The sequence below is a fragment of the Achromobacter sp. 10T422 genome (assembly GCF_056394065.1).
In genome coordinates this window covers 226,696-282,486 of sequence record NZ_JBFTHD010000003.1, presented here as the reverse complement: position 1 = coordinate 282,486, position 55,791 = coordinate 226,696, and the positions used below count along the sequence as shown (strand labels likewise).

At 64.6% G+C, this 55,791-nt stretch carries 57 protein-coding genes (1 of these 57 only partly in view); 35 read left to right on the top strand and 22 right to left on the bottom strand.

Annotated elements, in window-relative coordinates; genetic code table 11:
• The gene (gene glmS, locus AC1DB0_RS08975; protein WP_054421081.1) at nt 1–1,833 is read right to left on the bottom strand and encodes a glutamine--fructose-6-phosphate transaminase (isomerizing); all 1,833 of its coding nucleotides are present in this window, start codon (nt 1,831–1,833) and stop codon (nt 1–3) included.
• A 150-nt stretch (nt 1,834–1,983) separates the two neighbouring features.
• Between glmS and AC1DB0_RS08970 the strand changes: the two genes are divergently transcribed.
• Nucleotides 1,984–2,472 carry an Lrp/AsnC family transcriptional regulator gene (locus tag AC1DB0_RS08970; protein ID WP_054421080.1) on the top strand — a complete coding sequence of 163 codons (489 nt, stop codon included), beginning with the start codon at nt 1,984–1,986 and terminating at the stop codon, nt 2,470–2,472.
• Nucleotides 2,473–2,487: 15 nt separating this feature from the next.
• Here the strand turns inward: AC1DB0_RS08970 and AC1DB0_RS08965 are convergent, their stop codons facing one another.
• From AC1DB0_RS08965 to AC1DB0_RS08940, 6 genes are all read right to left on the bottom strand, one after another.
• Nucleotides 2,488–3,546 (bottom strand): glycosyltransferase family 4 protein, encoded by a 1,059-nt coding sequence (locus tag AC1DB0_RS08965; protein WP_346552471.1) that lies wholly within the window; start codon nt 3,544–3,546, stop codon nt 2,488–2,490.
• A complete protein-coding gene (locus AC1DB0_RS08960) occupies nt 3,543–4,865 on the bottom strand; it encodes a UDP-glucose dehydrogenase family protein (protein ID WP_175170662.1) in 1,323 nt (440 codons plus the stop codon). The genes AC1DB0_RS08965 and AC1DB0_RS08960 overlap by 4 nt, the downstream gene beginning before the upstream one ends.
• Before the next feature lie 102 nt (nt 4,866–4,967).
• Nucleotides 4,968–6,377, bottom strand: a complete 1,410-nt coding sequence (locus AC1DB0_RS08955; RefSeq protein WP_476757370.1) for an MFS transporter — start codon at nt 6,375–6,377, stop codon at nt 4,968–4,970.
• A complete protein-coding gene (gene glmU, locus AC1DB0_RS08950) occupies nt 6,377–7,750 on the bottom strand; it encodes a bifunctional UDP-N-acetylglucosamine diphosphorylase/glucosamine-1-phosphate N-acetyltransferase GlmU (protein WP_054421077.1) in 1,374 nt (457 codons plus the stop codon). The genes AC1DB0_RS08955 and glmU overlap by 1 nt, the downstream gene beginning before the upstream one ends.
• Before the next feature lie 69 nt (nt 7,751–7,819).
• On the bottom strand, nt 7,820–8,671 hold the full coding sequence (locus AC1DB0_RS08945; RefSeq protein WP_054421076.1) for a PhaM family polyhydroxyalkanoate granule multifunctional regulatory protein: 852 nt from the start codon (nt 8,669–8,671) through the stop codon (nt 7,820–7,822).
• Nucleotides 8,672–8,713: 42 nt separating this feature from the next.
• Nucleotides 8,714–9,427: a glycine zipper 2TM domain-containing protein gene (locus tag AC1DB0_RS08940; RefSeq protein ID WP_346552467.1), complete on the bottom strand. Its 714-nt coding sequence runs from the start codon at nt 9,425–9,427 to the stop codon at nt 8,714–8,716.
• A 145-nt stretch (nt 9,428–9,572) separates the two neighbouring features.
• Here AC1DB0_RS08940 and AC1DB0_RS08935 point away from each other — a divergent pair, with 145 nt between their 5' ends.
• Nucleotides 9,573–9,800 carry a DUF3717 domain-containing protein gene (locus AC1DB0_RS08935; RefSeq protein WP_476757369.1) on the top strand — a complete coding sequence of 76 codons (228 nt, stop codon included), beginning with the start codon at nt 9,573–9,575 and terminating at the stop codon, nt 9,798–9,800.
• A gap of 75 nt (nt 9,801–9,875) precedes the next feature.
• On the opposite strand, the gene AC1DB0_RS08930 is transcribed toward AC1DB0_RS08935, so the two are convergent.
• The 5 genes from AC1DB0_RS08930 to AC1DB0_RS08910 form a co-directional block, all read right to left on the bottom strand.
• Nucleotides 9,876–10,484 carry an SCO family protein gene (locus AC1DB0_RS08930; protein WP_054421073.1) on the bottom strand — a complete coding sequence of 203 codons (609 nt, stop codon included), beginning with the start codon at nt 10,482–10,484 and terminating at the stop codon, nt 9,876–9,878.
• Between the two features lie 17 nt (nt 10,485–10,501).
• Complete coding sequence (cyoE, locus tag AC1DB0_RS08925) at nt 10,502–11,395, bottom strand: heme o synthase (protein ID WP_054421072.1); 894 nt, start codon at nt 11,393–11,395, stop codon at nt 10,502–10,504.
• 13 nt (nt 11,396–11,408) lie between these two features.
• Entirely contained in the window at nt 11,409–12,443 is a 1,035-nt protein-coding gene (locus AC1DB0_RS08920) for a COX15/CtaA family protein (RefSeq protein WP_476757368.1), read from the bottom strand.
• Between the two features lie 51 nt (nt 12,444–12,494).
• Nucleotides 12,495–13,076 carry an SCO family protein gene (locus AC1DB0_RS08915; protein WP_054421383.1) on the bottom strand — a complete coding sequence of 194 codons (582 nt, stop codon included), beginning with the start codon at nt 13,074–13,076 and terminating at the stop codon, nt 12,495–12,497.
• A gap of 85 nt (nt 13,077–13,161) precedes the next feature.
• Nucleotides 13,162–14,055, bottom strand: coding sequence for an SURF1 family protein (locus AC1DB0_RS08910; protein ID WP_441371339.1), 894 nt, complete (start codon nt 14,053–14,055; stop codon nt 13,162–13,164).
• A 39-nt stretch (nt 14,056–14,094) separates the two neighbouring features.
• Here AC1DB0_RS08910 and AC1DB0_RS08905 point away from each other — a divergent pair, with 39 nt between their 5' ends.
• Nucleotides 14,095–14,295, top strand: coding sequence for a twin transmembrane helix small protein (locus AC1DB0_RS08905; RefSeq protein WP_006216871.1), 201 nt, complete (start codon nt 14,095–14,097; stop codon nt 14,293–14,295).
• Between the two features lie 104 nt (nt 14,296–14,399).
• Here the strand turns inward: AC1DB0_RS08905 and AC1DB0_RS08900 are convergent, their stop codons facing one another.
• The 5 genes from AC1DB0_RS08900 to coxB all read right to left on the bottom strand — a co-directional run bounded on the left by AC1DB0_RS08900 (nt 14,400) and on the right by coxB (nt 18,573).
• Nucleotides 14,400–15,275, bottom strand: a complete 876-nt coding sequence (locus tag AC1DB0_RS08900) for a cytochrome c oxidase subunit 3 (RefSeq protein ID WP_054421070.1) — start codon at nt 15,273–15,275, stop codon at nt 14,400–14,402.
• 37 nt (nt 15,276–15,312) lie between these two features.
• Nucleotides 15,313–15,537, bottom strand: coding sequence for a DUF2970 domain-containing protein (locus AC1DB0_RS08895; RefSeq protein WP_427950435.1), 225 nt, complete (start codon nt 15,535–15,537; stop codon nt 15,313–15,315).
• A gap of 9 nt (nt 15,538–15,546) precedes the next feature.
• A complete protein-coding gene (locus AC1DB0_RS08890) occupies nt 15,547–15,672 on the bottom strand; it encodes a cytochrome oxidase small assembly protein (protein WP_217483375.1) in 126 nt (41 codons plus the stop codon).
• 31 nt (nt 15,673–15,703) lie between these two features.
• Nucleotides 15,704–17,311: a cytochrome c oxidase subunit I gene (gene ctaD / locus AC1DB0_RS08885; protein ID WP_054421068.1), complete on the bottom strand. Its 1,608-nt coding sequence runs from the start codon at nt 17,309–17,311 to the stop codon at nt 15,704–15,706.
• Between the two features lie 104 nt (nt 17,312–17,415).
• The gene (gene coxB / locus AC1DB0_RS08880; RefSeq protein ID WP_175170668.1) at nt 17,416–18,573 is read right to left on the bottom strand and encodes a cytochrome c oxidase subunit II; all 1,158 of its coding nucleotides are present in this window, start codon (nt 18,571–18,573) and stop codon (nt 17,416–17,418) included.
• A gap of 301 nt (nt 18,574–18,874) precedes the next feature.
• Here coxB and AC1DB0_RS08875 point away from each other — a divergent pair, with 301 nt between their 5' ends.
• Entirely contained in the window at nt 18,875–19,681 is an 807-nt protein-coding gene (locus AC1DB0_RS08875; protein ID WP_175170669.1) for an NUDIX hydrolase, read from the top strand.
• 2 nt (nt 19,682–19,683) lie between these two features.
• Here AC1DB0_RS08875 and AC1DB0_RS08870 read toward each other — a convergent pair whose 3' ends face one another.
• Nucleotides 19,684–22,467, bottom strand: a complete 2,784-nt coding sequence (locus AC1DB0_RS08870; RefSeq protein WP_476757367.1) for a cation:proton antiporter — start codon at nt 22,465–22,467, stop codon at nt 19,684–19,686.
• 188 nt (nt 22,468–22,655) lie between these two features.
• On the opposite strand from AC1DB0_RS08870, the gene cpdA reads away from it, so the two are divergent.
• Nucleotides 22,656–23,492 (top strand): 3',5'-cyclic-AMP phosphodiesterase, encoded by an 837-nt coding sequence (gene cpdA, locus AC1DB0_RS08865; RefSeq protein ID WP_175170670.1) that lies wholly within the window; start codon nt 22,656–22,658, stop codon nt 23,490–23,492.
• 378 nt (nt 23,493–23,870) lie between these two features.
• Here the strand turns inward: cpdA and rpoH are convergent, their stop codons facing one another.
• The 3 genes from rpoH to fghA all read right to left on the bottom strand — a co-directional run bounded on the left by rpoH (nt 23,871) and on the right by fghA (nt 26,538).
• Complete coding sequence (rpoH, locus tag AC1DB0_RS08860) at nt 23,871–24,755, bottom strand: RNA polymerase sigma factor RpoH (RefSeq protein ID WP_054421064.1); 885 nt, start codon at nt 24,753–24,755, stop codon at nt 23,871–23,873.
• Between the two features lie 128 nt (nt 24,756–24,883).
• Nucleotides 24,884–25,573 carry a hypothetical protein gene (locus AC1DB0_RS08855; protein ID WP_054421063.1) on the bottom strand — a complete coding sequence of 230 codons (690 nt, stop codon included), beginning with the start codon at nt 25,571–25,573 and terminating at the stop codon, nt 24,884–24,886.
• 98 nt (nt 25,574–25,671) lie between these two features.
• The gene (fghA, locus tag AC1DB0_RS08850) at nt 25,672–26,538 is read right to left on the bottom strand and encodes an S-formylglutathione hydrolase (RefSeq protein ID WP_054421062.1); all 867 of its coding nucleotides are present in this window, start codon (nt 26,536–26,538) and stop codon (nt 25,672–25,674) included.
• A 231-nt stretch (nt 26,539–26,769) separates the two neighbouring features.
• Here fghA and AC1DB0_RS08845 point away from each other — a divergent pair, with 231 nt between their 5' ends.
• The 6 genes from AC1DB0_RS08845 to AC1DB0_RS08820 all read left to right on the top strand — a co-directional run bounded on the left by AC1DB0_RS08845 (nt 26,770) and on the right by AC1DB0_RS08820 (nt 36,243).
• A complete protein-coding gene (locus AC1DB0_RS08845) occupies nt 26,770–27,534 on the top strand; it encodes a transposase (protein ID WP_476757366.1) in 765 nt (254 codons plus the stop codon).
• Nucleotides 27,535–27,964: 430 nt separating this feature from the next.
• On the top strand, nt 27,965–32,704 hold the full coding sequence (locus AC1DB0_RS08840; RefSeq protein WP_175170673.1) for a glutamate synthase-related protein: 4,740 nt from the start codon (nt 27,965–27,967) through the stop codon (nt 32,702–32,704).
• Between the two features lie 8 nt (nt 32,705–32,712).
• On the top strand, nt 32,713–34,179 hold the full coding sequence (locus tag AC1DB0_RS08835) for a glutamate synthase subunit beta (protein ID WP_054421059.1): 1,467 nt from the start codon (nt 32,713–32,715) through the stop codon (nt 34,177–34,179).
• Nucleotides 34,180–34,372: 193 nt separating this feature from the next.
• Nucleotides 34,373–34,945: a chromate transporter gene (locus AC1DB0_RS08830; protein WP_476758645.1), complete on the top strand. Its 573-nt coding sequence runs from the start codon at nt 34,373–34,375 to the stop codon at nt 34,943–34,945.
• On the top strand, nt 34,942–35,469 hold the full coding sequence (locus AC1DB0_RS08825) for a chromate transporter (protein WP_054421057.1): 528 nt from the start codon (nt 34,942–34,944) through the stop codon (nt 35,467–35,469). The genes AC1DB0_RS08830 and AC1DB0_RS08825 overlap by 4 nt, the downstream gene beginning before the upstream one ends.
• 135 nt (nt 35,470–35,604) lie before the next feature.
• Nucleotides 35,605–36,243, top strand: coding sequence for an OmpW/AlkL family protein (locus AC1DB0_RS08820; RefSeq protein WP_054421056.1), 639 nt, complete (start codon nt 35,605–35,607; stop codon nt 36,241–36,243).
• Nucleotides 36,244–36,285: 42 nt separating this feature from the next.
• On the opposite strand, the gene AC1DB0_RS08815 is transcribed toward AC1DB0_RS08820, so the two are convergent.
• Complete coding sequence (locus AC1DB0_RS08815; RefSeq protein ID WP_054421055.1) at nt 36,286–37,155, bottom strand: LysR family transcriptional regulator; 870 nt, start codon at nt 37,153–37,155, stop codon at nt 36,286–36,288.
• Between the two features lie 64 nt (nt 37,156–37,219).
• Between AC1DB0_RS08815 and AC1DB0_RS08810 the strand changes: the two genes are divergently transcribed.
• The 24 genes from AC1DB0_RS08810 to tatB all read left to right on the top strand — a co-directional run.
• The gene (locus AC1DB0_RS08810) at nt 37,220–38,536 is read left to right on the top strand and encodes a YbfB/YjiJ family MFS transporter (RefSeq protein WP_476757365.1); all 1,317 of its coding nucleotides are present in this window, start codon (nt 37,220–37,222) and stop codon (nt 38,534–38,536) included.
• Nucleotides 38,537–38,561: 25 nt separating this feature from the next.
• Nucleotides 38,562–39,539, top strand: a complete 978-nt coding sequence (locus AC1DB0_RS08805) for a Bug family tripartite tricarboxylate transporter substrate binding protein (RefSeq protein ID WP_054421053.1) — start codon at nt 38,562–38,564, stop codon at nt 39,537–39,539.
• A 17-nt stretch (nt 39,540–39,556) separates the two neighbouring features.
• Complete coding sequence (locus tag AC1DB0_RS08800; RefSeq protein WP_441371332.1) at nt 39,557–40,618, top strand: NAD(P)H-dependent flavin oxidoreductase; 1,062 nt, start codon at nt 39,557–39,559, stop codon at nt 40,616–40,618.
• Nucleotides 40,619–40,969: 351 nt separating this feature from the next.
• Nucleotides 40,970–41,806: an ABC transporter ATP-binding protein gene (locus AC1DB0_RS08795; RefSeq protein ID WP_175170678.1), complete on the top strand. Its 837-nt coding sequence runs from the start codon at nt 40,970–40,972 to the stop codon at nt 41,804–41,806.
• Nucleotides 41,803–42,591 (top strand): lipid asymmetry maintenance ABC transporter permease subunit MlaE, encoded by a 789-nt coding sequence (gene mlaE / locus AC1DB0_RS08790; protein ID WP_054421051.1) that lies wholly within the window; start codon nt 41,803–41,805, stop codon nt 42,589–42,591. Before AC1DB0_RS08795 ends, mlaE begins: the two co-directional genes overlap by 4 nt.
• A 12-nt stretch (nt 42,592–42,603) precedes the next feature.
• Nucleotides 42,604–43,095: an outer membrane lipid asymmetry maintenance protein MlaD gene (gene mlaD / locus AC1DB0_RS08785; RefSeq protein ID WP_054421050.1), complete on the top strand. Its 492-nt coding sequence runs from the start codon at nt 42,604–42,606 to the stop codon at nt 43,093–43,095.
• An 80-nt stretch (nt 43,096–43,175) separates the two neighbouring features.
• Complete coding sequence (locus AC1DB0_RS08780) at nt 43,176–43,976, top strand: MlaA family lipoprotein (RefSeq protein WP_054421049.1); 801 nt, start codon at nt 43,176–43,178, stop codon at nt 43,974–43,976.
• Nucleotides 43,977–44,014: 38 nt separating this feature from the next.
• Nucleotides 44,015–44,644, top strand: coding sequence for an MlaC/ttg2D family ABC transporter substrate-binding protein (locus AC1DB0_RS08775; protein WP_054421048.1), 630 nt, complete (start codon nt 44,015–44,017; stop codon nt 44,642–44,644).
• A gap of 175 nt (nt 44,645–44,819) precedes the next feature.
• The gene (locus AC1DB0_RS08770; protein WP_054421381.1) at nt 44,820–45,632 is read left to right on the top strand and encodes an ABC transporter ATP-binding protein; all 813 of its coding nucleotides are present in this window, start codon (nt 44,820–44,822) and stop codon (nt 45,630–45,632) included.
• Nucleotides 45,629–46,441 carry an ABC transporter permease gene (locus AC1DB0_RS08765; protein ID WP_342066316.1) on the top strand — a complete coding sequence of 271 codons (813 nt, stop codon included), beginning with the start codon at nt 45,629–45,631 and terminating at the stop codon, nt 46,439–46,441. Before AC1DB0_RS08770 ends, AC1DB0_RS08765 begins: the two co-directional genes overlap by 4 nt.
• Nucleotides 46,442–46,446: 5 nt before the next feature.
• The gene (locus AC1DB0_RS08760) at nt 46,447–46,692 is read left to right on the top strand and encodes a BolA family protein (RefSeq protein ID WP_006216842.1); all 246 of its coding nucleotides are present in this window, start codon (nt 46,447–46,449) and stop codon (nt 46,690–46,692) included.
• On the top strand, nt 46,692–47,960 hold the full coding sequence (gene murA / locus AC1DB0_RS08755) for a UDP-N-acetylglucosamine 1-carboxyvinyltransferase (RefSeq protein WP_476757364.1): 1,269 nt from the start codon (nt 46,692–46,694) through the stop codon (nt 47,958–47,960). The genes AC1DB0_RS08760 and murA overlap by 1 nt, the downstream gene beginning before the upstream one ends.
• 76 nt (nt 47,961–48,036) lie before the next feature.
• Complete coding sequence (gene hisG / locus AC1DB0_RS08750) at nt 48,037–48,711, top strand: ATP phosphoribosyltransferase (RefSeq protein ID WP_054421045.1); 675 nt, start codon at nt 48,037–48,039, stop codon at nt 48,709–48,711.
• A 54-nt stretch (nt 48,712–48,765) separates the two neighbouring features.
• Nucleotides 48,766–50,070 carry a histidinol dehydrogenase gene (hisD, locus tag AC1DB0_RS08745; protein WP_054421044.1) on the top strand — a complete coding sequence of 435 codons (1,305 nt, stop codon included), beginning with the start codon at nt 48,766–48,768 and terminating at the stop codon, nt 50,068–50,070.
• Nucleotides 50,067–51,173 carry a histidinol-phosphate transaminase gene (gene hisC / locus AC1DB0_RS08740; RefSeq protein WP_476758644.1) on the top strand — a complete coding sequence of 369 codons (1,107 nt, stop codon included), beginning with the start codon at nt 50,067–50,069 and terminating at the stop codon, nt 51,171–51,173. Before hisD ends, hisC begins: the two co-directional genes overlap by 4 nt.
• 1 nt (nt 51,174) lies before the next feature.
• Entirely contained in the window at nt 51,175–51,762 is a 588-nt protein-coding gene (hisB, locus tag AC1DB0_RS08735) for an imidazoleglycerol-phosphate dehydratase HisB (RefSeq protein WP_006216836.1), read from the top strand.
• Nucleotides 51,763–51,810: 48 nt separating this feature from the next.
• On the top strand, nt 51,811–52,509 hold the full coding sequence (hisH, locus tag AC1DB0_RS08730) for an imidazole glycerol phosphate synthase subunit HisH (RefSeq protein ID WP_054421042.1): 699 nt from the start codon (nt 51,811–51,813) through the stop codon (nt 52,507–52,509).
• Between the two features lie 57 nt (nt 52,510–52,566).
• Entirely contained in the window at nt 52,567–53,307 is a 741-nt protein-coding gene (gene hisA, locus AC1DB0_RS08725) for a 1-(5-phosphoribosyl)-5-[(5-phosphoribosylamino)methylideneamino]imidazole-4-carboxamide isomerase (RefSeq protein ID WP_006224535.1), read from the top strand.
• Nucleotides 53,304–54,128 carry an imidazole glycerol phosphate synthase subunit HisF gene (gene hisF / locus AC1DB0_RS08720; RefSeq protein ID WP_054421041.1) on the top strand — a complete coding sequence of 275 codons (825 nt, stop codon included), beginning with the start codon at nt 53,304–53,306 and terminating at the stop codon, nt 54,126–54,128. The genes hisA and hisF overlap by 4 nt, the downstream gene beginning before the upstream one ends.
• A 2-nt stretch (nt 54,129–54,130) precedes the next feature.
• Entirely contained in the window at nt 54,131–54,535 is a 405-nt protein-coding gene (gene hisI, locus AC1DB0_RS08715; RefSeq protein ID WP_054421040.1) for a phosphoribosyl-AMP cyclohydrolase, read from the top strand.
• Entirely contained in the window at nt 54,532–54,882 is a 351-nt protein-coding gene (locus AC1DB0_RS08710; RefSeq protein WP_054421039.1) for a phosphoribosyl-ATP diphosphatase, read from the top strand. The genes hisI and AC1DB0_RS08710 overlap by 4 nt, the downstream gene beginning before the upstream one ends.
• A 17-nt stretch (nt 54,883–54,899) precedes the next feature.
• Nucleotides 54,900–55,268 (top strand): histidine triad nucleotide-binding protein, encoded by a 369-nt coding sequence (locus AC1DB0_RS08705; RefSeq protein ID WP_006224531.1) that lies wholly within the window; start codon nt 54,900–54,902, stop codon nt 55,266–55,268.
• 14 nt (nt 55,269–55,282) lie between these two features.
• Complete coding sequence (gene tatA, locus AC1DB0_RS08700) at nt 55,283–55,510, top strand: Sec-independent protein translocase subunit TatA (RefSeq protein ID WP_006216828.1); 228 nt, start codon at nt 55,283–55,285, stop codon at nt 55,508–55,510.
• 72 nt (nt 55,511–55,582) lie between these two features.
• Nucleotides 55,583–55,791: the start of a Sec-independent protein translocase protein TatB gene (gene tatB / locus AC1DB0_RS08695; protein WP_476757361.1), read on the top strand. 457 nt of this gene lie beyond the right edge of the window; the window shows 209 of its 666 coding nt (coding positions 1–209); the start codon lies at nt 55,583–55,585; its stop codon lies beyond the right edge, outside the window.

The following is a 55,791-nucleotide window of genomic DNA, read 5'->3' as shown; positions in this document are numbered from 1 at the left end:
TTATTCCACCGTCACGCTCTTGGCCAGGTTGCGCGGCTTGTCCACGTCCGTGCCGCGGGCGCAGGCCGTGTGGTAGGACAGCAGCTGCAGCGGAATGGTGTGCAGGATGGGTGACAGCTTGCCGTAGTTCTCGGGCATGCGGATCACGTGCATGCCTTCGGCGCTTTGGATCTTGCTGTCGGCATCCGCAAACACATAGAGCTCGCCGCCGCGCGCACGCACTTCCTGCATGTTGGACTTCAGCTTTTCCAGCAGCTCGTCCTTGGGCGCGATGGTCACAACCGGCATGTGCTCGGTTACCAGCGCCAGCGGGCCGTGCTTGAGCTCGCCAGCCGGGTAGGCTTCGGCGTGGATGTAGCTGATTTCCTTCAGCTTCAGCGCGCCTTCCAGCGCGATGGGGTAGTGCATGCCACGGCCCAGGAACAGGGCGTTTTCCTTGGACGCGAAGCGATCGGCCCACGCCATGATCTGCGGCTCAAGCGCCAGCACCGAACCGATGGCCACCGGCAGATGGCGCAGCGCCTTCAGGTGATCGGCTTCCTGCTCGTCCGACAACTGTCCGCGCACTTGCGCCAGCGTCAGGGTCAACAGGAACAGCGCGGTCAGCTGGGTGGTGAAGGCCTTGGTCGACGCCACGCCGATTTCAACGCCGGCGCGCGTGATGTACGACAGCTTGCATTCACGCACCATGGCGCTGGTGGACACGTTGCAGACGGTCAGCGTGTGCTCCATGCCCAGCGAACGCGCGTGCTTCAACGCGGCCAGCGTGTCGGCGGTTTCGCCCGACTGCGAGATCGTGACCACCAGCGAACGCGGGTTGGGCACGCTGTCGCGGTAGCGGTATTCGCTGGCGATTTCCACGGCCACCGGGATCTTGGCGATGGACTCGATCCAGTACTTGGCGGTAAGACCCGCGTAGTAGCTGGTGCCGCAAGCCAGAATCAACAGCGAATCGATCTCTTTGAAGACCTTGTAAGCCTGGTCGCCGAACAGCTCGGGCGTGATGGCTTCGATGTCTTGCAGCGTGTCGCCCACGGCGCGCGGCTGCTCGAAGATTTCCTTCTGCATGTAGTGGCGGTACGGGCCCAACTCAGCCGCGCCCGTGTGCACGTGCACGGTGTGCACTTCACGATCCACGTTCTTGCCGTTGGCGTCCACGATCCACACGCGCGACAGCTGCAGGTCAACGACGTCGCCGTCTTCCAGGTAGATGATCTGGTCGGTCGTGCCAGCCAGCGCCAGCGCGTCGGAAGCCAGGAAGTTTTCGTTCTGGCCCACGCCCACCACCAGCGGCGAGCCTTGGCGAGCGCCCACGACGCGATGCGGTTCGTCGCGGCAGAACACGGCGATGGCGTAGGCGCCATGCAGGCGGCGCACGGCGTTCTGCACGGCTTCGAACAGGTCGCCGGCGTACAGGTGGTTCACCAAATGCGCGATCACTTCGGTGTCGGTCTGGCTTTCAAAGACATAGCCCACGGCCTGCAATTCAGCACGCAGTTCGTCGTGGTTTTCGATGATGCCGTTGTGCACGAGCGCGATGCGCGGCTCGTCGTTACCCAGATGCGAGAAGTGGGGGTGCGCGTTGTGCGTGGCCGGCACGCCGTGCGTGGCCCAACGCGTATGGGCGATGCCCGTGAAACCCTGCACCTTGTCTTGGGCAACCTGGTCGGCCAGCTCAGCCACGCGCTGCGTGCTGCGCGTACGGCGCAGATGGCCGTCGGCATAGACGGCAACGCCGCAAGAGTCGTAGCCGCGGTATTCCAGCCGCTTCAGACCTTCAACAAGAATCGGGGTGATGTCGCGCTGGGCGACGGCGCCAACAATGCCGCACATAGGAGAGACTCCGCTAAGTTCGTGTACCGACGCATTGTGCGCGACCCGCAAAGAAATTTGATTTCTTAATACGTCTATATTTGGAAGTTAATTCCCTTACATATTTGTGATTAAATAATCTTTCTTCAAAACGATGTTTTTGAATTAATCATGCAAAATATGCCCAATCTGCTGCCGGAACTCGATGATCTGGACCTGCGCATTCTTGAACAGTTACAAGAAGACAGCTCACTGACCAACCAGGATCTGGCCGCACGCGTGCATGCCTCGCCCCCCACCTGCCTGCGGCGAGTGCGGCGCCTGGTGGATGAAGGCGTGATTGCCCGCCAGGTCGCCATCCTCGCGGCCGAAAAGCTGGGCAGCACGCTGACGGCAATCGTCGAGATCACGCTGGATGTGCAGGCCGCCGAAAGCCTGGACGCGTTCGAACAAAGCATGCTGACCGAGCCCGCCGTGCTTCAGTGCTACCGCGTATCGCCCGGCCCGGACTTCGTGGTGATCGCCCAGGTAAAGGACATGCCCGCCTACCACGCACTGGTCCACCGCGCCTTCACGGCGCAAGCCAACGTGCGCAACGTGCGCACGTTCTTCTCGGTGCACCGCGCGAAGTTTGAAACGAGGATTGATGTGCGGGGGTGAGTGCCCCCGCAAGGGTCAGCGCCCGCCCAGCAGCCGCTCGAACTGCGCCAGATACCGGTTGCCCATTTTCTGCACGTCGTGTTCGTTCTTGACGTACTCGTACGCGCGCGCCGTCACATCTTGGCGGAATGCGGCGTCGTCCAGGCAGCGCGCCATGCCGGCGGCCATGGCCTGGTGGTCGCCCACCGCCACCAGCACGCCGCGCCCGTCGGCCAGGCTTTCTTTCAAGCCGCCGGCGTCGGTGGACACCACTGGCACGCGTTGCAGGAAGGCGTCCAGCACGCTGCTGCCTAGCGCTTCTTCTTCGGAGCTCATGACGAACACGTCGAGGATGCTGTAGAAATCTTCGACGCCTTTGCGAAAGCCCGCGAAGCGGTAGACGTCTTCGATACCGAGCTTTTTGGCTTCGTCCTTGGCCTGCTGTTCGCGGTCGCCGCCCGCGCCGAAGTGCAGGAAGACGAAGTCGCGGCGCGTCTTGGCCAGTTCGCCCACGGCGCGCACCAAGGTGACGGGGTCCTTGTCGCGGATCAGCGCGGCGGAGGTCGCCATGACCTTCTTGCCGGTCAGTTCGAATTCGCGCACCAGGTTGGCGACGTTCTCGGCGTTGATGGCGTGCGGTTCGACCGCGCTGCGGATGATGACGGGTTCGATGCCCAGCCGGCGCGGTTCGCTGGCGGCCATCTCGCTGATCGCCACGAACAGATTCGCGTGGCGCCACTTGTAGCCGGTTTTCCATTCGTCGCCCGGCTTCACCACAAACGACGTGCGGCGCGAGAACACCACGGGGCTGCGATGCAGCCACTTGGTCAGCACGGCCCACGTGATGGTGTTGGCGGTTTGCGCGTGGATGATGTCGTAGCGGCTGGCGCCCGCCAGGAACGCCAGTTGGCCCGGCACATTGCGGCAGGTGTGGGCGACGAAACCCTCTTGGCGCGCGCGCTCGGCCAGCGGCGCGCCTTCGCGGCACATCACTTCGACGTCATGGCCCGCCTTGCGGAAGGCGCGCATGCAATACAGCGTCTGCCGTTCGCCGCCGCGCCAGCCTTTTTCGAAGTTCAGTTGCAGGATCTTCATGCGCGGCCGATGCCCGAATACTCGAAGCCCAGGCCGCGCACGTCGGCGGGCGTGTACAGGTTGCGGCCGTCGATGATCAGCGGCGTCTTCAGCAGCGCCTTCACGCGGTCGAAGTCGGGTGCGCGGAACACCTTCCATTCGGTCGCAATCAGCAGCGCGTCGGCGCCGTCCAGCGCGTCGTACATGTCGGTGGCGAAGCTGATGCCCGGCTGGCCGACCAGCACGCGGGCGGCCTCGTGCATGGCAACGGGGTCATAGGCGCGCACATCGGCGCCACGGCGCGTCAGTTCGGCGATGACCGTCAGGCTGGGCGCTTCGCGCATGTCGTCCGTGTTCGGCTTGAACGACAAGCCCCATAGCGCAATCTTGCGGCCGCGCAGGTCTTCGCCGTAGCGTTCCACCAGCTTTTCCGACAAGCGGAATTTCTGCGCGTGGTTGGCGGCTTCGGCGGCTTCGATGACGCGCATGGGCAGGGAATTTTCGGCGGCGGTGTTGACCAGCGCCTGCACGTCTTTGGGGAAGCACGAACCGCCGTAGCCCGCGCCGGGATACAGGAAGTGATAGCCGATGCGCGGATCGGCGCCAATGCCGCGGCGCACTTGCTCGATGTCGGCGCCCAAGGCTTCGGCCAGGTTCGCCATCTCGTTCATGAACGAGATGCGCGTGGCCAGCATGGCGTTGGCGGCGTACTTGGTCAGTTCTGCCGAACGCACGTCCATCACCATCAGGCGGTCGTGCGTGCGCTGGAAGGGTTCGTAGATGCGGCGCATCACGCCGATGGTGTAGTCGTCGTCAGCGCCCACGACCACGCGGTCCGGGCTCATGAAGTCATTGATGGCGGCCCCTTCCTTCAGGAATTCGGGGTTGGAGGCCACGCTGAAGGGAATGTCGACGCCGCGCGCCGCCAGTTCCTTGGCCACCACCGCGCGCACCTTGTCGGCGGTGCCGACCGGCACGGTGGACTTGTCGACGATGAGTTTGCGCGTGGTCATGTGGCGCGCGATGTTCTGCGCGGCGGCCAGCACGTACTTCAGATCGGCGGAGCCATCTTCGCCCGGCGGCGTGCCCACGGCGATGAACTGCACGTCGCCAAAGGCCACGCTTTGCGCCACGTCGTCCGTGAAATGCAGGCGGCCCGCCTGCACGTTGCGGCGGACCAGATCTTCCAGGCCGGGTTCATAGATGGGGATGCCGCCTTGGCGCAACAGGGCGATCTTCGCCGCGTCGACATCCAGACACATGACGTCGTTGCCCATGTCGGCCAGGCACGCTCCCGACACCAACCCCACGTAACCGGTACCCACGACCGTGATTTTCATGCCTGCCCGCCTTCAAAATAGGGAATCTTGCGCGCCTGGCTTCAGGAACCAGGCGCCGGCCGCCATTATAGAAGCGGCCGGGAACCAGGGGCTGAATGGCCCCTAGACCCGCAATTTGCTGAAACGGACGGTGTTCACGACCACCGCCAGGGCCGCGCAGATCGTCCCCAGCACCAGCGCCAGCCCGGGGCCGTGCACCACGCTGACGCTGAAGGCGATGGCCACCAGCGCCGTGCCAAAGCTCTGGCCGAACACCCGGGTCGTGGCCTGCAAGCCACCCGCCGCACCACTGCGCGAGCGGGGCGCGGCCGACAACATGGCGCGGTTGTTCGGCGTCTGGAAGAAACCAAATCCCACGCCCGCCACGAACATGCCCGCCACGATGGGCCAGTTCGACACCGACGACGGCAGCAGCGCCAGCGACAGCATGCCCGCCACCATGGTCGCCGCCCCCACGCCACTGAGCGTGGCGGCGGAATAGCGGTCGGACAGCCGGCCCGCCAGCGGGGCGATGATGGCGGTGCCAACAGGCCAGGCGCCCATCAGCATGCCGACTTCCAGGTACGGCCGGCCCAGCACCTGCTGGAAGTAGAACGGCAGCGACACATACGACGCCATCTGCGCCGCGAACGTGCAGGCCGACGCGCCCACGGCGAACGCCAGCGGACGGATGCGCAGCAGGTCCACCGGCACCAGCGGCGCGGGCTGGCGGCTGGCGCGGCGCACCAGCACCAAGCCAACCACCGTCGCAATTGCAACCAGGCCGATCCCGCGCAGCAGATCCTGCCCCATCATGTCGACGCCGGAAATGAAGACGCCCAGCGTCACCATGCAGAGCAGCGCGCTGACCCAATCCAGCTTGACGTCGTTACGCGGCACTTCAGGCAGATGGCGCAGGCCGAACATGGCCAGCACGCAGATCGGCAGATTGACCGCGAAGATCCATGGCCACGGCGCCACCGACAGAATGGCGGACCCGATGGTGGGCCCCAGCACCGACATCACGGCCACGGTGGTGGCGTTGATGCTGATGCCGCGTCCCAGCAATTTCAGCGGATAGATGTTGCGCACCAGGCCGCCAAACATGCACATCAAGGTGGCCGCGCCCACGCCCTGGAACACGCGCGCCGCCGTCAGCTGCCACAACGTGCCGGCCAGCGCGCAGCCCAGCGACGCCAACGTGAAAAGTATCAGACCGAAGGTGAACATGCGGCGAAAGCCGATGCGCTCGGCCAGCGCCGACAAGGGCAGCAGCATCATCACCACCGCCAGGTTGTAGGCGTTGACGATCCAGACGGCTTGCGCGGGGGATGCGTTCAGGTCGACGGCGATCGTGGGCAGGGCCACGTTGGCGATGGTCGTGTCCAGCACCGACAGGCTGATGCCTGTCATCACCGTAGCGGCCGCCCAATACCGGCGCGGCGTGGGCAGGCCGTCAGGCTGGGCCGACTTGGCGCCGCCGCTTGGGACGGCGCCTTGAGCGGCAGCCTGGGCGGGGTCGTTCTCCGCCATCACGACTTCTTGACGGGACGCTGCCAACCCTCAACGGTGAGCTGTTTGGCACGCGACACCGTCAGCTTCTCAGCCGGCGCGTCGCGCGTCAGGGTGGTGCCTGCGCCCAAGGTGGCGCCACGGCCCACACGCACCGGCGCAACCAGCTGCGTGTCGGAACCGATGAAGGCGTCGTCTTCGATGACGGTGCGGTGCTTGTTCACGCCGTCGTAATTGCAGGTGATGGTGCCCGCGCCCACGTTCACGCGCGCGCCGATGTCGGCGTCGCCGATGTAGGCCAGGTGATTGGCCTTGCTGTCCGCGCCCAGCACGCTCTTTTTGATTTCGACGAAGTTGCCGACGTGGCTGCGGTCGCCCAATTCGGCGCCCGGACGCAGGCGGGCATACGGACCCACGCGCGCATCCCGGCCCACTTCGGCCTGTTGCAGATGGCTGAACGCTTCGATCTGCGTGCCCGCGCCCACCGCGACATCGCGCAGCACGCAATGCGGGCCAACGCGCACGCCATCGGCCAACGTCACATTGCCTTCGAACACGCAGCCCACGTCAATGAACACATCGCGGCCGCACGTGAGCGAACCGCGCACGTCAAAGCGGGCGGGGTCGGCCAGCGTGACGCCGGCTTCCAGCTGGCGGCGGGCTTGCTCGCCTTGCCAGCGGCGTTCCAGTTCGGCTTGCTGCACGCGGCTGTTCACGCCCAGCGTTTCCCAGCCGGCGGCCGGTTGCGCCGCGCCCACCGGCACGCTGTCAACGACAGCCAGCCCGACGACGTCGGTCAGGTAGTACTCGCCCTGTGCGTTCTTGTTGTCGATGCGGGTCAGCCAGTCTTTCAGCTTGGCCGTGGGTGCCGTCAGGATGCCGGTGTTCACTTCCTTGATGGCGCGTTCGGCGTCGGACGCGTCCTTGTGCTCGACGATGCGGCACACATTGCCTTGGGCGTCGCGCACGATGCGGCCATAGCCGGTGGAGTCGTCCAGCACTTCGGTCAGCACCGCCGCGCCCGCGCCGCGCGCGTTCAGCAGGCGTTGCAGCGTGTCGGGCTGCACCAGCGGCACGTCACCGTACAGCACCAGCGTCACGTCATCCTTGCCTTCGCCTTCCAACAGCAGCGGCACCGCTTGCTGCACGGCGTGGCCGGTGCCTTGCTGCGGTTGCTGCAACACGAAGTGCAGATCCGGCTGGCCTTCGAACGCCTGTTTGACGCGGTCTGCGCCATGGCCGACCACGACGATGATGCGCGCCGGCTTCAACTGGCGCGCGCTGTCCAGCACATGGGCCAGCATCGGTTTGCCGGCCAGCGTGTGCAGCACTTTGGGAAGGTCGGACTGCATGCGTTTGCCCAGTCCGGCGGCGAGGATCACTACATTAAGCATAAGTTCTAAAAGGTTGAGAGACGGCGGAGCAGCCTTGCGGCCACTCGCCAGTCGAGATTGAAAGGAGGATCAGGGCGTGCCGTCGGCAGGCCCGGTTTTCTTTGCGCGAGGCGCGGATTTGGAGGCGGTCTTAGTGGCGCCCTTGGCGCCGGACTTAGCCGCCGTCTTGCGTGCGGCAGGCGTCGAAGCCTTGGCCTCGGTGCGGGCCGCAGCCTTGGATTCGCCCGGCTTGGACTCACCCGATTTGGATTCGCCGGACTTGGCCTCGCCCGATTTCGGGGCCGACGCCGCGCCCGGTGCTGCGGGGTTGGACGGCATTGACGCCGCCGTGGCCGCCGCGATCTGGTTGAACTGCTGTTGCAGCAGATCCCACCAGGCCTTGGATGCCGATTGCGCCGCAGCGCCCATCTGTTCGCTCATGCCGGCCATGCCGGATTCGGGCGCCGCGGCATTGTCTGCGTTGGGTTCCTTGGCTGCCTCAGTATCCTTTGACGAGGACGTGGGCGCAGCCTTGGGTGCGGACTTGGGCGCGGGCTTCAACCCCAGCACCACTTCCAGTGGGGATGCCGCCCCGCTTTCGCGCACCATGTTCAAGTCCATGTTGGCCGCGCTGTCCACAAACGCACGCAAGGTGCTGATGGTGGAGCGCTGCACTTCCATGCCCTGGATGGTGGACGACAGCATGGACAAGTTCATGCGCAGCCAGTTTTCCACCGAACGCAGCTCGGCGATGCGGCGGTCCAGGTCTTCCAGGTTCATCGGGGGAGCCATGGGCAGGCTGCTGGCCAGGCCGCCCGGCCCGGTCAAACCCGCCCAAGCCTGGCGCATCATTTCCATGCTGGCCAGAAGAGGGTTGCCCGACAGATCCGAGTTCTGCCCCATGCCAGGTAGGACGAACGGATTGGTGAATGAGTCGCTCATGCCAGATCTCCCCGCGTACGGATGGTTGCCGCTGGCTGCCGGTCAACCCGGCAGCAGCTGATTATTTTCAACGCGCACATGATCGCCGGATGCAAAGGCGAAGGGCTGCGCGCTGCGGAACTGGCGCGCACTACCGTCACTCATGCGGACCGTAAGCTCATAGTGCGTCACCGTTTGTTGCTGTCTGATATTACGCTCAACTTCACGGCCTGCCAAAGCACCACCGACCGCGCCCAGCACGGTCAGCGCCGTCTTGCCGCTGCCTCCGCCAAATTGATTACCCACTACGCCGCCCACCACACCACCACCAATGGTGCCGACGAGGTGATCGCTGTTGTCCTTCACAGGCACCTGCACCTGGCGGATGGTTTCCACCACGCCGCAGCTCTGGCAAGCCTGTTGCGCGGGTGCGGGCGCGGCGGGCCGCGGCGCGGACGCCGATGCCGGACGGCCTTGCTGGGTTTGTTGCGCCTGGGCCTGCTGGGCTTGGGCCTGCTGGGCCTGCGCCTGCTGGGCCTGCGATTGCTGAGCCTGCGATTGCTGTGCAGCAGCTTGCGGCGCCGGCGCCAGGTTGGCGCTTTCCGGGCCGGCCTCGGCCACAGGCGTGTCCGCGTGCGGATTGGCCGACGGCGAGGGCAGCCAGCCCATCACAGCGGCGACGCCCACGGCGCACATGACGATGACAGCGATCGACGCGGCGGCAACCAGGGGATGCAAGCCGCGGCGCGCGTGCTCAATTCGGGTGGATGTATTCATGACGATGCTCCATCGTAACTAACCGGCATCGGTATAGCACCCGGGCGCGGTTTCGGCATGTTGCGATGGTGACGCTTCTTTGCAGGGGTAATGGCCCCAAGGGCGGGCGGATGGACACCCGCGCGCATTCGTGGACAATAGCCGAATGGATTCCATTTCTCTGCCCCAGCTTGAACAGGCGATCAACTATTGGCGCAACGTGTCGCCTTCGGTCGGTGACGAATCGCGCCTGTGTCCCGAAGCCGCGGCGCTGGCCACGCCCTATGCGCTGATGATCATGACGCACCGCCACGACATCGACGTTTCCGAACTCAATGAAAAAGCCCAGGCGGCGCTGGCCGGCTGGGCTTCGGCGGGCGGCGGCGCCCGCTGATCACTTCTGGCTGAATCGCCCGATTACGAATTAGCCCTCGCGGACTAGCCCGATTTCGAACCCGTCCTGTCAGGACTAGCCTTTCAGCAGCGCCTGGATGTCGTGCGTCAGCGCGTCCACACCCAGGTTGTTGTTGGCCAACACGCGCGATTCGCCCTTGCCATCCAGCAAATAGAACGCGGCCGTGTGGTCCATCGTGTAGTTGCTGCCATCCTTGGTGGGCGCCTTGGCGTAGTACGCCTTGAACGAGGCGGCCGCCTTCTTGATTTGGTCCGGCGTGCCGGTCAGGCCCAGAAAGCGCGGGTCGAACGCCGACACATATTGCTTGAGCACTTCCTGCGTATCGCGTTCCGGGTCCACCGTAATCAGCAGCACCTGCACGCGGTCGGCGTCCGGGCCCAGCTTCTTCATGACTTCGGTCAGCTCGGCCAGCGAGGTCGGGCAGACGTCGGGGCATTGTGTGAAGCCGAAGAACACCACCACAACCTTGCCGGCGAAATCGGACAGCTGACGGGTCTTGCCGTTGGTGTCGGTCAGTTCCATGCCGCGCCCAAGCTGGGTGCCGCTGATGTCGCTGCCTTTGAACGTGGGCGCGCTTTCGCCGCAAGCGGCCAGGGCGGCCGTGAACGCGGCGGCGACGGTCAAGCGCAGAGCCAGCCGGCGGCTGGCGGAAAACATGGACATCAACAACCTCCAGGGGGTCAGCGCAGCAGGCCGACCCAGTGGTCCACCAGCAGGGCGCCAAACAGCAGCGCCAGGTAGAGAATGGAAAAACGGAACATGCTGCGCGCAAGCTCATCGCTGTAGACGCGGTACAAGCGCCACGCATATGACAGGAACATGCCGCCCAGCACCAAGGCCGACAACACATACAGCACGCCGCTCATGCGGATGGCGTAGGGCAACAGCGTCGTGGCCACCAGCGCCACGCTGTACAGCAAGATGTGCAGGCGCGTGAACTGGTTGCCGTGCGTGACGGGCAACATGGGCAGGCCGGCTTTGGCGTAATCGTGGTTGCGATACAGCGCCAGCGCCCAGAAATGCGGCGGCGTCCAGATGAAGATGATCAGCACCAGCACCCAGGCTTCCGCCGGCACAGAGTCTGCCACGGCAGCCCAGCCCAGCGCAGGCGGCATGGCGCCCGACAGGCCGCCGATCACGATGTTCTGCGGCGTGCGCGGCTTGAGGATGACGGTATAGATGACGGCGTAGCCCACGAAGGTGGCGAAGGTCAGCCACATCGTCAGCGGGTTCACCAGCGTGTACAGCACGAACATGCCCGCGCCGCCCAACAGGCCTGACAGGCTCAGCACCTGGAACGCCGAGATCGTGCCGCGCGCCGTGGCGCGCCGCGCCGTGCGCAGCATGCGGGCGTCGACTTCCTGTTCGATCAGGCAGTTGATGGCGAAGGCGGCTGCGGCAAGCAGCCAGATGCCGATGGTGCCAAACAGCACACGGCGCATATCGGGAATGCCCGGAACGGCGAGAAACATGCCGATGACCGCGCAAAACACCGCAAGCTGCGTCACGCGCGGCTTGGTGAGTACGAGGTATTGGCGGAACAATCCGGGTTGAGGAGCGGCAAGACTGGTCATAGTGGACCCTATTTTAAACGCGCACCGAATTGGGGCCATAGCCCCCCGCCGGCGCGCGTCCCGCCGTGGACAAACGCACCATCAGCACCACGGCAGCCAAGGTCAGGCCGGCGGCGCCCCCATTGTGCAGCACCGCGATCAAGAGCGGCCACTGGAAGAAGATGGTCGTCAGGCCGGTGAACAACTGCGCGGCCAGCAATGCCAGCATCAGCGTGGCGGGGCCGCGCAGGCCGGGTTCCGCCCGCAACCGCCAGGCCAGCGTGCCCAGGTACAGGAACACGACGAAGGCGAAATTGCGATGCACCCAGTGGATGGCGGTGAGTGCGGGCTGGGAAATCATCTCGCCGGATGGCAGTTCGCCCAGGCCCCGGATCACGGAGTACCCGCCGTGGAAGTCCATGTCCGGCACCCATTTCCCGTGGCACATGGGAAAGTCCATGCAGGCCAGCGCAGCGTAGTTGGTGCTGACCCATCCACCTAACGTCACTTGCACCAGCAGCAAGCCGAAGCCCACCGCCACCCAGGGTTTCCAGCGCGCCGCAGCCGCGGCAATGGCCAGGTGCGGGCGTTCACGCGCGGACAACCAGGTCATCAGCGCCAGCACCGACAGCCCGAACACCAGATGCGACGTCACCACGGCTGGCATCAGCTTATGCGTAACGGTCCAGGCGCCAAACGCGCCCTGCACGCACACGGCGACAAGCGTCGTGATGGCCAGCGCCGGCGAACGGCCCAGTTCGCGGCGATAGCGCCACGCCATGTAGACGATGCCGATGATCAGCATGCCCAGAATCGTTCCGACGTAGCGATGGATCATTTCGATCCAGGCTTTGGACAAGGTCACCGGGCCGAACGGCATGGCCTGGGAGGCTTCGTGGATGTCGCCCATGGCGCCCAGCGGCGTCGCGCTGCCGTAGCAGCCGGGCCAGTCGGGGCAGCCCAGGCCGGAGTCCGTCAGGCGCACGAAGGCGCCGAACATGATCAAGTCCAGCGTCAGGAACCAGGTGAAAAATACGAGCTTGCGATAACGCGCTTTGATGCGTTCCATGTCAACCAAATAAAAATGCACACACATGCGCACTCGCCGGGAAAGACTCCCTTAGCCAATGCGCGAGTTATAGACCAGCTTGCTGATGTCTTTGCGGACTTTCACGCCGTCAGCGTCGGCAGGGTACTGCATCATCAGGTTGCCCAGCGGGTCGATTACCCAGATCGGGTCTTGCAGGGCCGGCTGCCCGGCGGCCGAATCGCGCGCCAGCAGGTAGTGCGCCAGCTGATCCGGATTCACGCGCAGCATGACCGTGCCTTGATACGCTTCCAGCACCTTGTCCGGCACCGGCGCATCGTCGGTAATGAACCAGACCCGCGCCAGGCGGTCCACGTTCTTGCCCTGGCTGGCGTGCGTGTTGCGCGTAATGTAGAGCTTGCGGGCGCAGCTTTCCGGGCACGCCGCGCCGTCGGCCGCCAACAGCAACCATTTGCCTTTCAGGCTTTGCAGGTCAAACGGCTTGCCGTCCAGCGTGGTCAGCTTCAGTTCATTGGCAGCCGGCATCGGCCGTTGTGGTGACACCAGCGTGCCGTAGTTGGCAGAATCCGACGGCCACCATTGCGGGTTCATGTACACCACGAAGGCGCCCACGATGGGCGCCAGCGAACACAGAAACACCAGCACCATCGGCATCAGCGAACGCTTGCGCGCAGGCGGGTTGGATGAAATGTCGCGAGCCACTTTATATCCTGGAAGAGTCGTTCATTGATGCGCGCGATCAGGCCCGGGGGCCTGGCTCTGCGCGCTGGCGCATGCGCTTGATGGCGCCCCCCAACACCACCAGCCATGCGATGGCGGCAATCGAAGCAAACGCAAACCACTGCACGGCGTAGGACGTGTTCTTCTGAAAATCGACGGGCGGTTCTGGCCAGTCGCGTATGAGACCGTCGGCGCTGGCCGGGCTGGTTTGGCCGGGCTGGCCGGACTGGCTGGCTTCGCTGGTCTGGCTGGGCTGGCTGGTCTGGCTGGTCTGGCTGGCGTCGCTGGGCAGGCTGGGCTGGCTGGTTTGGCTCAACACGACAGGCAAGAGGTTCAGGCCCGTGGCGCGCGCGTAAGTGTCCAGCGGCAGGTTCTGCACTTGCGGCGTTTTGCCGTCCGCCGCCGGTAACGCCGGCAGGGCGGATTGGTCCTGCCCGCCCAACGACCACAGTTCGAACATGCGCGGCACGCGTTCGGACAACTCGCCGGTCACCGTTTGCGGCCCTTCGGGCGTGGCGGGCAACACCGGTTCGCCCTGGCCCTGAATCACTCGCGGCAGCCAGCCGCGCAGCACCAGCACCGCTTGCCGCGAGGCCGAATCCAGCAGCAGCGGCGTGGCCAGCCAATAGCCCGGGCGGCCATCGTGATTGCGGTTGTCGAGCAGTACACTGAATTGCGGCAACCATGTGCCAGTCGCCTGCGCCACGCGCCAAGGTACCAGCGAATCAGAGGGCGTGGCGGGGGTGAGCTGCACCGGCGCTTGCTTGCGGCCGGCTTCGATAGCGGCCAGAATGGCGCGTCGCTCATCGCTGCGACGCAACTGCCACTGCCCGAGCGACGCCAGAATCACCACGGCGATACCAAGCAGAAGTAGGGCAGCTACCGTGTAGCGGGTGGAGTGCGGTCGGGCCATGTATCGTTGCTAATCACTCTATTTTGTCCGGAGACCACCATGCGCGTTTTCGTCGTACTGGCCTTCATCGGAATTCTGGCCAGTCTGGCATCCGCCCTGGTCTATCTGATGCGGGACAAAGGGTCCACCAGCCGCACCGTCAATGCGCTGACCGTGCGCATCGGACTATCGGTTGCGCTATTCCTGTTCGTGCTGTTCGCCCATCACATGGGCTGGATCGAAAGCACGGGGCTGCGCTGATCGGCCCCAGGCAGATGGGTAGCGCGGGTTAATCGACAGCGTTGTTGCCGAGGAGTTCCCGCGCGTTATCCATCACACGTGCCCGCAAGCGGGCACGTCAGGCGTCAGAACCAGTACACGAACAAGTACAGGCCCAGCCACACCACGTCCACAAAGTGCCAGTACCACGCCGCGCCTTCGAAGCCGAAGTGGTGGTCGGCGGTGAAGTGTCCCCGCATCAGGCGCACCAGGATCACCGTCAACATCGTGGCGCCCAAAATCACGTGGAAGCCGTGGAAACCGGTCAGCATGTAGAACAGCGAACCGTACGCGCCCGAATTGAATTTCAGGTTCAGCTCGGTATAGGCGTGATGGTATTCGGCGGCCTGACAGGCCACGAAGACAAAGCCCAGGATGACGGTTGCGGCCAGCCAGAACATCGTCTTGCCACGATGATTTTCGCGCAGCGCATGGTGGGCGATGGTCAGCGTGACACCCGAGGACAGCAGCAGCGCGGTGTTGATCGTGGGCAGCCAGAACGGGCCAACCGTCTGGAATTCCTCAACCACGCCGGCGGGGCCGAAGTTGGGCCAGGCGGCCTTGAAGTCAGGCCACAGCATCAGGCGGTGGTCGATATCGCCCAGCCACGGCGTGGTGATGGTGCGCGTGTACCAGAGCGCGCCGAAGAACGCCGCGAAGAACATCACTTCCGAGAAGATGAACCAGCTCATGCCCCAACGGTACGAGCCGTCGATGCGCTTGCTGTTCAAGCCCGCTTCAGATTCCTGGATGGCGTCGCCAAACCAGTAGTACAGCACCACGATCAAGCCGATGAACCCGGCCAGCACGGACCACTTGGCCCAGCTGACGCCGTTGATCCAGGCTGCGGCGCCCAGCCCCATGAACAGCAGCGCCACCGCCGTACGCACGGGGTGACCCGAGTCGGCGGGCACAAAGTAGTACGGTGCCTCTTTACCTTGAACCGAGTGGCTTGCACTCATGGCTTTCTCCCTGGTACAGATTTATAGATTAAGTGATTCAAGTCAGGCTTGAAACCGCCCAACGCACAATTAATACCAGCACAGTCACGAAGATTGCCGCTGCCAGCAGCCCAGCCAGAATCACGTGCACCGGGTTCAGCTTGGCGCTGTCTTCCCGGTAGCCCGCGCCCTTGCGCACGCCGAAGAACCCCCACGCCACCGCCTTCATCGTCTGAAGGAAACTCAGCTTGCGCCGGGTGGATTCGTGCAGGTCGTCGCTCATGGTTCGGGCCTAATTGACCGCGTTTCCTGTCAGCAACGCTGAACCGCGCAACACGGTCCAGGCAAACACAGCGATGACAAAGGCCACGAGGACCAGTCCTGCAATCTTGTTACGGCGGCGCTGCTCGGGTGTCATTGCTGTGCTACCTGGAACATGAAAGACGGGTTCACTTCACTTCGGGCGGGGTTTCGAAGGTGTGGAACGGCGCGGGCGACGGCACCGTCCATTCCAGCCCTTCGGCGCCTTCCCACGGCTTGGCGGCCGCGGGTTCGCCCTTGCCCATGTAGCAACGCAGAATCGCGTACAGGAAAATCAGTTGCGACAAGCCGAACCAGAACGCGCCAATGGTGGCCATCTGGTGGAACGTCGTGAACTGCGCGGCGTAGTCGGCGTAGCGGCGCGGCATGCCGGCCAGGCCCAGGAAGTGCATCGGGAAGAAGGTCACGTTGAACGAGATCAGCGTCGACCAGAAATGCAGCTTGCCCAGCTTTTCGCTGTACATGCGGCCCGTCCACTTCGGCACCCAGTAGTAGGCGCCGGCAAACAGCGCGAACAGCGAACCCGCCACCAGCACGTAGTGGAAGTGCGCCACCACGTAATAGGTATCGTGCACCTGGATATCGATCGGGGCCACCGACAGGATCAGGCCGGTAAAGCCGCCCATCGTGAACACGAAGATGAAGCCGATGGAGAACAGCATCGGGGTTTCGAACGTCATGGAGCCGCGCCACATCGTGGCGACCCAGTTGAACACCTTCACCCCGGTCGGGATGGAGATGAGCATGGTGGCGTACATGAAGTAGAGCTGCCCGGTCACCGGCATGCCCGTCGTGAACATGTGGTGCGCCCACACAATGAAGGACAGCACGGCAATCGACGCGGTGGCGTACACCATCGAGGCGTAGCCGAACAGCTTCTTGCGGGCAAAGGCCGGCACAATCGCCGACACGATACCGAACGCCGGCAAGATCATGATGTAGACCTCGGGGTGCCCGAAGAACCAGAACACGTGCTGGTACAGGACTGGGTCGCCGCCTGCGGCTGCGTTGAAGAAGCCCGTGCCGAAGTGGCGGTCGGTCAGCACCATGGTGATGGCGGCGGCCAGCACCGGCATCACGGCCAGCAGCAGGAAGGCGGTGATCAGCCAGGTCCAGCAGAACAGCGGCATCTTCATCAGCGTGAGGCCGGGTGCGCGCATGTTCAGGATGGTCACGATGATGTTGATCGCGCCCATGATCGAGGACGCGCCCATCAAGTGCATCGCAAAGATGCCCAGGTCCATGCCCGGCCCCATCTGCAAGGACAGCGGCGCATACAGCGTCCAGCCCGCGGCGGTGGCGCCGCCCGGCACGAAGAACGATGCCGTCAGCATGATCGCGGCCACCGGCAGCAGCCAGAAGCTGAAGTTGTTCATGCGCGCGAACGCCATGTCGGATGCGCCGATCTGCATCGGGATCATCCAGTTCGCAAAGCCCACGAAGGCCGGCATGATGGCGCCGAACACCATGATGATGCCGTGCATGGTCGTGAACTGGTTGAACAGTTCGGGGCGGAAGAACTGCAAGCCCGGCTCGAACAATTCGGTACGCAGCAGCAAGGCGAGCGTGCCGCCTTCCAGCAACATGGCAAACGAGAAGATGAGATACATCGTCCCGATGTCTTTATGGTTCGTGGCGAATAGCCAGCGGCGCCAGCCCGTGGGCATGGCGTGATGGTGGTCATCGTGACCGTGGCCGTGGCCCGGCGACACGTGGTCTACAGTGACGCTGCTCATGATGGACTCCTTCCTGCTGAGTGCCGGCCCCGATCCACGGGACCGGCAGGGTATCTCTAACTAAACGGAACCGGTTCTATCGGTGGAGGAACGTGGGTGCGCAATCAACGCGCAGCCGCGACGTCCTTCGGTAGAACCGTCGGGTCCTGCCCCTTGCCTGCATTGCTCCAGGCATGGCGCGTATAGCTGATGACCGCTGCGATCTCGACATCATTGAGCTGCCCGCCGAATGCCGCCATCGCGGTGCCGGGCTTGCCCTTCAGCACGGTGTTGATCTGTTCGGCCTTGGGGCCCAGAACAACCTTGTCTCCGTCAAGCGGTGGGAAGCTGCCCGGAATGCCCTTGCCGTTGGCCTGGTGACAGGCTACGCAATTGGCGGCGAAGACTTTTTCGCCACGGGCAACCAGTTCGGCTTCCGTCCACTCTTTATTAGGATCGTCGGCGTTCGCCGCCATCTTCTTCTTTTGGTCTTCTACCCATTTGTCGTAGTCGGCTTGCGCCAGCACTTCAACGACGATGGGCATGAAGGCGTGGTCTTTGCCACAGAGTTCCGCGCATTGCCCGCGATAGATGCCGGGTTTTTCAGCACGGAACCAGGCGTCGCGCAGGAAGCCGGGGATGGCATCCTGTTTGACGCCGAAGTCGGGAATCATCCACGAGTGGATCACGTCGGCCGCGGTCAACACGACCCGGACCTTTTTGTCCACCGGGACCACCATGTGGTTGTCCACTTCCATCAGATAGAACTCGCCCTTGGGCTCGCGGTTCTCGATCTGCGCGCGGGGCGTGGACAGCGTGGACAGGAACTTGACGCCAGCGGCGGAGCCGTCGAGGTACTCGTACCCCCACTTCCATTGATAGCCGGTGACCTTGATGGTGAGGTCGGCGCTTGATGTGTCTTTCATGGCCACGACCGTCTTGGTGGCCGGTAGCGCCATGGCGATGACGATGATGAAGGGGATGACCGTCCAGGCGACTTCCACGCCCAGATGCTCATGGAAGGTTGCGGCCTTGTGCCCCCGTGACTTCCGGTGCGCCCAGATGGAGTAGAACATCACTCCGAACACACCGATGAAGATCACGATACAGATCGTGAGCAACAGCCAGTGCAGCCACATGATGTCGCGTGATATTGCTGTCACGCCTTCATGCAGGTTCAGCTGATTGACCTTCGGGCCGCCGGGCATGTCTTGCACCTGAGCACTGGCCACGCTGCCAATCAGCATCGCACAAGCCCCCAGTATCCCTCTCCACTTCTTCATGCTTACCTCGAAACACGGCGCGAGGGCCCTTGTCGCCTAGTGGCACGAGTGTCACTTCAACAGGACTACGCGCAATTATTAGATGGCAGGGTTAAGCAGGGAAGATAGAGCGGCCCCCGCGTTCCCACTCGAAATCACAAAGAAACTGGCGGATTATAGCGGACACGCAAACAGATGTAAGACAAGCCTCTTGAATTCATGGCGCCCGCCCCCATCTGCACGCGCCACCCGTCCACCCCTTGACGCCCGCTGTAAACCGTGTGGCATAAAATCAGCGGCAACCTCATCACGACGCTCACCCATGCCCAAGCAGTTGTCCGATTTGTATGCCGAGCTGTGCGCGCGCGCACAAGAACCCGCTCCCGATGGCGCGCACGCTTTATATATAGCGGGCCGCCGCTGCGGCTGGGCGACGCATGCCGCGTGCGATGCGCTGCGCGGCGCCCCCGGCATCGACTGTGACGACACCGCTTTGCATATCGGTGCGGCGCTGACTCCCGGCGCGGCGCTCAATGCCGTGCTGGAACAGACGGCCGAACTGTTGCGCCAAGCCAACTGCTTGCGCGGATGGCGCGACGAATTGCTGGATGTCATGGATGGCGAAGCGCCGCTGGGCGTGATCGAACGCGCCGCGGTCCGTCCGTTGGGCCTGTTGACCAAGGCCGTGCATCTGAACGCCTGGACCCCGGACGGCCGCATCTGGGTCGCGCGGCGCGCGCTCAGCAAGTCCACTGATCCCGGTATGTGGGATACGCTCGTCGGCGGATTGGCCGGCAGCGGTGAAGACCTGGAGCTTGCGTTGGTGCGCGAATGCGGCGAAGAAGCGGGCCTGGACGCGCCGGATCTCGCGCAGCGCACGCCCTTGCGTACGATTCTGCGCATTCATCGCCGGCTGCCCGAGGGCTATCAGGTGGAAGACGTGCTGACCAGCACCTGCGTGCTGGCGGCCGATGCCCGGCCGGCCAACCGCGACGGCGAAGTCATGGAAATCGCGGTCGCGGAGGTGTCGACGGTGGTGCGCCAGATCACCGACGGCGAGTTCACGCTGGAGGCGGCGCTGGTGCTGGTCGAAGACATCATGCAACGCCAGGCCGCCGGCCAGATCTGAACCTAGCGCGGGGCAACCCCCGGCTCGCCCAGGATAGCGGGCGCGTCGTCATCACGCGGCGCGCGAGCCTCGGACAGGTCTTCGCGTGAGACCGGTGCAGCCGGGGAAGCGGATGCAGCGGATGCAGACGACGAGACGGCGGCCGGAGGATTCGTCGCAGGATTTGTTGCTGGTGTTGCTGGTGCTGCTGGTGTTGCTGGTGTTTCCGCCCCTGCAGCTTCCGCCGCTTCCGCGGCCTGCGCGGGGCTCAGCGCCGAGGCGGGTGCGGGTGCTGGCGTGGCCGGTGTGGCCGACGCTTGCGAAAACTGCTTCCACACTTCAATGGCGCGCAGGCGCTGCTTGGCCACGACCTGAATCCGTTCACGCAGATGTTCGTCGCGCGCCAGCAGGGCGTGGAAATCGCGTGATGACAGCATCAGCAGCTTGCTGTAGCCCAGCGAGGTCACGTCTGGCGTCAACTGCTGTTCGCCCAACAGCCCGAGTTCACCAAAGAATTCGCCGCTGCCCAACTCGATCATGGTGTTGTCCGGCAAGTGCACGGCCACGGCGCCCGAGGCCACAAAACACATCTCTTCGCCATGACGCCCCTGCGTCAACACGCGCTGGTCCGGCAGCGACAAACGCGGCTTGAGCAGCTTGCTGATCGCGCGCAGCGAATCGGGCGACAGCCCTTCAAACAGCGGCACGCGCTTGATCAGTTCGGCCGCGCTCATTTCGATGTCCAGCGGCGGGTGCTTGTCGATATGCGCCCAGCGGCTTTTTAACTGCGCCATCAGGTCGGCGTAGACCTCGCCGCTGATCAGGAATTGCTCAAGCATGTCGCGATAGCGGATGCGTTCCAGCTCGCGCGCCACGCGGCCCAGATAGCTTTCCTGCAGCCACTGCGCGTAGGACGGATATTGCAGGTTCAGCGCCTGCATGGCGCTTTCGATCAGGTCCAGGCGGCGCTGGTGCAGCGCCACGATGCGCTGGGTGGCTTCTTCGCCCAGCAATGGCGTGATCTGTTCGCGCGCAAAAACGATTAGCCGCTGCGCGACAGAGCGCTTGCTCATCAAGTTGGCGAAGCGCTGGCCAAGCTCGCGCGCCAGCCACCCCTGGAAGCCAAACAGATAATGCATGCGCAGCGCCAGACGGAAGGCGGTGGAATAACGCACGTCGGCCACAATGGCGCGCTCAAAGCCCGGCACGCCGCCCAGCCGGATGGCGTCCTCCAGCCGTTCGGCCCGCGCCAGCAAGGCTTCGGCCATGCGCCAGTCGACGATCTGCGCCTTCAAGACGTCGAAGAACATTTCCTCTTCGCGCTGCGCCACGATGGCCAGGCCCACCGCGACACGCTGCTCGTCGCTCATCTGGCTGACCTGGCCGTCGTGCACGCTGGTCAGGCTGGCGTCGAACACGGCGCGGATACGGTCGCGGACTTCGGTGCCGATGTGCTCGGTCTTGGCGACTTCATCCGTCTTGCCTTGCAGGTCTTCCAACGCCACGGCCAGCGCCTGATTGCGTATCGTGCGCTCCACCGACGACAGCTGGTTCAAGCCCAGCATGCGAATCAAGGGCCGCAGGCTGATGCCGTTGATGAACAGCGTCAGCAGCACATAACTGGTGGTGGCCACCGCGATGAACTGGCGCGCCTCTTCGGCCACACCGGTCTGCTCGGTAACCGCCAGCGCCAGCGCCAGCGACACGGCGCCGCGCAAGCCCCCCCACAACATCACCACCTTGTACGGGTTGCTGACCTTGGTGCCCAGCCGGGTAAGCCCCAGCAACGGCAGCAGGCCAAACACCACAATGGCGCGCGCGACCAGGGTCGCCACGAACACCACGGCCACCAGCACCAGTTCCTGCCAATCGGCTGCGGCCATCAGCTTCGGGATCAGCATGGCCGCGAACAGGAAAATCAGCGAATTGGCCCAGAAGCCAAACTGCTCCCAGGCGCTGGACAGGTATTCGAAGGTAGTAGGCGACATGCGCGTGCGGCCGGTAGACCCCACGACCAAACCGGCGATCACCGTGGCGACCACGCCCGACACGTTCAGATAATGCTCCGAGATAAAGAACGACAGATACGCCAGCGTCAGCGTCAGCGTGATCTCGGCCGTGGGAAACCCGCGCAGCCACGCGAACAGAAAGCAAGCCAGACGCCCCATCGCAAAGCCGGCGATGCCGCCCCCGATGAAGTGCACGATGAAATCGTTGAAGATGCCGCTGACGGTCAGTTCGCCATGGCCGCTCAGCACGGCCAGCAGCACCGAGTACAAGGCGATGGACGCCGCGTCGTTGAACAGGCTTTCGCCTTCGACCAGCGTCGTCAGCCGCTTGGGCGCGCCCACTTCGCGGAAGATGCCCACCACCGCAACCGGGTCCGTCGTGGCGACGATGGCGCCCAGCAGCAGGCAAACCACCATCCCATAGGGCGAGATCGCGTCCAGCGTCACGCCCACCACCACCGTACAAACCACCACGGCCACAATGGCCATCATGAGAATGGGGCCGATGTCGTCCATCAGGCGGCGCACGTTCATCGACAACGCGGTCTCAAATAGCAGCACCGGCAGGAACACCATCAGGAACGTTTCGGACGAAATCTCAAAGCGTTCCAGCGAATCCAGGAAGTCAGCAATCCAGCTGGGCGCCCAGCCATGCACATGAATAATGATGCCCAGCAGACAGCCGACAATAGCCAGCAGCACCGAGTACGGCAGCTTGAGGCGGCCGGCCAGCGGAGGCATGAAGCAGACCAGTGTGAGAAGACCGGCCAGGCCGAATACGAGAAAACCTACATCCATGGGTAGCGCCGCGTCCCGATCATTTGAGCAGTTAAGAATTTTCCCAAAGAATAGCGGCTTTTTTCCTAGGCCCCGGCCTGGATGCGTTAGAGAATGCACGTTTCGTTACCCCAAGCCCGGCGCCAGATACGCGCCGTGCGATGTTTTTTGGGTAATGTGCAATCGTGCAAACTTCGCAGGAGCGGCACTTGCCCCGCGTCCATTCCCTGGCCCGGCGTCACGACGCCCCCGCCATGCTCGTCCAGTTGACCGACAGCCATTTGTTCGGCGAACCCGACGTCGCGATGCTGGGCGTCAATACCGACGCGAGCCTGCGCGCGGTGTTGCGCCAGATCGAGGCCGACGGCAAGCATCCCGACCTGCTGCTGGCCACCGGCGACCTGTCCCAAGATGGCGAGGCCGCCGCGTATCGCCGCTTTGCCGCCATTCTGGGCGAGGCCGGCTCGTTGGCGGGTGCACAGATCCGCTGCCTGCCGGGCAACCACGACCAGCCGGCCGTGATGCGCCAGGAATTGCCGCAGTGGTCAACGCCCGTGACCGACGTTGGCGCTTGGCGCGTGGTCACGCTGGACACCACCGTGCCCGGCTCCAACGCCGGCCATTTGCCCGACAGCCAATTGGATATGCTGGAAGCGGCGCTGGAGGCCGCGCCCGGCCGCCACACCCTGGTGGCGATGCACCACAACCCCATGCAGATCGACAGCCATTGGCATGACTCGATGATGATCGACAACCCGCAGGTGCTGTTCAAGCGGCTGACGCGCTGGCCGCAGGTGCGTGTGCTGTTGTGGGGGCATGTGCATCACGAGTTCGACCGCCGCCGCCATAACCTGCGTATGCTGGCCACGCCTTCTACCTGCTTCCAGTTCAGCATTCGCGATGGCAAGCACGTAGTCGACAACATGGCGCCCGGCTACCGCTGGATCAAGCTCTATCAGGATGGGTCGATGGCCACCGGCGTGCGTCGCGTGCAGGACGCGCTGTGGCACACGGCGCTGGCGCCAGACGACGCGCAAGCCGCATAAAAAACGGGGCACCAGATATATGAAATATATGTGGTGCCCCGCAAGCATCCGTCTCATAGGGGAGGGGAAAGAGGAGAAGCCGAGACGGATGACAAGACTGCTAACCGAAGTTCGCGGTCTACATGAAGTTAGGCGGGCCGATCCCCATTAAGTTTCTGCAAACCGCAGAAATTTGAGCCTGAATTTGTATCAATTTATTGTTGCGGTGTGGGCGCTGCTGCGCGATGCCTAGTGGYGCCGTTGATACGCCAAGACGCCTGAGCGATGCATAGCGCTCGCCATGTAGGTGCATAGTGACCGTGACGATCGCGTCCAAAGAAAAGGGCCGCTTGCGAGCGGCCCTTCTTGCGAACATCGTGCAGGTTCATCCCCGGCGGATTACGCCGCCAGATTGCCGCGCATCTTTTTCAGTGCAGCCGCTTCGATCTGGCGAATGCGTTCAGCGGACACGCCAAACTCTTGCGCCAATTCGTGCAGCGTAGCGCCGCCGTCGTCTTGCAGCCAGCGCGCTTCAACGATGCGGCGCGAGCGGGCGTCCAGCGCATCCAGCGCGCCGGTCAGGCCGGTGCTTTGCAGCTGATCGCGCGCGGCGCGTTCCAGCACGCGGGTCGGTTCCTGGCGGCCGTCGTCAGACAGATAGGCGATGGGCGCGTAGCTGTCGTCATCGTCGTCCTGGTTTTCCAGCGACATGTCGCGGCCGGACAGGCGCACTTCCATTTCGCTGACGTCTTCGCGGCGCACGTTCAGTTCGCGCGCGATGTGATCGACCTGTTCAGGGTCCAGCGTCTGGCCGTCGGGGCGCATGCTGCGCAGATTGAAGAACAGCTTGCGCTGGGCCTTGGTGGTGGCCACCTTGACCAAGCGCCAGTTGCGGATGATGTATTCGTGGATTTCAGCCTTGATCCAATGCACGGCGAACGACACCAGGCGCACACCGCGCTCGGGGTCGAAACGCTTCACGGCCTTCATCAGGCCGACGTTGCCTTCTTGGATCAGGTCAGCGTGGGGCAACCCGTAGCCCAGGTACTGGCGGGCAACGGACACCACCAGACGCAGGTGGGACAGAATCAGTTCGCGCGCCGCGCCCAGGTCTTCCTGGTCACGCAGGCGGCGGCCCAGCTCGGTTTCGCGTTCGGCGGACAACACCGGCAGGCGGTTGACCGAAGAGATATACGCGTCGATCGTGCCAAGTGCGCCCGGATTGGCAATGGCCAACGCCAGAGCGTTGCCGGAAGCGGCCAACGAGGTACTGGGTTGTTTCATAGCGGGGGTCTCCGGAAAGCAAGGGGATAACGACATGGATTCGATGTTAGCACTCTAGTAAAGGGAGTGCTAATAGGACTATTGCGGTGCGTCAAAGTTTCAATTCCGTGACGCGTCCCCATATATTTCTACCAGCCCAGACGCTTTAACCCCTCTGCCGTAGCGTCGCCGTCCGGACGGATGAACAAGGCGCCGCGGGGGTCCATAAAGACCTGATACTTCGCGCCATCAAACATGGGCATGTAGGCGCCGCTGCCAAATTGGACATCGACAAAGGGGAACCAGTTCGGAAAACTCTTCTTCAGCGATCCAAGGTCGGGCGCGGGCCAGTCGTCCAAGGCATGGACCGAGCGCGTGGCCGAGGCTTCGCGCGCCGTATCGCTATAGCGGCCGGACAAACGTTCCAGGCGATACAACGGCGGCACGCCCGCCATCAGCGCGGGCAGCTTCCAGCGCACGACGCGCGCATCGATCTGCCATTGGTCGCCGTACAGCACATATTGTTTAGGGCCGATGCCGGGTGCGGTGGTCGTAAGCTGGAACTGGCCGTCCGCCTGCTGGGCGATTTCAACGCGGGCCACGGATTCATCCGTGGTCAGGCGGAAAAACTGCACCAGTGACAACGCCAGCAAACCGGACACGCAGCCCAGCAACACCAGCATCAAGCCGAACAGGCGGCGCACCGGCCGAAACTGGAACATCTTGCGGCCACGCTCGTCGCGCGGGCCGCCGCGGCCCAGCAACATGACGATGCCCGGCAGGAATACGACGACGGCGCCCAGAAGAATCCAGACAAAGGGAGCGATACCGTTGATCAAATCAGGCGTTCCTATTCAGAACGCCGCGGGTTCCAGCCCGTCGCGCCCAGGGCGCCGCGAGCCTGCCGCGGCAGGCTCCCCAGTATAGAAGGGCGTCTTCAGCCCGCCGGTTTTCCAAGCCGTTCGACGTGAAACCGGATGTGATCCTCGATGAAGGTCGAGATGAAGTAGTAGCCATGGTCGTAGCCGGGCTGGCGGCGCAGCGATAAGGGCTGATCGGCGGCGGCGCAGGCGGCTTCGAATACCTCGGGATACAACTGTTCAGCCAGGAATTGGTCTGATTCGCCCTGGTCGATCAGGATGCCGCCGGGGAAGGGCCGCTTCAGGCCGCGCATCAGCGCCGACGCGTCGTAAGCTGCCCACTCGGCGGGGTTGTCGCCCAGGTAGGCGCCGAAAGCCTTCTTGCCCCAGGGGCACTGGCTGGGCGCGGCGATGGGCGCAAACGCGGATACCGAACGGAACTTGGCGGGGTTGCGCAGCGCCAGCACCAGTGCGCCGTGACCGCCCATGGAGTGTCCGAAGATGCCGGTGCGGGACGCGTCGCCGGGCAGGGTGCCGCCCGTGACGATGCCGTGCAGTTCTTCGGTGACGTAGCTGTACATGCGGTAGTGGTCACGCCAGGCGGGCGTGGTGGCGTCCACATAGAAGCCGGCGCCCGTGCCGAGGTCCCAGCTTTCTTCTTCACCCGCCACGTTGGCGCCGCGCGGGCTGGTGTCAGGCGCGACCAGCATCACGCCAAGTTCAGCAGCCAGACGCTGGGCGCCCGCCTTGATCATGAAGGTCTCTTCGGTGCAGGTCAGGCCCGCCAGATAGAACAGCACGGGCACGGGGCCGTTGTCGGCCTGCGGCGGCACGTAGACCGAAAATCGCATGGGCAGGCCGATCTGGGCGGACTCATGGCGGTAGTAGCGCTGCGTACCGCCAAAGCAGCGATGCTGGGAAATGAGTTCCAAGGCCGTGGGCATGGATTTTCTCCGGTCAGGGGGGTGAAAAAAACGTCGACGGGTTAGGGTATATCCACGGTACGACGTTCCGTCGCCGAATGTTAACCTGCACTCGAAAGCGGCCGAATGACAAAAAAAATGGATTCCGTGCCCGATTTGTGATCACGGGACTTGACCAGCGCCCACCGTGGCACTATTTATATACCGTGAGCGAAGACAACCCGTTCTTCCAGATACGCAAGCCCTGACACTATGGCCCGACTGCCCCGTCTGTACGCCCCCGGGCTGCCCCAACTGGTGCAGGCCAACTTCATTTCGCCGCTGGCCGCGCCGTCGCAACCAGCGCCCGCCGACATACTGAATCAGCTCGCAACCTGGCTGGGCGAATCCGCTCAGCGCCATCGCGTGTCGGTTCACGGCTGGCTGCTTGCCAATGACCGCATCCTGTTGCTGGCCACGCCCGCTGACGAGGAAGGCCTGCCCCGGCTGATGCAGACGCTGGGCCGCAACCTGGCGGCGCGTTTGCGCGGCGGCCGGGTGTTCGCGGGGCGTTACCGCTCTGCGCTGCTGGAGCCGGGCGCCTGGGTATTGCCGGCGCTGGTCTGGCTGGAAACGTACCCGGTACGCAGTGGCGCTTCGCAAGACCCTGATTCCTGGCCCTGGTCGTCCGCGGCGAGCCACACCGGCAACACGACAGCGGCGCCCGCGCAGTGGCAATCCGATCACGCGGATTACTGGGCTTGTGGCAACACGCCATTCGACCGCCAAGCCAATTACCGCAAACGCCTGCAAGACGGCCTGTCGCGCGAAGAATCGCAGCGCATTGACCAAGCCGTGTCGGGTCAATGGGCATTGGGCGGCGCGAGCTTCATCGCCAGCCTGGCCCATACCGCCAGCCGGCGCGTGGCGCCCGGCCAGCGCGGCCGTCCGCGCAAGAAGCCTGCCGCCCCGGCGTCCGCTGACGCGGAAACCTCCCCGGCTACGCCGACGAGCTCAACGCCCTCGACGTCATCCTGATACCCGAACCCGCCTCTCCGGCGGGTTTTTCGCAGCATTCGCCGTTGGGCTTGATCCCGTCGGCGGCGACGCCCATTGATTCGGCAACGGTCCGGCCATTGCGCCTGTGCGCCCCGAAGCCGGCAAACCTGTGCAGTTTTCGCCACAGGCGATATTGATATTCCGCAGCAAAATTGTCACTTTATTTAGGGACAGGTAGAGCCATAAATAGGGATTTCACTACCCTTCAGCGGCAGCGGCACAAAGCCCCTCTCTGCCAAGCCAATAACGGCGCGGCCGTTGTTGTGTCCCTATATTTATGCCCTATGATGGAGCATCAATATAATTAGGGTCACACCCCTATTGTTCCAGTTGCACCCTACTTGCAGCGGGGGTATTGTCCGTCTCCTGCACTGCAACATTACGACGCAGGCTCACTGCGGAGCGCGCCATGCCCCAAATTACCCCGATCGAATCCTGTCCCACCCCCAAGGCGACCCCTATCGATGCCAGCCGCATCGGTTTGCCTGCGGCTCAAGGGCTCTACCACCCCAAGAACGAACATGACGCCTGCGGCGTTGGTTTTGTTGCGCATATCAAGGGCAAGAAAAGCCACGCGATCATCCAGCAGGGTCTGAAGATCCTGGAAAACCTGGACCACCGCGGCGCGGTCGGTGCGGACAAGCTGATGGGCGACGGCGCGGGCATCCTGATTCAGATTCCGGACACGCTCTACCGCGACGAACTCAGCCAGCAAGGCATCATCCTGCCGCCTCCGGGCGAGTACGGCGTGGCCATGGTGTTCCTGCCCAAGGAAACCGCCTCGCGCCTGGCCTGTGAGCAAGAGCTGGAACGCTCGGTGCGCGCGGAAGGCCAAGTGGTGCTGGGCTGGCGCAATGTGCCGGTGGACGTCGACATGCCCATGTCGCCCACCGTGCGCGATTGCGAGCCCGTGATCCGCCAGCTGTTCATCGGCCGCGGCGCCGACGTGATGGTGCCGGACGCACTGGAACGCAAGCTGTACGTGATCCGCAAGACCGCCAGCCACGCCATCCAGAACATGCATCTGGCTCACGGCAAGGAATATTTCGTGCCGTCGGCATCGGTGCGCACCGTGGTCTACAAAGGCCTGCTGCTGGCCGACCAGGTTGGCCGCTACTACCGCGACCTGGCCGACACCCGCACGGTGTCCGCCCTGGCGCTGGTGCACCAGCGCTTCTCGACCAACACGTTCCCCGCCTGGCCGCTGGCCCACCCGTACCGCATGATTGCGCACAACGGTGAAATCAACACGGTCAAGGGCAACTTCAACTGGCTGCGCGCCCGCGAAGGCATGATGCAGTCGGCCGTGCTGGGCGACGATCTGAAGAAGCTGTACCCCATCGTCTACGAAGGCCAGTCGGACACCGCCACGTTCGACAACTGCCTGGAACTGCTGGTGAATTCGGGCTACTCGCTGGCCCACGCCATGATGATGATGATCCCGGAAGCCTGGGAACAGCACACGCAGATGGACGAGTCGCGCCGCGCGTTCTACGAATACCACGCCGCCATGATGGAGCCGTGGGACGGCCCCGCCGCGGTTGCCTTCACCGATGGCCGCCAGATCGGCGCCACGCTGGACCGCAATGGCCTGCGCCCTGCCCGCTATCTGGTCACTGATGACGATATGGTCATCCTGGCATCCGAAGCCGGCACGCTGTCGATTCCCGAAAACCGCATCGTCAAGAAGTGGCGCCTGCAGCCGGGCAAGATGTTCCTGATCGACCTGGAACAAGGCCGCATCATCGACGACGCCGAGATCAAGCTGCAACTGGCGAACAGCCGCCCGTACCGCCAGTGGATCGAACGCCTGCAGATCAAGCTGGAATCGCTGCCCGCGCCGCGTCAGGTGGCCGTTGCCACGCAATCGGCCGTGTCGCTGCTGGACCGCCAGCAAGCCTTCGGCTGGACCCAGGAAGACTACAAGTTCATCCTGGAACCCATGGCGTCCACCGGCGAAGAAGTGATCGGCTCGATGGGCAACGACGCCCCGCTGGCCGTGCTGTCTGACCGCGCCAAGCCGTTCTACAACTACTTCCGCCAACTGTTTGCGCAGGTCACGAACCCGCCCATCGACCCCATCCGCGAACAGCTGGTGATGTCGCTGGTGTCGTTCATCGGCCCCAAGCCCAACCTGCTGGACATCAATAACGTCAACCCGCCGCTGCGTCTGGAAGTGTCCCAGCCGGTGCTGGACTTCGCCGCCATGGCGCAGATCCGCGACATCGAGCAAGTCACGGGCAAGAAATTCCGCAGCTTCGAACTCGACATCACGTACCCCGCCGCCTGGGGCCCCGAGGGCATTGAAGCCCGCGTGGCCGCGCTGTGTGCGCGCGCCGTTGATGCCGTGCAAAGCGGCTACAACATCCTGATCGTGTCGGACCGCCTGGTCGACAGCGAGCGCGTGGCCATCCCCGCGCTGCTGGCCACCTCGGCCGTCCACCAGCACTTGATCCGCGCCGGCCTGCGCACCAACACCGGCCTAGTCGTGGAAACCGGTTCGGCGCGCGAAGTGCACCACTTTGCGCTGCTGGGCGGCTACGGCGCCGAAGCCATTCACCCCTACCTGGCGCTGGAATCCCTGGGCAAGATGAATGACCCCGAAAAGGCCGTGAAGAACTTCATCAAGGCGATCGGCAAGGGCTTGAACAAGGTCATGTCCAAGATGGGCATTTCGACCTACATGTCCTACACCGGCGCGCAGATCTTCGAAGCCGTGGGCCTGCAAAGCAACCTGGTGAACAAGTACTTCACGGGCACGTCGTCCAACATCGAAGGCATCGGCATCTTCCAAGTGGCCGAAGAAGCGCTGCGCCAGCATCGCGCCGCCTTCAGCACCGACCCGGTGCTGGCCAACGACCTGGAGGCAGGCGGCGAATACGCCTACCGCGTGCGCGGCGAAGAGCACATGTGGACGCCGGATTCCATCGCCAAGTTGCAGCACGCCTCGCGCGCCAACAATTACCGCACGTACAAGGAATACGCGCAGATCATCAACGACCAAAGCCGTCGCCACATGACCTTGCGCGGCTTGTTCGAATTCCGCTTCGAGCCGTCGCGCGCCATCCCGCTGGATGACGTGGAATCGGCCAAGGACATCGTCAAGCGCTTTGCCACGGGCGCCATGTCGCTGGGTTCGATCTCGACCGAAGCGCACTCGGTGCTGGCCGTTGCCATGAACCGTATCGGCGGCAAGTCGAACACCGGCGAAGGCGGCGAAGATGAACTGCGCTACCGCGCCGAAATGCGCGAAGGCAAGAGCACCATCAAGGACGGCGACACGCTGGCCTCGCTGCTGGGTTCGGACCGCATCGAAGCCGACGTCGTGCTGAAGAAGGGCGATTCGCTGCGCTCGAAGATCAAGCAGGTGGCGTCGGGCCGGTTTGGCGTGACGGCCGAGTACCTGTCGTCGGCCGACCAGATCCAGATCAAGATGGCGCAGGGCGCCAAGCCCGGCGAAGGCGGCCAGCTGCCCGGCCACAAGGTGTCGGAATACATCGCCAAGCTGCGTTATTCGGTGCCGGGCGTGGGCCTGATTTCGCCCCCGCCGCACCACGACATCTATTCCATCGAAGACTTGGCTCAGCTGATCCACGATCTGAAGAACGTGAATTCCAAGGCGTCGGTGTCGGTCAAGCTCGTGTCCGAAGTGGGCGTGGGCACGGTGGCCGCTGGTGTCGCCAAAGCCAAGGCTGACCACGTCGTGATCGCCGGCCATGACGGCGGCACGGGCGCATCCCCGGTGTCGTCCATCAAGCACGTGGGCACGCCTTGGGAACTGGGCCTGGCCGAAACGCAACAGACGCTGGTCTTGAACCGCCTGCGCAGCCGCATCCGCGTGCAGGCCGACGGCCAGATGAAGACCGGCCGCGACGTCGTCATCGGCGCGCTGCTGGGCGCTGATGAATTCGGTTTCGCGACGGCGCCGCTCGTCGTTGAAGGCTGCATCATGATGCGCAAGTGCCACCTGAACACCTGCCCGGTGGGCGTGGCCACGCAAGACCCCGTCCTGCGCAAGAAATTCCAGGGCAAGCCGGAACACGTCGTGAACTTCTTCTTCTTCATCGCCGAAGAAGTCCGCGAAATCATGGCGCAGCTGGGCATCCGCAAGTTCGACGACCTGATCGGCCGCGCCGATCTGCTGGACATGCGTTCGGGCGTTGAGCACTGGAAGGCGCAAGGGCTGGACTTCGCCCGCGTGTTCCATCAAACGCAATCCGACGCCGATGTGCGTCAGACCGAAGAGCAGGATCACGGCCTGGCCGGCGCGCTGGATCACCAGTTGATCGACCGCAGCCGCCCCGCGCTGGAACGTGGCGAAAAGGTGTCGTTCATCGTGCCGGTGCGCAACCGCAACCGTACGATCGGCGCCATGCTGTCGGGCGCCGTGGCCTCGCGCTACGGCCACGACGGTCTGCCCGACGACACCATCCACATTCAGTGCAACGGCACCGCCGGCCAAAGCTTCGGCGCGTTCCTGGCGCACGGCATCACGATGGACCTGGTGGGCGAAGGCAACGACTACGTCGGCAAGGGCTTGTCCGGCGGCCGCATCATCGTGCGCTCGCCCAACGACTTCCGCGGCTTCGGCCCCGACCACATCATTGCCGGCAACACCGTGCTGTATGGCGCGCTGGCAGGCGAAGCGTTCTTCAACGGCGTGGCCGGCGAACGTTTCGCGGTGCGTAACTCGGGCGCGGCGACGGTGGTCGAAGGCACGGGCGACCACGGCTGCGAATACATGACGGGCGGCACGGTCGTGGTGCTGGGCGCCACGGGCCGCAACTTCGCAGCCGGCATGTCGGGCGGCGTGGCCTATGTGTGGGACCCGGAGCGCACGCTCAAGCACCGCGTCAACCTGTCGATGGTTGAACTGGAAGGCGTGGCGCCGCATGCAGAGCAGCAAGCGCTGAACAATATCGACATCTGGCACAGCGCGCAGCGCGGTGGCGAACGCGAGACGGATGAAACCATCCTGCGCCGCCTGGTGGAAGATCACTTCCGCTACACCGGCAGCTACCGCGCCCGCGAGATCCTGGGCGACTGGGAAGCTTCGCGCGGCAAATTCGTAAAGGTCATGCCGACGGACTACCGTCGCGCATTGGGTGAAATGTGGCGTGCAGCCAACCAGCAACAACTGGCTGCGTGAGGGATACCATGGGAAAGATTACCGGCTTTATGGAATTTCAGCGTCTGCAGGAGGCCTCCGAGGCCCCGCAGAAGCGGCTGAAGAACTGGCGCGAATTCGTGCTGCACCTGACCGATGACCAGGCCAAGCAGCAAGCTGCGCGCTGCATGGACTGCGGCATCCCGTTCTGCAATAACGGCTGCCCGGTCAACAACATCATCCCCGACTGGAATGATCTGGTTTACAAGCAGGACTGGCGCCGCGCGCTGGACGTGCTGCACTCCACGAACAACTTCCCGGAGTTCACGGGCCGCATCTGCCCGGCGCCGTGTGAAGCCGCCTGTACCTTGAACATCAACAGCGACGCCGTAGGCATCAAGTCCATTGAGCACGCCATCATCGACAAGGGTTGGGCCGAAGGCTGGGTCGCCCCGCTGGTGCCGGCGCGCAAGACGGGCAAGAAGGTTGCGGTGGTGGGCTCCGGCCCCGCCGGCATGGCGTGCGCGCAGCAGCTGGCGCGCGCGGGCCACTCCGTGACGCTGTTCGAAAAGAGCGACCGCATCGGTGGCCTGCTGCGTTATGGCATCCCCGACTTCAAGCTGGAAAAGCACCAGATCGACCGCCGCATCTCGCAGATGGAAGCCGAAGGCGTAGAGTTTGCGCCGTCCACTTACATCGGCAACCCGAAAGACCCCGTGGCCGATGGCCTGACGGTGCGCACGCCGGAATCGCTGAAGGCCGAATTCGACGCGGTCGTCATGACCGGCGGTTCGGAAACCCCGCGCGACCTGCCGGTGCCGGGCCGTGAATTGTCGGGCGTGTACTTCGCCATGGACTTCCTGCGCCAGCAGAACAAGGCCGTCGCCGGCGACCGCCTGACCGACCAGACGCTGGCCAAGGGCAAGCATGTGATCGTGATTGGCGGCGGCGATACGGGTTCCGATTGCGTGGGCACCAGCAACCGCCACGGCGCGGCCTCGGTCACGCAATTCGAACTGATGCCTCAGCCGCCCGAGTCTGAAAACAAGACCATGACGTGGCCGTACTGGCCGCTGAAGATGCGCACGTCGTCGTCGCACGAAGAAGGCTGCGACCGCGACTGGTCCGTGACCACCAAGCTGCTCAAGGGCAGCAATGGCAAGGTCGAAAAACTGGTCGGCGCGCGCGTCGAGTGGTTCAAGGACGAGGCCACCGGCCAGATGAAGATGCGCGAAGTCGAAGGCTCGGAGTTTGAGATCAAGGCCGACCTGGTGCTGCTGGCCATGGGCTTCGTGTCGCCGGTGCAAACCGTGCTGGATGCCTTCGGCGTGGATCGCGATGCGCGCGGCAACGTGCGTGCCAACACCGACGACTACCGCACCAACGTCGAGAAGGTGTTCGCTGCAGGCGACATGCGCCGTGGCCAGTCGCTGGTGGTCTGGGCCATCCGCGAAGGCCGCCAGTGCGCACGTTCGGTGGACGCTTACCTGATGGGCAGCAGCGAACTGCCGCGCTGATCTTCGGTTCTGACGAACCCCATTCGCCGCCTTCGCGCCCCCTGCGCCAAGGCGGCGAATGCTTTTCAGGCAGCCGACATTTTCGTTTCCGTAAGATGTGAGGCCGTACCAAGCCACCGCGGAAAACCCCTGCGGAATCCCCTGCGTGCACGCACGTGGGAACCCTGCGCCATCGCGCGCTTTTCTGGCCACCATGTCCCACGACACACTCGCTGCTCCGCCCACGCTGCCGCAGATTTTTCTGGCGTTCACCAAAGTCGGCCTGACCAGTTTTGGCGGCGGCTTAAGCGGCTGGATGATGCGTGAATTCGTGCAGCAGCGGCGATGGATGTCGGAATCCGATTTCCTGTCGGGACTGGCGCTGGCGCAGTCCTTTCCCGGCGTGAATGTCGTGAACCTGGCGATCTGGATCGGGTTCCGCTTGCGCGGCGGGCCAGGCGCCTTGCTGGGCGGGCTGGGCATCACCGTGCCGCCAATGCTGGTGGCGATTGCGCTGGCGGCGCTATTTGCCAGCATGGCGCAGTCGCACGGGCTGCATGTAGCGATGGCCGGCGTGGCCGCAGCGGCGGTGGGCGTGTCGCTGCAAACAGGCTTGCGTGCGGCGCGCCGTGCGCTGATCGGCTGRGTGCCAGCGGCAATCATGGGCGCGACCTTCGCCGCGATCTTTCTGCTGCGTCTKCCGCTGCTGTGGGTGGTGGGCGCAATGGCGCCGCTGTCGATCTTCATTGCCTACACGCGCATCCGCCGCCAGGAGCCGCGCAAATGAATATGGCGACGCTGCATGATCTGTTTTCGGTGTTCACGCCGCTGTCGTTTTTGACGGTGGGCGGCGGCCAGAGCATCCTGCCCGATATCCATCGCCAGGCGGTCGACAGCTATGGCTGGATCAACGACGCGCAGTTCCTGGATTACTTCGCACTGTCGCGCATCACGCCCGGCCCGGCATCGTTGCTGGTGACGCTGATCGGCTGGCATGTGGGCGGCTGGGCGGGCGCAATTGCTGCGTCGATAGCCATCTTCCTGCCGTGTTCGCTGCTGATCTATGCGCTGGCGCGCGTGTGGGCAAGGTACCGGCGCACGACGTGCATTCGTGCCATTGAAGCAGGCTTGGTGCCGGTGGCGGCGGGCATGATCCTGGCGTCGTCATGCACGATCTTGCGCGCAGCCGAAGGCGGCGCGTGGGCGTGGGCCGTGGCGGCGTTGTCGACCGCGGCGCTTGTGTATACGCGGGTCAGTCCGTTCATCATGTTGGGATTGGGCGCGGGGATATTTTTTGTGGCGTTGGGGTAGGACTGGTCTCATTCCTGTTGCCGAGCCGCCACGGCGCGTTCCGCATCTTTTCACGGTTTGACACATATCAATCGGGCCCGGTGCCTGCTCTGAGAACCTGTCGTCTCACCCTCATGGAAAGATCGGAGAAGAAAAATGTTTTCGCTGAATGGGCGTATCCGCGCCACCGCCATCGCCGGCCTGATCGCAGCTGGCGCACTCGCCGCTCCCGCGCATGCCCATGAGGCCGGCGACGTGTTGTTCCGAGTTGGCGTGACGCAGGTTCGCCCCGCCTCCAACAACGGCACCGTGCTCGACGGCAGCGTCAAGCTCGACGCCAACAACAACGTGCGCCCGAGCTTCACGCTGGGCTACATGGTGACGCGCAACATCGGTATCGAACTGCTGGGCGCATGGCCGTTCCAGCACGATGTCAGCGGCAGCGGCCTAGGCAAGATCGGCTCCAGCAAGCAACTGCCGCCCACGCTCAGCCTGCAATGGCACATCCTTCCCGACAGCATGATCCAGCCGTACATCGGCGTCGGCATCAACTACACGCACTTCTTCGACACCAAGGCCGAAGGCGCGTTGAAGGGTTCCGACCTGAAGATGGGCGACTCGTGGGGCGTGGCCGCGCAACTGGGCGCGGACTTCAAGATCAATGAACGCTGGTTCATGAACGCGGACATCCGCTACATCGACATCAAGTCGAAGGTGAAGCTGGACGGCCAGCACATCGGCACCGCGCGCATCGATCCGTGGGTGGCGACGCTGGGCGTCGGCTATCGCTTCTAACGATTGCGGTTGCGCGCTGATGCCGCTTGCAACCGCATGGCGTCAGCGCGGCGCCTGCAACTGTTGGCGCAAGGCTTGCAGGGCGGGCGAGTCATCGTCCGCGCGCCAGACCAGCTGGGTCAGGGCGGTGGCATAAGGGCCCGTCAGTGCGCTGACGCAAACGGAATGCTCCGCCCCCAGCACGGCCAGCACCGAACGCGGCACGATGGCCACGCCTGACCCCGCCGCCACACACGCCACGATGGCGTGATACGACGCAAACTCCATCACCCGGCCCGCCGCCACGCCTTCGTGGTTCAGCCACGATTCCAGAATGCGGCGGTACGAACACCCCGCGGCAAACGCAATGACGCTGCGGTCGCCCAGATCGCGCGGGCTGGCAATGGCGCCCCATGCCAAGGGTGAAATCAACGTCAGGTCTTCCTGGAAGGCGTCCAGGGTGGCCAGCCCCTCGGCCGGAAATGGCTGGGCCACGAACGCCGCTTCGATCTCAAAGTTGCGCACCTTGGCCGCCAGCGCGCCCGATGTGCCCGTGACCAGTTCAATGCCCACCTGCGGCCAGGCCGCGTGATAGGCCGCCAGAATGGGCGGCAGGCGCGCGGCCGCCGTGCTTTCCATGGTGCCAATGCGCAACACGCCCTGAGGCGCGCCATCCCGCACGGCGGCTTGTGCTTCGTCTGACAAACGCAGCAGACGGTCGGCGTATGACAGCAGCACGCGGCCCTGGTCAGACAGCACCAGCCGACGGTTTTGACGCCGAAAGAGCGGGGCGTTCAGCGAGGCCTCTAACTGCTTCAAGCGGGTCGACACGTTGGACTGCACCCGGTTCAGGTGCTGGGCGGCGCGCGCCACGCCGCCTTGATCGGCCACCGCCTTGAAAATCTGCAACGCGTCGAGATCCAAGTTTCTCATTTCAAGAACCTATGTTCTGAATAATTCATTATTCAAGATATAAGTACAGCCGTAGAGTGGGCGTATGTCAACGCCTGCTTACCCTTCTGTGTCCGATTCCGTTGCTGACCTGCGTGGCCCCGCCCGCCTGGCCTGGCCCGCCGCGCTGGCGCTTGCGGCCGCGATGGGCATTGGGCGATTCGCCTTCACGCCGGTGTGGCCGCTGATGGCACAGGAAGGAGGGTTGTCGCTGGCGCAGGGCGGGTGGATCGCCTCGGCCAACTACGCCGGCTATCTGCTGGGCGCGCTGGCCGCCGTGGCATGGCCCGTGCGCCGGTTGCGCGGCCAATTGGCGGTCAGCCTGTTGGCGGTGGCCGTGCTGACGCTGGCGATGCCGCTGTTTCACAACGTGGCCGTCTGGTGCGCGCTGCGTCTGGCGGCGGGCTACGCCAGCGCCAGCGCCTTCATTTGCGTGGCGGCGTGGCGGCCCGTGCCGGCGGGAGACCCGCGCGAAGCGGGCGCGTCGGCGGTGACTTACGCCGGCGTGGGCGCGGGCATCGCGCTGACTGGCCTGGTTTGTCTGGCGTTGATGGCGGGGCAGGTGCGCGCCGACGGCATGTGGCTGACGCTGGGCGGGTTGACGCTGGCTCTGTCCCTGATGGCGTGGCCGGGCTTGCGCCAGCCTGTGGCGCAGGTGCGCGCGGCGGCTTCCACGGCAACCACGCCCAACGCCGCGACCCATTCCACGCCACACTCCACGCCCCACTCCACGCCCCACTCCACGTCACACCCCACGCCCGCCGCCACCCGCCTGCCGCCCGCCATCGGGCAACTGGCGCTGCACTACGGCGTGTTCGGCGTCGGCTACATCATTCCGGCCACCTTCCTGCCGGCGATGGCCAAGGAGATCTTTCCGGACCCCGCCATCTTTGGCTGGGCATGGCCGCTGTTCGGGCTGGCGGCGGCGGTGTCATGCCTGCTGGTTCCCCGGCTGGCGCGGGCGCGCGATGAAAAGCGTGTCTGGCAGGCAGCGCAGGCGCTGATGGCGCTGGGCATGCTGACGGTGGCGCTGTGGCACCACATCGCCGCTGTCATTGTGGCGGCATTGCTGGTGGGCGGCACCTTCATGGTGATCACGCAGGCCGGCATTCTGACCGCGCGGCGCACCGCAGGCGCCGCCGCACCGCGCGCCGCCGCCGTCATGACGGCCGCCTTTGCCGCCGGCCAGATCCTGGGGCCGCTGTTGGCGTCATGGGCCGCGCACTGGGGCGCGGGGCTGCCGCAGGTGCTGGGCGCGGGCGCGGCGTTGCTGGCGCTATCGGCCTGGGGCTTGGGAAAAGTCACGACAGCCGGCAGCGGTGCTGGGCATAATGCGATCGGCCCCCAAGGCCGTACACATTAGAGAAGAGAAAGAGGAGTCACCCAGCATGAAATCACTGCGCCCCCTGATCGCCGCGTTGGCGGCCGTTGCCGCCTTCAGCGGCGCCGCGCAAGCCCAGACCGCCGACTGGCCCGCCAAACCCATCACGATGATCGTGCCCTACGCGCCGGGCGGCTTTGCCGACACGCGCGTGCGGCTGCTGGCGCGCAAGCTGGGCGAATCGCTGGGCCAGCCCATCGTGGTCGAGAACAAGGCGGGCGCAGGCGGCGTGGTCGGCACCAACCTGATCGCGAAGGCGGCGCCTGACGGCTACACCATCGGCACGGGCAACCTCGCCCCCATGGCGGTGAACCCGTCGCTGATGAAGGAAATGCCGTACAACCCGCAAAAGGACCTGGCCCCGATCATCCTGATCGAGAACAGCCCGCTGGTGCTGAGCGTGAACAATGAACTGCCGGTCAAGACGCTGGCCGACCTGATCGCGCTGGCCAAGAAGGAACCGAACAAGCTGTCGTTTGGCTCGTCGGGCGTGGGCGGCGCGCATCACCTGTCGGGCGAAATGTTCCGTGAGCAGGCCAAGATCGACATCGTGCACGTGCCGTACAAGGGCGGCAGCCTGGCCGCAACCGACCTGATGGGCGGCCACATCTCGATGATGTTCGAAATGGGCTACTCGGCCTTGCCGGCCATCCAGGGCGCCAAGATCCACCCCATTGCCGTCACGTCCGCCAAGCGTCTGGCCGTGTTGCCCGACGTGCCGACGATGGCGGAATCCGGCTTGCCCGGCTTTGAGTCATACAACTGGCAGGGCATCGTCGCCCCGGCCGGTACGCCCGCGCCGATCATTGCCCGCCTGAACAGCGAGTTCAACCGGATTCTGAAAGAGCCGGATGTGCAAAAAGCCATCGCCGACACCGGCAGCCAGGCCGGCGGCGGCACGCCCGAGGAGTTCGCGGCTTTCATCAAGAGCGAAACCGATAAGTGGGCCCACGTCATCAAGGCTGGAAACATCCAGCTTCAATAACCACGAGGAGTCTTCCCATGGCCACCCGATTGCTTGATCTTCTGAAGCTGGACCACCCCATCATCCAGGCGCCCATGGCGGGCGGCGCCACGACGGTGGAGTTGGTGTCTGAAGCATCGAAAGCGGGGGCCTTGGGATCGCTCGGGGCGGCTTACCTGACCGCCGAGCAGATCGAAGCCGCCGTGGACGGCATCCGCGCCCGTACCGCGCGTCCGTTCGCCATCAACCTGTTCGCGTCGGTGCCGGACGTGCCGATGCAGGGCGACGCCAGCCGGATGCTGGCGCTGGTGGCCCGCTACCACGAACAGCTGGGGCTGCCGGCCCCGGCCATGCCCGGCCCGCAGGCCGACCCGCTGCCCGGCCAGATCGACGCCATCCTGCGGCTGCGCCCGGCGGTGTTCAGCTTCACCTTTGGCCGCATTGCGCCGGACGTGCTGGCGCGTTGCCGGGAATTGGGCATCTTGACCGTCGGCACCGCCACGACCGTGCGCGAAGCGGTGGCGCTGGAGCAGGACGGCGTGGATGCCGTCGTCGCCCAGGGCGCAGAAGCTGGCGGGCACCGTGGGACCTTCCTCGATGAATTCGAACAATCGCTGATCGGCACCATGGCGCTGGTGCCCCAAGTGGCGGATGCGGTGTCGATACCGGTGATTGCCTCGGGCGGCATCATGGACGGCCGCGGTATCGCCGCGGCGCTCGCCTTGGGCGCGGACGTTGTTCAAATGGGGACGGCCTTCCTGACGACAGACGAGTGCGGCATCATCGACGCCTATAAGGCGGTGCTGCCGGCGTCCCGGTCCGAGCAATCCCGCCTGACCCGGGCATTTTCCGGCCGGCCGGCGCGGGGGATAGCTAATGCCTTCATGCGCGACGCCGACGCCATCGCCGGCGATATCCTGCCGTATCCCTTGCAGAACGCCCTGACGCGGCCCATGCGCACGGCGGGCGGCAAGGCGGCCAATATCAACGTACTGTCCCTGTGGGCGGGCCAGGGCGCACCGCTGGCCCGGCGCGAATCCACGGCGAACCTGATCCAGCGTCTGGCCCGGGAAACCCAGGCCGCGCAAACGCGCCGCTAGGGGCTCGATCTCTGGCCGCAGCCCCTCGCCCTGGCGCGCCCACGGCGCGGATCAGGGCGGATAGGGGTGGATCAGGGCGGATCTGGGCGCATCACGGCTGATCGGGGCCGGCCGGATTGTCCCTGATGCCGAAAACACTGTTCCACCGGCGGCCTGTCGCGTTGTGATTGCAAAGCGTCGGGCTACAATGGCGCCTCGCCGCTGGGAGCCCGAGTCCGCCTTGGCCCCGGCACCTGAGTAACCGGGCGCTTCCCGCAGCCGCCTGTCTTGCCCCGCCGCATCGGTTTTCCGTCTCGCGAGCCTGCAAGGCAACAGGGCAAGCTCCGCCACCGAAACACCCTTTCGTTGCCCATGCCCGCTCAATCAAGCAGCACCCCGGAATTTGCCCTGCGCCTGGACGGTGTGGCGCTCGGCTACGGTGATTTCACCGTGTTGCGCGACATATCCATGGACGTGCGCGCGGGCCAGGTGGTCGCCATCATGGGCGGCTCTGGCTCGGGCAAGACCACGCTGTTGCGCGCGGCCACTGGCCAGCTCGTCGCCCAGCAGGGCCAGGTAATCGCGTTTGGGCAGGACATCGCCCGCGCCACGCCCGACGAACTGCAATCCCTGCGCAAGCGCATGGGCGTGCTGTTCCAGCAGGGCGCGCTGTTCACCGACCTGAACGTCTTCGAAAACGTGGCGTTTCCGCTGCGTGAGCACACCAAGCTGACCGAAGCCGACGTCACCGACCGCGTGCTGGACAAACTTGACGCGGTTGGCCTGCGCGCCGCCGCGCACCTGAAGGTGTCCGAAATCTCTGGCGGCATGGCGCGCCGCGTGGCGCTCGCCCGCGCCGTCGTGCTGGAACCCGAACTCATTCTGTACGACGAGCCGTTCGCCGGGCTGGACCCGATCTCGCTGGGCATCACCGCCAATCTGATCCGCAACCTGGCCGATCGCCTGGGCTGCGCGTCGGTGCTGATCACCCACGACGTCCAGGAATCTTTCGCCATTGCCGACCGGGTGTATCTGGTCGGGCAGGGCAAGCTGGCCGCCTCGGGCACGCCCGAAACGCTGTCGGCGTCGCAAGACCCGTATGTTCAGCAGTTCCTGAAAGGCGAACCCGACGGCCCGGTCGCGTTCCAGTACCCCGAAACGCCCGCTTTTCAAAAGTGGCTTTCCGCACAGAAAGGGCGCAAAACATGAGCGGTTCCAACAACGCCATTGGCGCAATGGGCGGCTGGGTGCGCAAGCAAGTCGGCGGCATCGGCTACTTCACCCGGTTCTTTGGCGGCATGCTGGCGCGCAGCGGCATCGTGTTCTCGCGGCCGCGCCTGGTGTCGCAACAAGTTCACTTCATCGGCAACTACTCGCTGCTCATCATTGCCGTGTCCGGCATGTTCGTGGGCTTCGTGCTGGGGCTGCAAGGCTATTACACGCTGAACCGCTACGGCTCCGAAGAAGCGCTGGGCCTGCTGGTTGCGCTGTCGCTGGTGCGTGAACTGGGCCCCGTCGTGACGGCGCTGCTGTTTGCCGGCCGCGCCGGCACCTCGCTGACCGCAGAAATCGGTTTGATGAAAGCGGGCGAACAACTGTCGGCCATGGAAGTCATGGCCGTCGACCCCATTCGCCGCGTGCTGGTGCCGCGCCTGTGGGGCGGCATCATCGCCATGCCCATTCTGGCGGCGGTGTTCTCGATGGTGGGCATTCTGGGCGGCTGGGTCGTCGGCGTCGTGATGATCGGCGTGGACGCGGGCGCCTTCTGGTCGCAGATGCAAAGCGGCGTGGATGTCTGGAACGACGTGGCCAACGGCGTCATCAAGAGCGTGGTGTTCGGCATCACCGTCACGCTGGTTGCGCTTTACGAAGGCTGGCAAGCCAAGCCCACGCCCGAAGGCGTGGCGCGCGCCACCACGCGCACCGTGGTGGTGGGTTCCCTGGCGGTACTTGGGCTGGACTTCCTGCTCACCGCCTTGATGTTTGGAAATTGAAACGGATCGATCATGTCACGCGAAAAAACCGACTTCTGGGTAGGCCTGTTTGTACTGCTGGGCGCGGTCGCGCTGGTGTTCCTGGCGTTGCGGGCTGGCAACCTCAGCACCTTTTCCTTCGCCCCGACCTATACCTTATCGGCCAACTTCGATAATGTAGGCGGCCTCAAGCCGCGCGCCGCGGTGAAAAGCGCCGGCGTCGTGGTGGGCCGCGTGTCCAGCATTACGTTCGACGACAAGACCTTCCAGGCCGTCGTCTCGGTGAATCTGGAAAAGGCCTATCAGTTCCCCAAGGACACGTCGGCGTCGATTCTCACGTCGGGTCTGCTGGGCGAACAGTACCTGGGCCTGACGGCGGGCAGCGAAGAAGAGAACTTTACCGACGGCGGAAAAATCCGCTATACACAGAGCGCGGTTGTGCTGGAACAGCTGATCAGCCAGTTCCTGTATGGCTCCGCCGAGAAGCAAGGGGCGTCGTCCGAGCCCGCAAAAGCACCAAATTAAAGACGATGCGAAAGACGCCGTAACAGGCCTCGCTTCGCCTTCGCAATATCATAAGAATCGTTGATAGGGATGTCCTGATCATGAACAAGAACGCACTTTCCCGAATTGCCACCATCGCGGCGGCGGGTGCCCTGATGGCCGGCTGCGCCGCGCCGCAGAACCCCGATCCGCGCGATCCGTGGGAAGGCTTCAACCGGGGCGTCTACAAGTTCAACGACACGGTCGACCGCGCAGTGTTCAAGCCGGTGGCTCAGGCCTATACCTTCGTCACGCCGCAGCCCGTGCGCAGCTGTGTGCACAACATCTTCAGCAACATGACCGACCTCTGGTCAGGCACGAACAGCTTCCTGCAAGGCCGCGGGCACGACTTCGTGAACACGCTGGGCCGCTTCCTGTTCAACACCACCATGGGCGTGGGCGGCTGCTTTGACGTTGCCTCGGCCAACGGCGCGCGCAAGATCCCGAACGACTTCGGCACGACCCTGGGCGTGTGGGGCTTCAGCCAAGGCCCGTACCTGGTGCTGCCGTTCTTCGGTTCGTCGACGGTACGTGACGGCGCGGGCCTGGTCGGCGACTTCGCCGGCACCACCTACGGCTACATGGGCATCGACTCCATCGACAACGTGCGCCTGCGCAACTCGTTGTGGGGCCTGCGTCTGGTCGACACCCGCGCCAGCCTGCTGAACGCCACCGACACCATCGACCGCGTGGCGCTCGACCCGTACAGCTTCATCCGCGACGCGTATCTGCAACGCCGCAACGCCATGGTCCTGGGCCAGCGCGTGAACGACGAAGATGCGCTGCCCAACTACGAAGACGACGAGGGCGATGCCCCTGCCGCCGGCAAGGCCGCCCCCGTGCCTGCGCCCGCCACCAAGTAAGCTGTGGCTTGCGTTCATCGGTACAGTAAGGAGTTTTAATGCGATTTGCTTTTGTTTCCCTGTTGCAGCGCCTGACTTTCGCAGGCCTCGTCGGCCTTGCCGCCGCCAGCGCCGCACAGGCCAAACCCGACCCCAACGGCCCGCCTGACCAATTCGTCGTCGCGACCGCCAACGAAGCGCTGGACGTGCTCAAAGCCGACGGGTCCGTCAAAGCCGGCAACACCGCGCGCATCAACGAAGTCGTCAACCAGCACATCCTGCCGTACGTCAACTTCCAGAAGACGACGCGCCTGGCCGCTGGCCGCTACTGGCGCCAGGCTTCCGATCCGCAAAAGACGGCGCTGGCCGACGCGTTTCGCGGCACGCTGGTGCGTACCTACAGCGGCGCGCTGACCCGCGTCACGCCCAGCACCACGGTCAAGGCGTTGCCGTTCCGTGGCGACCCCAAGGCCGACGACGTCGTCGTTCGCACGCTGATCAGCCAGGGCAACGGCCAGCCGACGGGCGTGGACTACCGCCTGGAAAAAACGCCGCAAGGCTGGAAGATCTACGACATGAACGTCGAAGGCATCTGGCTGATCGAGAACTACCGCAACCAGTTCGCGCAGCAGATCAACCAGAACGGTATCGACGGCCTGATCAAGGCGCTGAACCAGCGCAATCAGTAATTCCGCGGTTCCGGCTGCTTCCGGCCCGGCGCGCCCTTCAAGGCCCGCCGGGCCGATTATTTCGGGGACGGATAACACCCGACTCCCACACGGCTCCCGGGGCCATAGGCGCTTGCCGTCACGGCGCGCTTATATAATGATCAATTCGCTCTTTTCCGGGCATCCCCCCGCCGTCATGTCAGCCGTCAGTCTCGAAAACGTCTCCAAGATCTACTCGCCGCGCACCCGCGGCTGGCAGAAGCTGCTCGGGCGCACGCCCGCCCCCGGCTTCCAGGCGCTGGACAACGTCAGCCTGAACATCGAGCACGGCGAGTTCTTCGGCCTGCTCGGCCCCAATGGCGCGGGCAAAACCACACTGATCTCGATTCTTGCCGGCCTGGCCCATGCCACGTCTGGCCGCGCGAGCGTCTGTGGATACGACGTCGTGTCCGACTACAAGTCGGCACGGCGTGCGCTGGGCGTCGTGCCGCAAGAGCTGGTCTACGACCCGTTCTTCACCGTGCGCGAAACGCTGCGCATCCAGTCCGGCTACTTCGGCCTGCGCAACAACGATGACTGGATCGACGAGATCCTGTTCAACCTGGGCCTGGCCGACAAGGCCAACAACAACATGCGCGCGCTGTCTGGCGGCATGAAGCGCCGCGTGCTGGTGGCGCAGGCGCTGGTGCACCGCCCGCCGGTCATCGTGCTGGACGAGCCCACCGCGGGCGTGGATGTCGACTTGCGCCGCACGCTGTGGGAATTCATTTCGCGCCTGAACAAGGCCGGCCACACCATCATGCTGACCACGCACTACCTGGAAGAAGCGGAAGCCCTGTGCGGCCGCATCGCCATGCTCAAGCGCGGCCGCGTCGTGGCGCTGGACACCACGCAGGCGCTGATGGCCCGCGTCGGCGGCGTCGACCTGGAAGACGCGTTCGTGCGCATCATGCACCAAGGCGACGAACCCGCCGAGCCCGCCCTGCAACCTGAAGAGATTTCGTCATGACGCCGCCCATCGCGACCGCCAGCCAACCGCTGGTGCAGCCCCGCCTGGACGCGGGCTCCGGCTTTCCGACCCTGCTGCGCAAGGAATTGCTGCGCTTCTGGAAGGTCGGTTTTCAGACCATTGCCGCGCCCGTCATCACGGCGCTGCTGTACCTGCTGGTCTTTGCGCATGTGCTGGAAGGGCGCTTGATGGTCTATGGCACCGTGCCGTACACCGCGTTCCTGATCCCCGGCCTCATGATGATGAGCATGCTGCAGAACGCATTCGCCAACCCGTCTTCATCACTGATCCAAAGCCGCATCACGGGCAATCTCGTCTTCATGCTGCTGCCGCCGCTGTCGCACCGCGACATCTTCGGCGCCTTCGTGCTGGCGGCCGTGGTGCGCGGCCTTACCGTTGGCCTGTTCGTGTGGTTCGTGGCGCTGTGCTTTGTGTCGCTGGTGCCCGAAAACCCGCTGTGGCTGCTGGTCTTCGCGGTGCTGTCCTGCGGCATCATGGCCGTGCTGGGCGTGGTCGCGGGCCTGTGGTCTGAAAAGTTCGACCAGCTGGCCGCCTTCCAGAATTTCCTGATCATGCCCGCGACCTTCCTGTCCGGCGTGTTCTATTCCATTCACACCTTGCCGCCTTTCTGGCAAAGCGTGTCCCACTGGAACCCCATCTTCTACGCCATCGACGGCTTCCGCTACGGATTCTTCTCGGTGTCGGACGTCTCGCCGTGGCGCAGCCTGGCAGTCGTGACGGGGGTGTTCCTGGCGCTATCGCTTTATGCACTGCGGCTTCTGGCCAGCGGCTACAAACTCAGGAATTGACGTCCATGCTTCCCACTCCCGCGCAAGTCCGCCAATACATCGCGGACGGCCTGTCCTGTGAACATCTTGACGTGCAAGGCGACGGTTCGCATTTCGATGCCGTCATCGTCAGCGCCGCCTTCGAAGGCAAGCGCCTGATCCAGCGCCATCAACTGGTTTACGCCGCCTTGGGCGACCGCATGAAGGCCGAAATCCATGCCTTGTCGATGCGCACACTGACGCCGGATGAATACCAGCAAGCAGGCAAGTGATGGATAAGCTCCGCATCACCGGCGGCGCGCAGCTGCACGGCGAGATCTCGATTTCGGGCGCGAAGAATTCGGCCTTGCCGATTCTGTGCGCCGGCTTGCTGACCGCCGATGTGCTGACGCTGGCCAACGTGCCGCACCTGAATGACACGGCCACCATGCTGCGCCTGTTGGGCCGCATGGGCGTGCGCGCCGAGCGCGGCACGGATGGCGTCGTCATGTTGCAGGCCGACCGCGTCGACAATCTGGAAGCCCCGTACGACCTGGTCAAGACGATGCGCGCATCGATCCTGGTGCTGGGCCCGCTGCTGGCCCGCTTCGGCGAAGCGCGCGTGAGCCTGCCGGGCGGCTGCACCATCGGCCAGCGGCCGGTGGACCAGCACATCAAGGGCCTGGCCGCGCTGGGCGCCGAGATCAGCATCGAACACGGCTTCGTGGTCGCGCGCGCCAAGCGCCTGAAGGGCGCGTCCATCCGCACCGACATGGTCACCGTCACCGGCACTGAAAACCTGCTGATGGCCGCCGTGCTGGCCGACGGCCAGACCGTGCTGGAAAACGCCGCGCGCGAACCCGAAGTGGTGGACCTGGCCGAACTGCTCATCAAGATGGGCGCCCGCATCCAGGGCCACGGCACCGACCGCATCGTGATCGACGGCGTTGAACGCCTGCACGGCGCGGAACATCGCGTCATTTCCGACCGCATCGAAGCCGGCACGTTCCTGTGCGCGGTGGGCGCGGCGGGCGGCGACATCCTGCTGAAGAACACCGACCCCGTCATCCTGGGCGCCACGCTGGACAAGCTGGTTGAAGCCGGCCTTACCATCGAAACCGGCCCCGACTGGATTCGCGGCGCCATGTCCACGCGCCCCAAGGCCGTGGGCTTGCGCACACATGAATACCCGGGTTTCGCCACCGACATGCAAGCCCAGGTCATGGCGTTGAACGCCGTGGCCGATGGCACGTCAGTGATTGTTGAGACCATCTTCGAAAACCGCTACATGCACGTGCAGGAACTGCGCCGCATGGGCGCCGATATCGACATCGACGGCCACACCGCGATTGTGCGCGGCGTGAAGCGCCTGTCTGGCGCCACCGTCATGGCCACCGACCTGCGCGCCTCCGCCAGCCTCGTCATCGCCGGCCTGGCCGCCGACGGCGATACGCTGGTCGACCGCATCTACCATCTGGATCGGGGTTACGACCAGATGGAAGTCAAACTGCGCGCCCTGGGCGCGAACATCCAACGCGTTACCGCCAAGGAACAGGCATGAAAAGTAATAGCCCCCACGCTGCGCCTTCGGCTTGCTGCCCCCCGAGGGGGCCCGTTCATTTTGAGGCGGCTCTGCAATGAACGATGCCACGACGAAACCCCTGACCCTGGCACTGTCCAAGGGCCGGATTTTTGAAGAAACCATGCCGCTGCTGGCTGAAGCCGGCATCGAAGTAACCGAGAGCCCCGAAAGCTCGCGCAAACTGATCCTGCCGACCAGCGACCCTGGCCTGCGCCTGATCATCGTGCGCGCCTCCGACGTGCCGACCTACGTGCAGTACGGCGCGGCCGACCTGGGCATCGCGGGCAAAGACGTGCTGATCGAGCACGCCAAGGAACAGCCCGGCGGCCTGTATCAGCCCATCGACCTGAACATCGCCAAGTGCCGCCTGGCCGTGGCCGTGCGCAACGGCTTTGACTATGAAGGCGCCGTGCACCAAGGCGCACGCCTGCGCGTGGCCACGAAGTACGTGCACTCAGCCCGTGAACACTTTGCGGCAAAGGGTGTGTACGTGGACATCATCAAGCTGTATGGTTCGATGGAACTGGCGCCGCTCGTGGGCTTGGCCGACTGCATCGTGGACTTGGTGTCCACCGGCGGCACGCTGCGCGCCAATGACCTGGTCGCGGTGGAAGACGTCATGCCGATCTCATCGCGCCTGATCGTCAACCAGGCCGCACTGAAGACCCGCGGCGCCCGCCTGCAACCCTTGCTGGACGCCTTCGAAAGAGCCGCCTCCCGCAACGCCTGACCCCCGCCCGCCGCGATGCCGCGGCGGCCGCTTTCTGCTTTGCTCCATGACGCCATGGCCCTGATCAATCGTCTCGACTCCCGCGATCCCGGATTCAAATCCGCCCTGTCCAAGCTGCTGGCCTTCGAGGCCGCCGAGGACGAGTCCATCGACCGCGCCGCCGCCGGCATTCTGGCCGACGTGCGCACCCGCGGCGACGCCGCGCTGGTGGAATACACGCAGCGCTTTGACCGCATGCCCGCCGCATCGGCCGACACGCTGGAAATTCCCAAGGCCGACTGGCATGCCGCGCTGGCCGCGCTGCCCGCCGCCACGCGCAACGCGCTGGAAGCCGCCGCCGACCGCGTGCGCAGCTACCACGAACGCCAGCGCGCCGAGACCTGGACATACACCGACGCCGAAGGCACCTTGCTGGGCCAGCAGGTCACGCCGCTTGACCGCGTGGGCCTGTACGTGCCGGGCGGCAAGGCCGCGTACCCGTCGTCAGTGCTGATGAACGCCATTCCGGCAAAGGTCGCGGGCGTGCCTGAATTGATCATGGTCACGCCCACGCCCGACGGCGTGCGCAACCCCATCGTGCTGGCCGCGGCCGCCATTGGCGGCGTGGACCGCGTGTTCGCCATCGGCGGCGCGCAAGCCGTGGGCGCGCTGGCCTATGGCACCGATACCGTTCCCGCCGTGGACAAGATTGTCGGCCCGGGCAACGCCTACGTCGCCGCCGCCAAGCGCCGCGTGTTCGGCGTGGTGGGCATCGACATGATCGCCGGCCCCAGCGAAATTCTGGTCATCTGTGACGGCAAGACGCCGGCCGACTGGATCGCCATGGACTTGTTCTCGCAAGCCGAGCACGACGAACTGGCGCAATCCATCCTGCTGTGCCCGGACGCCGCCTTCATTGAAGAAGTGGAAGCCGCCATCGCACGCCTGTTGCCCACGATGCCGCGCGCCGACATTCTGCGCGTCAGCCTGGCCAACCGCGGCGCGCTGATCCAGGTCCAAAGCCTGGAAGAAGCCTGCGAGATCGCCAACGACATCGCCCCCGAGCACTTGGAAATTTCCACCGAACAACCCGAAATCTGGACGGCCAAGATCCGCCACGCTGGCGCGATTTTCATGGGCCGCTTCAGCTCGGAATCGCTGGGCGATTACTGCGCGGGTCCCAACCACGTGCTGCCCACGTCGCGCACGGCCCGCTTTTCGTCGCCGCTGGGCGTGTACGACTTCCAGAAGCGTTCGAGCCTGATCCAGGTTTCGCACCAAGGCGCGCAAACGCTGGGCCGCATCGCCGCCGAACTGGCGCTGGGCGAGGGCCTGCAAGCCCACGCCGCCAGCGCCCAGTACCGGATCGACAAGCCATGAGCGCGGCCCCGGCGGCAGACGTCGCTGGCCGCATCCAGGGCACGGTTCGCGCCGACATCCGCGAACTGGCCGCGTACCCGGTCGCCCACGCTGAAGGCTGTATCAAGCTGGACGCGATGGAATGCCCGTACGAGCTGCCAGAAGTGGTGCGCGACGACATCGCGCGCGYCGTGCGCGACACGCCGCTGAACCGCTATCCCGCCGCCGACCTCACCGCCTTGCAACAGGCGGTGAAGGCCGGCTTTGGCGTACCGGACGCGGCCGACGTGCTGTTTGGCAACGGCTCTGACGAGCTCATCCACATCATCGTGCAGGCGTGCTGCGAACCCGGCGACGTGGTGATGTCACCGTGGCCGTCGTTCGTCTATTTCGATATGGCGGCGCGCTTCGATCACGCCCGTTTCGTGGGCGTGCCGCTGACCGCCGACCTGGCGCTGGATCTGCCGGCCATGCTGGCCGCCATCCGCGAACACCAGCCCAAGGTGGTGTTCCTGGCGGTGCCCAACAACCCCACGGGCGGGATCTGGTCCGACGCCGACGTGCAGGCGATCGTCAACGCCGCGCCCGGCCTGGTGGTGCTGGACGAGGCCTATCAGCCCTTTGCCGACCGCAGCTGGATGCCCGAGGTGCTGGACGCATCCAACGTCGTCGTCATGCGCACGGTGTCCAAGATTGGCCTGGCGGGCCTGCGCTTCGGCTATCTGGCCGGCCACCCCGCCTGGATCGCCGAACTGAACAAGGTGCGCCCGCCCTACAACCTGGACGTGCTGACGCAAGCCACGCTGATGACGGTGCTGCGCCACAAGAACGTGCTGGACGAGCAGGCTGCGCGCCTGCGCGCCGACCGCGCACCGCTGGCCGCCGCATTGGCCGCCTTGCCCGGCGTCAGGGTATTCCCTTCCGCCGGCAACTTCGTACTCGCCCGCTTTTCCGGCAAGCTGGACGGCAACGCCGTGCATCTTGCGCTGAAAACGCGCAAAATATTGATTCGTAACTTCTCCAACGCCCATCCGCTCCTGGCGAACTGCCTGCGCATCTCGGTGGGCGCCCCGGCCGAGAACGCCGCCTTGCTGGCTGCCTTGCAAGAGATTTTGAGTGCTTAACATGCGTACCGCAGAAATCACCCGCAACACCAACGAAACCCGCATCCGCGTGGCCATCAACATTGATGGCACCGGCAAGCAGACCATCGACACGGGCGTGCCCTTCCTGGACCACATGCTGGACCAGATCGCGCGCCACGGCCTGATCGACCTGGACATCAAGGCCGAGGGCGACCTGCACATCGATGCGCATCACACGGTGGAAGACGTGGGTATCACGCTGGGCATGGCGATCGCCAAGGCCGTGGGCACCAAGGCCGGCCTGCGCCGCTACGGCCACGCCTACGTGCCGCTGGACGAAGCGCTGTCGCGCGTCGTGGTGGACTTCTCGGGCCGCCCCGGCCTGGAATATCACATCCCGTTCACCCGCGCCCACATCGGCAATTTCGATGTCGACCTGACGCGTGAATTCTTCCAGGGCCTGGTCAACCACGCGCTGATCACGCTGCACATCGACAACCTGCGCGGTTTCAACGCCCACCACCAGGCCGAAACCGTGTTCAAGGCCTGTGGCCGCGCGCTGCGCATGGCCATGGAAGTCGACCCGCGCATGGGCGATGTCGTGCCCTCGACCAAAGGCGTGCTGTGACGTTCCGTTCACTCCCGTCCGCGTAATCCTCGCACCAGGCAGAAAGAAGTGACCACTATCGCCATCGTCGACTATGGAATGGGCAATTTCCACTCCGTCGCACGCGCCTTGACGTTCGCCGCCCCCGATGCGGACATCCGCATCTGCAACCAGCCCCAAGACATCGACGCCGCTGACCGCGTGGTGTTTCCCGGGCAGGGCGCCATGGCGGACTGCATGCGCACCCTGAATGAATCCGGCCTGCGCGAAGCCGTCGTGCGCGCCGCCCGCAACAAGCCCCTGCTGGGCGTGTGTGTGGGCGAGCAGATGCTGTTCGACTCGTCTGAAGAAGGCGGCACGTCGTGCCTGGGCCTGTTCCCCGGCGTCGTGCGCCGCTTTTCAGGCCCGCGCTTTGCCGACCTGATCCCCGCCGACGACGAAGCCTGCCTGGCCGACACCGGCGCCGCAGGCCTGGCCGACACCCGCCCCGAACGCCTGAAAGTTCCGCACATGGGATGGAACAAAGTGCGCCAGACGCGCTCTCATCCCATCTGGGACGGCATTCCGGACGACACGCATTTCTATTTCGTCCATAGTTATTACGCCGATCCGGATGATTCCGGCCTGATTGTTGGTGAAACCGATTATGGCGTCGCCTTTACCTGCGCAGTGGCGGCAGCTAACATTTTCGCGGTGCAGTTCCACCCCGAAAAGAGCGCCGAACACGGTTTGCGCCTGTATCGCAATTTTGTAGACTGGCAGCCGTAGGCCTCGCGTCCACGTGCTCCAGCCCATTCAACCCCTCTTTCTTTTTTGCTGCCCACCATGCTGCTGATCCCCGCCATCGATCTCAAAGACGGGCGCTGCGTGCGCCTGCGCCAGGGTGACCTGGACGATGCAACGGTGTTCTCCGAAGACCCCGCCGCCATGGCCACCCGTTGGCTCGACCAAGGCGCGCGCCGCCTGCATCTGGTCGACTTGAACGGCGCCGTTGCCGGCAAGCCGAAGAACGAAGCGCCCATCAAGGCCATTCTGGACGCTGTCGGCGACGACATCCCCGTCCAGATCGGCGGCGGCATTCGCGACCTCGACACCATCGAACGCTACCTTGACGCCGGCATCTCCTACGTGATCATCGGCACCGCCGCGGTCAAGAACCCGGGCTTCCTGCAAGACGCCTGCGGCGCTTTCCCCGGCCAGATCATCGTTGGCCTGGACGCCCGCGACGGCAAGATCGCCACCGACGGCTGGAGCAAGCTGACCCGCCACGACGTGCTGGATCTGGCCAAGAAGTTCGAAGACTACGGCTGCGAAGCCATTATCTACACCGACATCGGCCGTGACGGCATGCTGTCGGGCGTCAACGTCGAAGCCACGGTGCGCCTGGCCCAACACGTGCGCATTCCCGTGTACGCCTCGGGCGGCATCGCCGGCATCCAGGACATCGAAGCCCTGTGCGCCGTCGAAGAAGAGGGCGTCGAAGGCGCCATTCTGGGCCGCAGCATCTACGAAGGCACGCTCGACTTCCAGGCAGCCCAGGCTCGCGCCGACGAATTGGCAAAATGACCACCTCCAGCAGCACCCCCGGGGCCGGCGCGCCCGTTCAAAGCGCGCTGACCCGCCGCATCATTCCCTGCCTTGACGTGACCGCAGGCCGCGTCGTCAAGGGCGTGAACTTCGTCAACCTGCTCGACGCGGGCGACCCCGTCGAGATCGCCCGCCGCTACAACGAGCAGGGCGCAGACGAGCTCACGTTCCTGGACATCACCGCGACCAGCGACGGCCGCGATCTGATCCTGCCCATCATCGAGCAGGTGGCGTCGCAAGTCTTCATCCCGCTGACGGTGGGTGGCGGCGTGCGCCAGGTGTCGGACATCCAGCGTCTGCTGAATGCCGGCGCCGACAAGATCAGCATCAACAGCGCCGCCGTGGCCAATCCGGAGCTGGTTCGCGCCGCCTCCGATTACCACGGCTCGCAATGCGTGGTGGTCGCCATCGACGCGCGCCGCGTGTCGGCGGCGGGCGAACCCGCGCGCTGGGAAGTCTTCACGCACGGCGGCCGCAAGGCGACCGGGCTGGACGCCGTGGCGTGGGCGCGCCGCATGGCCGCCTATGGCGCGGGTGAAATTCTGCTGACCAGCATGGACCGCGACGGCACCAAGTCGGGCTTCGACCTGGAACTGACGCGCGCGGTGTCGGACGCCGTGCCCGTGCCCGTCATCGCCTCGGGCGGCGTGGGCAACCTGCAGCACCTGGCCGATGGCGTCACCACCGGCCGCGCCAGCGCCGTGCTGGCCGCCAGCATCTTCCACTTCGGCCAACACACCGTTGGCGAATGCAAGCGCTTCATGGCCGAGCAAGGCATTGCCGTAAGACTGGATACCTGAACATGAGCACTGAACCCGCCTGGATGGCCGACGTCGTCTTCGACGAAAACGGCCTGATCCCCGCCATCGCCCAAGACGCCGAAAACGGCCAGATCATGATGGTGGCCTGGATGAACCGCGAAGCGCTCGCCGAAACCGCCGCCACCGGGCGCGCCGTGTATTTCTCGCGGTCGCGCAAACGCCTGTGGCGCAAGGGCGAGGAATCCGGCCACATCCAGGAAGTGCATGAACTGCGCCTGGACTGTGACGGCGACGTCATCTTGCTGAAAATCCACCAGGAAGGCGGCATTGCCTGCCACACCGGCCGCGCCAGCTGCTTTTACCGCCGCCTTGAAGGCCAGACGGACCAGGCGTCGTGGGTAACGGTGGACCCGGTGCTCAAAGACCCGGAAATGATCTACAAATGACCGATCAAACCCTTAGCGCCGCCGACATCCTGGCGCGCATCGCCGACACGCTGGAAACCCGCCGCCCGGAAAATGGCGGCGACCCCACGGCCTCGTATTCCGCCAAGCTGCTGGCCAAAGGCCCCGATTCCTTCCTGAAGAAGATCGGCGAAGAAGCCACGGAACTGGTCATGGCCGCGAAAGACGGCGTGCCGGACCGCATCGTCAGCGAAACCGCCGACCTGTGGTTCCACTGCCTGGTCGCGCTGACGCACTTCAACCTGCGGCCGGAAGACGTGCTGGCCGAACTGGCCCGCCGCGAAGGCCTGTCGGGCCTGGCGGAAAAGGCCAGCCGCCCCAAAGACTGACCACGGAGCCCGGAAACATGAGCGACAACTGTCTTTTCTGCAAGATCGCCGCTGGCGACATCCCGTCCAAGAAGGTCTACGAGGACGAGGACTTTGTTGCATTCCACGATATCAATCCGGCAGCACCGGTACATTTGCTGCTGATCCCTCGACGTCATGTCACATCCATGCAGGATATTACGGGCGAGGACGCAGGTTGGTTGGGTAGAATGATGTCGTTGGCGCCGCGGCTAGCAGCCGAAAACGGTTGCCGTCCGGGCCCTGATGGCGGATTTCGCATCATGATCAACTCTGGCGTCGAAGGCGGCCAGGAAGTCCCGCATCTGCATTTCCACATCATTGGCGGCTCGCGACCCTGGAAAGGACGCGTGGCCCCCACCGCGTAATTCGGAGAAACATCATGGGTAGTTTCAGCATTTGGCATTGGTTGGTCGTTCTGGTCATCGTGGCGCTGATTTTCGGCACCAAGAAACTGCGCAACATCGGCTCGGACCTGGGCGGCGCAGTGAAGGGTTTCAAGGAAGGCATGAAGGACGCCAACGGCGAAAAGCCGGCTGACCCGATCGCGCAGCAGCGCGTGTCCGGCGAAACCATCGACGTGCAGGCCAAGGAAAAGACCAACTCCTGAGCTCCCGCTCGTCTCCCGGGCCAGCCCTGAACGGGCCGGCCCTTATTGCTTCAATTCCCGAGCGGCCGTCGAATGTTTGATGTCAGCCTCACTGAACTGATGGTGATCGGCGTCGTCGCCTTGATCGTCATTGGCCCCGAACGCCTGCCCAAAGTAGCCCGCACCGTCGGCCACCTGCTTGGGCGCGCGCAGCGTTACGTCAACGACGTGAAGTCCGATATCCAGCGCGAAATCGAACTCGATGAACTGCGCAAGTTCAAAACCGAAATGGAAGACGCCGC

Bases quoted from the DNA above. Each gene is read 5' to 3' on its own strand.
- AC1DB0_RS08705 (WP_006224531.1), top strand. From the start codon at position 54,900: ATGAGCGACAACTGTCTTTTCTGCAAGATCGCCGCTGGCGACATCCCG.
- murA (WP_476757364.1), top strand. From the start codon at position 46,692: ATGGATAAGCTCCGCATCACCGGCGGCGCGCAGCTGCACGGCGAGATC.
- hisB (WP_006216836.1), top strand. From the start codon at position 51,175: ATGCGTACCGCAGAAATCACCCGCAACACCAACGAAACCCGCATCCGC.
- AC1DB0_RS08910 (WP_441371339.1), bottom strand. From the start codon at position 14,055: ATGGCCCGACCGCACTCCACCCGCTACACGGTAGCTGCCCTACTTCTG.
- AC1DB0_RS08970 (WP_054421080.1), top strand. From the start codon at position 1,984: ATGCAAAATATGCCCAATCTGCTGCCGGAACTCGATGATCTGGACCTG.
- AC1DB0_RS08935 (WP_476757369.1), top strand. From the start codon at position 9,573: ATGGATTCCATTTCTCTGCCCCAGCTTGAACAGGCGATCAACTATTGG.
- AC1DB0_RS08800 (WP_441371332.1), top strand. From the start codon at position 39,557: ATGGCCACCCGATTGCTTGATCTTCTGAAGCTGGACCACCCCATCATC.
- AC1DB0_RS08775 (WP_054421048.1), top strand. From the start codon at position 44,015: ATGCGATTTGCTTTTGTTTCCCTGTTGCAGCGCCTGACTTTCGCAGGC.
- AC1DB0_RS08895 (WP_427950435.1), bottom strand. From the start codon at position 15,537: ATGAGCGACGACCTGCACGAATCCACCCGGCGCAAGCTGAGTTTCCTT.
- glmU (WP_054421077.1), bottom strand. From the start codon at position 7,750: ATGCTTAATGTAGTGATCCTCGCCGCCGGACTGGGCAAACGCATGCAG.
- AC1DB0_RS08955 (WP_476757370.1), bottom strand. From the start codon at position 6,377: ATGGCGGAGAACGACCCCGCCCAGGCTGCCGCTCAAGGCGCCGTCCCA.
- AC1DB0_RS08815 (WP_054421055.1), bottom strand. From the start codon at position 37,155: ATGAGAAACTTGGATCTCGACGCGTTGCAGATTTTCAAGGCGGTGGCC.
- AC1DB0_RS08915 (WP_054421383.1), bottom strand. From the start codon at position 13,076: ATGCCGATGGTGCTGGTGTTTCTGTGTTCGCTGGCGCCCATCGTGGGC.
- cyoE (WP_054421072.1), bottom strand. From the start codon at position 11,395: ATGACCAGTCTTGCCGCTCCTCAACCCGGATTGTTCCGCCAATACCTC.
- fghA (WP_054421062.1), bottom strand. From the start codon at position 26,538: ATGCCCACGGCCTTGGAACTCATTTCCCAGCATCGCTGCTTTGGCGGT.
- ctaD (WP_054421068.1), bottom strand. From the start codon at position 17,311: ATGAGCAGCGTCACTGTAGACCACGTGTCGCCGGGCCACGGCCACGGT.
- rpoH (WP_054421064.1), bottom strand. From the start codon at position 24,755: ATGAAACAACCCAGTACCTCGTTGGCCGCTTCCGGCAACGCTCTGGCG.
- AC1DB0_RS08820 (WP_054421056.1), top strand. From the start codon at position 35,605: ATGTTTTCGCTGAATGGGCGTATCCGCGCCACCGCCATCGCCGGCCTG.
- AC1DB0_RS08810 (WP_476757365.1), top strand. From the start codon at position 37,220: ATGTCAACGCCTGCTTACCCTTCTGTGTCCGATTCCGTTGCTGACCTG.
- coxB (WP_175170668.1), bottom strand. From the start codon at position 18,573: ATGAAGAAGTGGAGAGGGATACTGGGGGCTTGTGCGATGCTGATTGGC.
- AC1DB0_RS08795 (WP_175170678.1), top strand. From the start codon at position 40,970: ATGCCCGCTCAATCAAGCAGCACCCCGGAATTTGCCCTGCGCCTGGAC.
- AC1DB0_RS08930 (WP_054421073.1), bottom strand. From the start codon at position 10,484: ATGTCCATGTTTTCCGCCAGCCGCCGGCTGGCTCTGCGCTTGACCGTC.
- hisD (WP_054421044.1), top strand. From the start codon at position 48,766: ATGGCCCTGATCAATCGTCTCGACTCCCGCGATCCCGGATTCAAATCC.
- mlaE (WP_054421051.1), top strand. From the start codon at position 41,803: ATGAGCGGTTCCAACAACGCCATTGGCGCAATGGGCGGCTGGGTGCGC.
- AC1DB0_RS08870 (WP_476757367.1), bottom strand. From the start codon at position 22,467: ATGGATGTAGGTTTTCTCGTATTCGGCCTGGCCGGTCTTCTCACACTG.
- AC1DB0_RS08900 (WP_054421070.1), bottom strand. From the start codon at position 15,275: ATGAGTGCAAGCCACTCGGTTCAAGGTAAAGAGGCACCGTACTACTTT.
- AC1DB0_RS08890 (WP_217483375.1), bottom strand. From the start codon at position 15,672: ATGACACCCGAGCAGCGCCGCCGTAACAAGATTGCAGGACTGGTCCTC.
- AC1DB0_RS08770 (WP_054421381.1), top strand. From the start codon at position 44,820: ATGTCAGCCGTCAGTCTCGAAAACGTCTCCAAGATCTACTCGCCGCGC.
- AC1DB0_RS08710 (WP_054421039.1), top strand. From the start codon at position 54,532: ATGACCGATCAAACCCTTAGCGCCGCCGACATCCTGGCGCGCATCGCC.
- hisG (WP_054421045.1), top strand. From the start codon at position 48,037: ATGAACGATGCCACGACGAAACCCCTGACCCTGGCACTGTCCAAGGGC.
- AC1DB0_RS08940 (WP_346552467.1), bottom strand. From the start codon at position 9,427: ATGAATACATCCACCCGAATTGAGCACGCGCGCCGCGGCTTGCATCCC.
- AC1DB0_RS08805 (WP_054421053.1), top strand. From the start codon at position 38,562: ATGAAATCACTGCGCCCCCTGATCGCCGCGTTGGCGGCCGTTGCCGCC.
- AC1DB0_RS08965 (WP_346552471.1), bottom strand. From the start codon at position 3,546: ATGAAGATCCTGCAACTGAACTTCGAAAAAGGCTGGCGCGGCGGCGAA.
- hisA (WP_006224535.1), top strand. From the start codon at position 52,567: ATGCTGCTGATCCCCGCCATCGATCTCAAAGACGGGCGCTGCGTGCGC.
- AC1DB0_RS08960 (WP_175170662.1), bottom strand. From the start codon at position 4,865: ATGAAAATCACGGTCGTGGGTACCGGTTACGTGGGGTTGGTGTCGGGA.
- AC1DB0_RS08845 (WP_476757366.1), top strand. From the start codon at position 26,770: ATGGCCCGACTGCCCCGTCTGTACGCCCCCGGGCTGCCCCAACTGGTG.
- AC1DB0_RS08760 (WP_006216842.1), top strand. From the start codon at position 46,447: ATGCTTCCCACTCCCGCGCAAGTCCGCCAATACATCGCGGACGGCCTG.
- AC1DB0_RS08765 (WP_342066316.1), top strand. From the start codon at position 45,629: ATGACGCCGCCCATCGCGACCGCCAGCCAACCGCTGGTGCAGCCCCGC.
- AC1DB0_RS08920 (WP_476757368.1), bottom strand. From the start codon at position 12,443: ATGGAACGCATCAAAGCGCGTTATCGCAAGCTCGTATTTTTCACCTGG.
- AC1DB0_RS08780 (WP_054421049.1), top strand. From the start codon at position 43,176: ATGAACAAGAACGCACTTTCCCGAATTGCCACCATCGCGGCGGCGGGT.
- mlaD (WP_054421050.1), top strand. From the start codon at position 42,604: ATGTCACGCGAAAAAACCGACTTCTGGGTAGGCCTGTTTGTACTGCTG.
- AC1DB0_RS08875 (WP_175170669.1), top strand. From the start codon at position 18,875: ATGCCCAAGCAGTTGTCCGATTTGTATGCCGAGCTGTGCGCGCGCGCA.
- glmS (WP_054421081.1), bottom strand. From the start codon at position 1,833: ATGTGCGGCATTGTTGGCGCCGTCGCCCAGCGCGACATCACCCCGATT.
- tatA (WP_006216828.1), top strand. From the start codon at position 55,283: ATGGGTAGTTTCAGCATTTGGCATTGGTTGGTCGTTCTGGTCATCGTG.
- AC1DB0_RS08945 (WP_054421076.1), bottom strand. From the start codon at position 8,671: ATGAGCGACTCATTCACCAATCCGTTCGTCCTACCTGGCATGGGGCAG.
- AC1DB0_RS08905 (WP_006216871.1), top strand. From the start codon at position 14,095: ATGCGCGTTTTCGTCGTACTGGCCTTCATCGGAATTCTGGCCAGTCTG.
- hisF (WP_054421041.1), top strand. From the start codon at position 53,304: ATGACCACCTCCAGCAGCACCCCCGGGGCCGGCGCGCCCGTTCAAAGC.
- hisI (WP_054421040.1), top strand. From the start codon at position 54,131: ATGAGCACTGAACCCGCCTGGATGGCCGACGTCGTCTTCGACGAAAAC.
- AC1DB0_RS08825 (WP_054421057.1), top strand. From the start codon at position 34,942: ATGAATATGGCGACGCTGCATGATCTGTTTTCGGTGTTCACGCCGCTG.
- AC1DB0_RS08840 (WP_175170673.1), top strand. From the start codon at position 27,965: ATGCCCCAAATTACCCCGATCGAATCCTGTCCCACCCCCAAGGCGACC.
- AC1DB0_RS08835 (WP_054421059.1), top strand. From the start codon at position 32,713: ATGGGAAAGATTACCGGCTTTATGGAATTTCAGCGTCTGCAGGAGGCC.